The following is a 43954-nucleotide window of genomic DNA, read 5'->3' on the forward strand; positions in this document are numbered from 1 at the left end:
GCAGCGTGGGCTGGATTCATCCACCACCACAAGGCGGCCCGTTTCTTCCACACATTCCAGAATGGTGTCTTCATCAAACGGGGATGTGGTGCGGGGGTCGATCACGGTACAGGTAATACCCTGTTTTTCCAGCCGATCCGCAGCTTCATTCGCCATGCCAACCATGCGACCAATGGCCACAATGGTCACATCCTCCCCTTCGCGCGTCAGGTTCGCCTCCCCAAACGGGATGGTGTAGGATTCATCAGGAACATCTTCCTCATCATCATACATCACCTTGTTTTCAAGGAAGATGACCGGATCATCATCACGGATGGCTTCAATCAGCAGCCCCTTGGCCTCATACGGTGAGGAAGGAATAACCACTTTCAGCCCCGGAATATGCGTAAACAGCGGATAAAGGGACTGGCTGTGCTGCGCGGCCGCATTGAACCCGGCGCCATACATGGCACGGATAACCATGGGCGTGCGGGCCTTGCCGCCAAACATATACCGGAACTTGGCTGCCTGATTAAGCACCTGATCCAGACAGGACCCGATAAAATCAACAAACATCAGTTCTGCCACCGGGCGCAGGCCCGTTGCCGCAGCACCTGCTGCTGCCCCAATGTAGGAGGCTTCCGAGATCGGGGTATCCAGCACACGGTCTTCCCCAAATTCGGTCAGGAGACCCTTGGTCACCCCCAGCACGCCACCCCACGCATCCTTCACGCCGGATGTGCCGCCACGGCCGCCAGCCACATCTTCCCCCATCAGGATCACGCGCGGATCACGCCGCATTTCCTGCCGCAGGGCTTCATTAATGGCCTGACGAAAACTCTTTTTACTCATTGTCTTTTCGTCCTTCTGTCCTGCCGGGCCGCACAATAATGCTATAACTGCTTACTGCGTTTATAGTGTGCTGCCAGCCGGCTCTGTTTCTGTTTGCCAGGTGGGGCTCAGTATTTCACATACACATCAGCCATCAGGGCTGAGTCTTCCGGCCATGGTGCTGCCTTGGCGGCAATCACGGAGCTTTCAACTTCATCCGCCACGGCTGCATCAATGTCATCCAGCGCGCTGGCTTCCAGCAGCCCGGCAGATGTCACCCGCTCACGGAAATGCTTCAGGCAATCATGGTTTTCTTTTTCTTCCGCCACTTCACCAGCAGCGCGATAGCTCATGGCATCGCCTTCAAAATGCCCATACCACCGGCTGAGATGCACATGCAGCATCACCGGCCCCTTGCCTGAACGGGCATAGTCAACGGCTTCACGTGCTGTTTCATACACGGCAAAGAAATCCGTGCCGTCACATTCCATGTAAGGCATACCAAACCCGGCGGCGCGGTCTTTCTGTGTGCCTGAACATGCATAAGACGCACCTGTGGCTTCACCGTATCCGTTATCTTCCACCACAAACACGGCTGGCAGTTTCCACACACTGGCCAGATTGAGGCTTTCAAGGGTAAAGCCCTCGTTTGAAGCGCCATCTCCATAAAAGGCAATGGCCACGCCATTATCTTTCAGAATTTTATGGGAAAGGGCCGCACCGCAGATCAGCGGCGGGCCGCCACCAACAATCCCATTGGCGCCCAGCATACCCTTGGAGAGATCCGCAATATGCATGGAGCCCCCCTTGCCCCGGCACACGCCCGTCTGGCGGCCGTAGATTTCAGCCATCATGCCGCCAACATCCACGCCCTTGGCAATGCAATGCCCGTGGCCGCGGTGTGTGCTGGCAATGGTGTCATTATCCGTCAGATGCGCGCACACGCCCACTGCGGACGCTTCCTCGCCACAGTAAAGATGTACGAAGCCGGGAATTTCCCCTGTGGCAAATTCCACATGCAGCCGTTCTTCAAAGGCGCGAATGGTGCGCATGGCCCGATACGACTGAAGCAGTGTTTCTCTGGCAATCTGCATGGTGGAGATCCTTCCCCTTATTATTGAGCGTTATGACCCGAAAGTTAGAGTGCCAACGCCCCCATGTTACGTACCGTTGCGCATACGTCAGCTCAATTCATGCGATTCACGCATATGTGAATTTCTTAATTTTTATGATACACTTTTGTTACTCCGTAACCGGCCTCGGCATGAGAATTGAAGGAATGGAAGCCACCTCGTCGCCTTACTTTTGCAGCCCATCCCGGCTATAATTTTCACACTTCTGAAAAGAGTTTGTGAGGAAAAATGCCTCACCTTGCCGGAGACGACAAATGCAGCCGCCCATTCCCCGCATTCCGGATGAGACACTCCGCAAGCTGATTGCCGTCTTCTATGCGCGCGTGCGCAAGGACCCTTTGATTGGCCCGGTCTTCAACGCATCCATTTCCGATTGGAACGCTCATCAGGACACATTGTTCCATTTCTGGGCCTCCCTTCTGTATGGCAACACCGGCTATAACGGACGCCCGGTGCCAGCCCATTTCAAGCACCGCGAGCACATGACGCCTGAGGCCTTCACGCGGTGGCTGACGCTCTGGCGCCAGACCACCACAGAACTCCTTACGCCGGAGGCTGCTGCGCTATTACAAAACCGGGCTGAATGCATCGGCAACAGCTTCCAGCGCGCCATGTCCTTTCAAAGTGGCGTGTAGCGCGGTCTGACCCGCCACATCATCAGGAACAGTGGGGCTCTTTTCCTGAAAATCTGCGGGGTTCAGCCCCATTTTCACCATGAAAACCCGTTAACCCTCCGGCACATTCCTTCTGCCGGACACACCCCGTATGCACCCTACAGGTTCCGAGGCCCTCTCACCCCCGCCCCGGCAGCGCAACAGGCGAATTGATCTGCTAAGGGGCGTCGCCATTCTGCTGGTGCTGTTTCACCATTTCTGCATCGCCTACCCGCTCAACCATTCCTCACTTGCCATGCTGCTAACGCCAGAAGGCGTGCGTGCCGTCGCCCGCAACGGTAATTATGGCGTAACGCTCTTTTTTGTCATTTCCGGCTTTCTGATCACCGGCAACGCACTGGCCCGGTGGGGGAGCCTTGCCGCGCTGGATGCCCGGTCTTTCTACGCCTTTCGCATAGCGCGCATTGTGCCCTGCCTGCTTCTGCTCCTGTGTGTGGTGAATGCTCTGGCGCTGGCAGGCCTACCCATTTTCGCCACACATATCCCCGGCATGTCACCACTGGCCGCCATGATACGCGCCAACCTTGCCGCCCTTACCTTCAGCACAAATGTGTTTATTGCCCACCATGGCTGGGCCAATTACGCATTGGGTGTTCTATGGTCTCTCTCGGTGGAAGAAGTGTTTTACATCACCTTTCCACTTGTGGCTCTTCTGCTGCGCAGGCTGCCATTCATTCTGGTCTTCTGGGCCCTGATCGCCCTGATTGGTCCGTTCTACCGCATGGCCCATCAGAATGATGAATCCGGTTTTCTGTTCGCTTATTTTGCCTCTTTTGATGGCATCGCCATTGGCTGCATCGCCGCCGTTCTGGCCTCCAGATGGCGGTTGAATGAACGAATGGCGCGCATCCTCCAGCCTGTCGTCCTTGCGGGTATGGTAACGCTTTACCTCTATCGCTCAATTGGGGGCACCAACATCTGGGGCGTATCCGCCATGGCGCTTGGCACGGCCCTGCTGCTGATAGCCTCTGTTCCGCATGCGGAGGGGCGCTTCATCTCCCACGTGCGGTTATTACGCACTGTGGAATGGACTGGCCGCCTGAGTTACGAACTTTACCTGTTCCACCTGATTATTCTGGGGCTTTTACGCACCATTCTGCCTGCCAGCACCATCAGCGCTACCGGGCCTGATCGGCTGATGATACTGGCCGTTTTCTTCGCTGCGTCCTGTGGCGTTTCCAGTTTGATTGGACGCTTCTTTGCCGAGCCCCTTAACCAGACACTCAGGGCGCGCCTGAAACAGCAACCACCAAAAATAGTAATTGAAAACTGATAAATTTGAAGGGAATGGTTTGAACGCCCGATGCCGCGCATCGGCGCTCATGGCCAGTTCACTAAGACGCCACAAGGCCGCTTGGCCGACAGTCATACTCTCTGCCACGCGGCAATCTGCCGTCACAGTTTCCGTCATCCTGCTTCAGTAAAAAAGCAGGATGATGGCCTGCATTACGGGGCTGCCAAGGGTTCAATAGGCCAATCCACCCGCGCCAGCGCACGTGGGGCCAACCATGCCATGATCGCAGAAAAGGGAAGCCCCACGAACAGAAGCCTCCACAACCATTCGGGTAGCGAATGTTCGGTAAACAGCAGGGTAACGCCCAACTGCACACAGACAAAACTGCCCAGAAGATTGAAGACATGAATAACACCGGGGCGTGTTTGCCGGGTAAAGAGCAAAGGCAGGCTGGGCAGGTAACTGGCCCCCACCATGACTGAAAAAATTGCCCCCATGCACAAAGGTAGTTCTGCCCACTTCTCAGCCCCAAACGCAATGCCCAACGGCGCGCAGAACAGCGCCGCCAGTGCTGCTGTCTGCACCGCCCGTTTGGCGTGTGTGGTATAAAGTGCACGCGCAAAGTCCGCCCGTGTGCCGTAACCTGCCAGATTGAGCAGAAAAGGCCAGTCCGCCCGCACCAGCATCCATGACGCCAGACCATTGGCCGAAATCATGCAGATCATCTGCGGTGCCATCAGCATGGATTTTCTGATAGCGGCCCAATGCAGCATGCCGCCTGTCTGGAAGGCTTCAAAAACTACGTTCATGATAAAAAGAGCAATCAGAACAACCACACTGCTTGCCAGAAACCCGGCAGGCCCCGGCGTAACCATGGTGTTGGGCACGGGCGGCTTGCGCAACCATGGGAACTGCCACTGCATCAGGCGCATGATCCCGCTGCCAGCCTGCACATCACTTGAGGGTTTGATCGCACCGGACTGTATGGCAGGAGAAGCCCCACCCCCGTAGCCAGCTCCAGATGCTCCCTCCGCAACAAATCCTCTTTCGGCAAGCCCTCCTTGCGGGCGGGATGCTGGGAACCGTGCCTTGGCCGCCTGAAGGACTTTCCGCCTGTTTTCATAACTGGTCGATGCGGCTGTTAATGCGTCCCCTCCTGGCAGAGCCACAGGCTGAGGCCGATGACTAAGTTCGATCACGGTCAGGGCAAGCCCTACCGCCAGAAGTCCCGCCGCCACATACCATGGTGCTGATAGAATACGCTCCTGCGCCTGCGGAAACATGAAGGCGACAAACAACACAAACACCATGAACATTCGCAACCAGCGAACGGGCTTGCGCAGGTTTTTAGGGCCGGTCATATCGCCGCTTACGCCCAACGCTAGACAGATGGCTTCCTGCGCCAGCACGTTCAAAAACGGTGCACCAAGACGAAGCAGAGGAACCGCCAGCAAAAGCACCACCGCCGCCAGAACAAGCAGCGCGGCCCCGTATTCAGCCTCAATCATGCCCGGCGTCATGCTGGCAAGGGGGCTCCTCACCTGCCGCCAATACTGGCATGCCACCCCGGTAATGGCTGCCTGCAAGCCAAGCCACCACCATGTACCAAAGGATTGCGGCAATTTGAACAGACCATTCTGCCAATGCGTGGCGGAGTGATCGGTAAAGGCGATGAACAACGCCACGCCCGTCCATAACAGGCCGGTAAGTAACGTATAGTTTTCCCGCCAGAAGATGGGCGTGGCATACAGCCGCAACGCATGCAGGATATTTTTCATCGTGACAGCGCCAGAAACAGTGTTTCCACATCCGGCTGCTGCACGGCCACGCCCTGCCCCAAGGCGGCATCATCCAGCCCCGGTTGCCAGCCAGAAACCCACACCCCGCCATCTTCTGCCAGCGCCAGCACTTGCACCCCCCACTCGGGCCGTGGCAATGCGGACAGGTGCCTCACCTGCCCCTGCAACACGGCTTCAGACACATCCAGCACAATCTGCCCGCGCCGCATGATGACAAAGCGATCACAGATATTTTCAAGATCAGAGATGATATGAGAGGAAATCAGGACCGTAGCACCATGCTGGTGCGCATATTCCGGCAGCAGGCGCATAAAATCATGCCGTGCCTGAGGGTCCAGACTGGCAACGGGTTCATCCAGCACAATCAGGTCAGGCCGGAAGCGGAGCGCCAGAACAATGGCCAGGCGTTGCCTTTCCCCACCCGAGAGGGATTTGATACGCGCGGTAGGGTCCAGTGCCGCCCATTCCAGCCACCGATCATCCTGAGGCGTGTCAGCGGGCCGATACCCGGCCAGATAGGTCAGCAGTTCCCCCACCCTAAACCATGTAAATCCTGTCAGGGTTTGCGGCACGAACCCTATACGGTTGCGCACTTGCGGCGTGAGGGAATTTACATCCTCACCAAACAAGCGGATTTGCCCGGCATCGGCTGAAAGAAACCCCAGCAGACAACCAATCAGCGTGGTCTTGCCCGCACCGTTCGGCCCCAACAGAGCCGCTATTTCGCCCTGCGCCAGTGTCAGATTGAAATCATTCAGCGCCCGCTTTGTGCTGAACTCTTTGACAAGATGCGTAATTTCCAACGGTAAAACAGGCTCTGACACGCGTGTGCTCCATTGCGGTATGTCAAACCTGATGGTGCCGGACTGATCTGAAAGCCGTCAAGGGTTTGATGAAACAAAGAATTTTTCAGAAATTCCGCGCTATCCTTCTTTGCCTTTCCTCTCCCCCTTTCTTCGCTATAAGCCCACCGTAAAACCATGAAAACGCACATATCATTTCTATGATGAAATGGGTTTTCATCGTTTCTCGTGAAACATGCCGCTTCTCTGCCCAGAAAGAAAAAAGCTCTTCCCGGTCCGCATTTTCTCCGTCTCACGCAGGCGTGACGGCTCAAAACGCTTTCTGTCTCCTCTCTATCCTATTCGTGATGCCGGGGGCCGATAGAACGCTCTTCCCGTTCATGACACACAGAATGGTGCAAGAAACGGATACAAGCCCATGACTCTTCCTGCCTCTCAGCCTGAAATGCCATCCACCTCTGCCGAGCAGCTTACACCGGAGGCACGCGCAACCGCCCGGCACGTGGTTGCGGCGTCCTTCCTGGCGTGGATGCTTGATGCGTGTGACTTCTTTCTTGTGCTCTTCACGCTGGACAACGTGGCCCACAGCTTCAGCACATCGCTGGAAAGCGTTCTGCTGGCCCCGACACTCACCTTGATGACGCGTCCTATCGGGGCTTTTCTGTGTGGCCGCGCGGCCGACAAATACGGCCGCAAACCAGTGATGATCATCACCATTCTGGTTTATTCCGTTATTGAAGTGCTCTCCGCTTTCTCTCCCACATTATGGATATTCCTGCTGCTGCGCGCCCTGTTCGGCATCGCTCTGGGCGGTGAATGGGGCGTTGGAACATCCCTGATCATGGAAAGCGTACCCGCATCATGGCGCGGCACAGCGTCTGGCATCCTACAGGCGGGCTATCCCGCCGGGTATCTTCTGGCCTCCATTCTCTTTCTTACGCTGCCACTGATAGGCTGGCGCGGCTTGTTCGTTCTGGGAGGAAGCGCCGTTTTCTCCGCGCTCTATATCTGGATCCGTGTGCCGGAAAGCCCGGACTGGCTGGCCCGCCAGAAAGCACCCGCCAGCACCGTCCAGGCTCATCAGGGGCTTGGGTCGATTATGCGCCAGAACGCGGCCCTTTGCGTTTTTGCCGTTACTTTGATGGCGGGCTTCAATTTCATGAGCCACGGCTCACAAGATCTGTATCCCAAGGTCTTTCTGGCGCTGGAGCGGCATATCGCGCCCCCTTCCATCACCCTGATTGTGGTGCTGTATAATGTGGCGGCCATTGCGGGTGGCCTCTTTTTTGGCTTTCTGTCCCAGCGTATCGGGCGGCAATATGCCATTGCCCTTGCCGCTTTGCTGACCATTCCGCTGCTGCCCCTGTGGACCTTACCGCAATCCGCCATCTGGCTGGCTGTCGGAGCAATGTGTATCCAGTTCTGCATTCAGGGGGCCTGGGGCGTAGTGCCCGCTTATCTCAGCGAACTTTCCCCAGCCTCCGTACGGGCCACTTTCCCGGGCCTTGCCTACCAATGTGGCAATCTGCTGGCCGCCAGCAATGCCCTGCTGCAAACAGAAATTGGCCGTATTCTAGGCCGGGGCCTGGCCCCAGCCCTGATGCTCACAGTAGGCATGGCCGCATTAGCCGTGCTCGTGCTCACACTTCTGAACGCCAAGCTCCACCCGCAGACACGAACTGAAATGTAAGGCCGAACCCTATCCCCTAAAATCGTCCTCTCTTTCTCCTCATCGGAAGGAGAAAGAGAGGCCTTGAAGCCAATATCGCAAACCGCGTTGTTTAGACCTTAAAAACCGCAGGAAATCCGGCCACCAATAAAGCGTGGCTCACCCGGAATATAGAAATACGTTGTGGTGGCCTGACCGCCACTTTCAGCGTAACGCCGATCAAGAATATTACGGGCGTATAGGGTCGCTTCCCACTTGCCGGAGGCAGGCCGAAAAGTGACATGCGCCCCTAGCAGAAAGTAAGGTGGCAGACGGTAGAAACCTGTTCCACCCGGAGTTATGGCCTGACTGCCGCGATAGAGCCAATCTGGCCCGAAATCCAGAGAATACGCATGGGCGATCGGCTGCCGCCAATCTGCCGATCCGTTCAAGGTCAATTTCGGCTGGCCATTATCCACACCGGCAAAATTGTCGTTAATGGCTTTCCATACACCATGCTGCGCGTAGTAAGCGTTGGTCTTGGCACGGTTGACGGTTGGGAAATTCTGAAAATTGCCCCGTTGCCAGCCAATATTCTGCGTTACAAACAGATGGCTGAACGGATGCGCTTCTATGGTCCCTTCAAACCCCCAGCTTTCAGATTTCGGCGCATTGGTAATTTCGCTCAACGGCCCGTAATTGGGGATCAGCACCGTGCCCAGAATCTGCTGATTGTGAAAATCATTGTAAAACGCTGCCCCATTTATACGCAGGCGGTTGGGAACAGGATCTGCCTTGAACCCGGCCTCATACGTCAACACAGTTTCGGGCTTGAACGGATCAAGCTGCGCCTGAATCTGCGTATTGTTGGCCGTAAACCCACCGGGTTTGAAGCCCTTGCTCATCTTGTAATACAGCAGCGCATGCTGGGTCATTTGCCAGGACACGCCAACCTGCCCGGCAAACTGGTTGGAGGCCGTGCTTTCTGCATGAAAATTCTGTGTGGCCCCACCAAATATCTGCGATTGCAGACCAGTAATGGACCGATCATCCAACTCATGCAGCAATCCGGCCCAGATAGTCACACCATGCGGCAACCGATAACTGAGATGCCCGAATTCAGAAACGCTTTCCTGATTCATGCCAAAACTGGTGGCCATCATGTAACCGCGGGCTGAATAGTCCGTATAGTCAAAGAAAAACCGCTGGTTCATGCGGGTGCGCTGGTAATAGGCTCCCACTACCCATTGCAACCTGTCGTCAGGATGCGAATTGCTCAACCGCACTTCCTGCGTGAAACTGTTGGCATCGATGGTGCGATAGGTATCTGCCTGAGACTGGGCCGTGCCGTCCTGATCTGTATATTCCCCTTCACGCTCGGTTTCGAATGCACTGATAGATGTGAATGTCACCGGCCCGAAATCATGGGCAATATGAAGATCCGCCCCCCAGAACTGATTGTGCTCACTGGGCTTAATTCCAGCCTTCCGCCCGATCAGTCTGGCAAATTCAGGGCGGGAGGACCATTCGGCCTCCTTCCAGGACCCCATTTGCGGCAGGGGCTGTGTGCCAATCAGCCGGTGCACGGGCACACTTGTTACAACCTGACTGTTATCCTGCACAAAGTGGCCACCCAGCAGAATGGTCGTGTGACTATTCGGCTTCCACTGCAGCTTGCCCCGTAACGCCCACAGATCTGCATCGCCCAGATGGTCCCCATTCAGGGGGTTGGTCTGCCACCCCCCTCCATGGCGGGTCTGCCCAGCCAGACGGAAGCTCAACCCCCTAGCCAACGGACCAGACACATAAGCCTCACTCCGGCTCCGGGCATAAGAGGCTATGTCCTGCGAAGCCCCATAATGCCAGACATCCGTCGGGTCATTGGTATGCAGATGCACCTCTCCCCCGGTGTCAGACTGCCCATGCTCGGTGCCGACAGGACCGGGCGTGACCGTTGCTCCCGCCAGGTCAAACATCTGCCCGTTGGACATGGTGGAATAGGGATACGCTACATCATCAATATAGGTCAGAACCGGACCCATATTATTCTGTGTGAAGTCATTGAACCCGGCCCCACGCAGATAGAAATTATTGGAGGCCGTGCCGTTGACGCTTTGCATGGTCAGATTGGGAGCTACACGCTCCAACCCGCGCAAGGTCACAACATCCCGTTCCCTCAGGCGCGTCGCGGTAATGCGGGTTGTGGCATCTGCTACGTGCTGGGCCTCAGGATAGGCAAAATCATGCCGCCGCGCACTGACATCCACATCCGTGGTCTGAGCAGACACAACCGGACCGCCATGCCTCCTTACCGACCGTGCACCCGAATGCGACGTCAGCCCCCCTACACCGCGCAGCGCTCCGTCACCCGCAGCACTCCGCGATGAAGGCGCTCCTGCGCTTTGTGAAGAAGCACCATCCCGTGACCGATGAACAGGGGCCGAAAAACCGCGTGTCCTCTCAGCCCCGCCGGAAAGAGCAGAGGTTTTTTCCGCTACAGGTGCAGCCTGCTCAGCCGTCGGAGTGCCAGCCTGCACCGGCGCTTCTGCTGCCAACGTGAAGGGCGAGGCAGCCAGCAGCCCAAAAGGCAGGAGTCCCGCCACTGTCAGCGCCGAACTGAACGCCCATGTTCTGCGGCCCTGCATTGGCCTCACCCTGCCGTCACTCTTAAAATCCCGGTGAAAAATCCGACTGCTCCCGCATCTTGTGAAAAGCGTGAGGAGCATTTCCATGCCATGCATGCGCGACAGAAGCACCGCCATCGCCGATGCCTGCCGGAAACCCCGGCTCCCGCCCTCTTTTACAGACCACCAGCCCTATGCAGGCTGGATGGCTTTCCTATGAAGGGAGAGGTTCTGGTCTGGCAACCCTCAAGCGCGCCAAAATGAAATTTTCCACCCTCTGCGTGGGGCGAAATACACACTCTCACCTGAAAACCGCCTGAAACCGACTGCCAAAGCAATGTCAGACTTATGGTATTTCAACCCATGGTCTTTTCATCTTGCCCAAAGCGAGGCCGCAGGGTGGCATATTCACTCTCCCAGAGAGGCCTCCATTTGGTCATCCTCTGGAAGCTGGCGTCTCACATCATCCTTCAATACCCGCGATCAGGATCATAAAGAAGTGGCAGATCCTGCCCCTGTTCCAGCGCCTGAATAACAGAAACACTATAGCGCGCCCGGGCTGCACGGGAGGCCTCTGAAGCCACATGCGGGGTAATCAGCACACCCGGCTGCTGCCAAAGCGGTGATGTTTCCGGCAATGGCTCCGTCGGAAACACATCCAACACTGCGCCGTGCAGGGTGTTATCCTGCAACGCGCGCAAAAGATCCGCTTCCACCACCAGGGCACCTCGCCCTACATTGATAAAGCCTGATGGTTTTTTAAGCTGGGCCAGCACATCATACGTAATAATACCGCGTGTTTCTGCCGTCTCAGGCAGCAGGCACACCAAGATATCACACGCGCGCAAAAAGGCAGGCAGTCCCTCCTGCCCGGAATAGCATGTCACCCCATCAATCCGTTTTTCATGCCGCGCCCAGCCTGAAACCTGAAAACCCGCCTGCACCAGCCGTTGGGCGACATGCGCGCCCAAGCTACCCAACCCCATAACGCCCACACGGGTTTTGGTGGAAAGCCGCGTGGGTGGCGTGCCACGCCGCGCCCATTTTCTCTCCTGTTGCGCCACATGCCACCGTGGGGCTTCCCGCAGCAGGGAAAACACGGCCCATTGCACATAATCCGCCATCTGGGTGGCAGTTTCCTCACCTCCCATGCGGATGATGGGGAGATGACGTGGCCAGGCTGGGTCCGCTGTAATATGGTCCACCCCCACGGCAACGCTCAGCACCGCCTTCAGGTTAGGCATCTGCGCCAATCGTCCGGGGTCGGGTTCCCACACAAGCGCATATTGCACCGCTGCCAAATCAAGATGCGGATCATACCAGTCCCGTACATCCAGTTGCGGCATGAACTCGGCAAACAGGGCCTTCCATTCCGGAAAGACAGCCCGTCCTCCCGCCTTGATTGCCAGACACACCATGCCTTCAAGCCTCCCTTAAATTATCCAGAAACAGATCGGCGCATCCACTTGCCCTGCCACAGCGTCTTTCACGCCCATGCCGACAGACCGATTATATCCACCCTGAAAATCCGCGCCCCACTGTCACAGAAAAAAAACCAGCCATGAGCCTTCAAGGAATAACATTGCACTGGCTCCCACAAAAGCACCCTCCCTCACACCGGCACACCTTGTTTTTCCTTAATAAAGGGTGACCTTCCGACGCTAAAAATCATTCCGGTGGGATAGTCATTCTGGGCTGGGCATGCTTAACCTACAGTCACCTAAAGAACGGTATCTAAAGAACTAACGGGGAAAGAGGACATCATTTTATCTTTCCCGGCATTTATTTGGAGAAACATCAACAGATGCTTAAGCATAATAATAAAATGTCACGTCGGGCCGGACTTCTTCTGTCTGCCGCCATCGGCCTGACCAGCGTATCAGTCGTCACTCATGCTCACACCGCACAGGCCGCAGCGCCTGTTACTGCACCGGCTGCGGTTCCGCCCGCTTCCTTTGGCGCATGGGGTGTTGATCTCGCTGGCCGCGATACATCCGTCAAACCGGGTGATGACTTTTTCCGCTATGCCAATGGCACCTATCTGGACAATCTGACCATCCCGTCAGACATGACCAGCTATGGCCCGTTCAACGCACTGGCTGAGCTCTCCCGCCAGCGTGTGCAGACCATTCTGAATGAACTGTCCGCGCACCCGGTCAAGCATCCCTCCACCATCGAAGAAAAGCTTGGCACCTATTATGCTTCTTTCATGGATGAAAAATCCGTGGAAAAACAGGGCACCAAACCCCTGAAGGGTGATCTGGAAACCATCCGCAAAATGCGTGACGCCAAGGCTTTTGCCACCGTTGCGGGTGCGGCTTCAGCCAACTTCGGGACCTCTCCTTTCTCTCTGGGCATCAACCCGGATGCCAAAGACCCCACCCATTACGCCCTGAACATTGATCAGGATGGGCTTGGGCTTCCTGACCGCGATTATTACCTGAAGCCGGAATTTGCAGCAAAGAAGGCAGCGTACCAGACCTACATCACCAAGGCGCTGACGCTTATCAACTGGCCGCAGCCGGATCAGGCTGCCGCAGCCATTGTTGCGTTTGAAACCAAGCTGGCTGAAACCCACTGGGCACGTGCAGACCTGCGCAACCCGGAAAAAACCTACAACCCCATGACCGTGGCAGATCTGGTTAAAGCCGCACCCGGTTTTGACTGGACCACGTGGCTGACCGCCGCCGGCCTGCCTGCAGAAGGGCTTGAAAACCGTACGGTTATTGTGGGTGAACCCTCCGCCATTACCGGCGGCGCAGCCCTGCTGGCCAATGCCGATGTCGGGCTTCTACAGGCATGGGAAGCCTTCCATACGGTAGAAAACGCCACCAGCAACCTGCCGGACGCTTTTGTGCAGGCCCGCTTTGAATTCTCCAAGGCGCTGACAGGCCAGCCAGCCCTTCCGGCCCGCTGGAAGCGCGGTGTGCAGGCGACAAGCTCCGCCATGGGCATGGCATTGGGCAAGGTGTATGTGGAACGCTACTTCCCCGCAGAAAACCGTACCGCCATGCAGAAACTGACAGGCGACCTGAAAGATGCCTTCCGCATCCGCCTGCAGCACAACACATGGATGAGCAAGCCCACGCGTGAAGCGGCCCTGCGCAAGCTGGAAAACTTTGAGGTGCAGGTTGGCTACCCCAGCGAATGGCGTGATTATTCCGACCTCGCCGTGAAAAAGGGAGATGTGTACGGCAACGCCAAAAACGGAATCCGGTTTGAATGGAACTACTGGCTGGCCCGCCTGGACAAGCCAGTTGACCGGAACGAATGGGACATGACACCCCAGACCGTGAACGCCTACAACAACCCGCTGTTTGATCAGGTTGTGTTCCCGGCAGCCATTCTGCAGCCGCCGTTCTTCAACGCCAAGGCAGACATGGCTGTGAACTACGGGGCCATTGGTGGCGTAATTGGTCATGAAATGACCCATTCGTTTGATGATGAAGGCCGTAAGTTTGACGAACATGGCCGCCTGCGTGACTGGTGGACCAAAGCTGACGCAGACCGTTTCCAGAAACTGGCTGACCGCCTCGGTGCTCAGTATGATGCGTTTGAGGTCCTGCCGGGCGTGCATGTAAACGGCAAGCTGACCATGGGCGAAAACATTGCCGATCTCGGTGGCCTGACACTGGCGCTTGACGCCTACCATGCCTCCCTGAACGGACAGCCTGCTCCGGTGATTGATGGCCTGACGGGCGATCAGCGCGTATTCCTTGGCTGGGCGCAGGTATGGCGGGAAAAACTGCGTGATGACACCGTCAAGCAACTGGTGGTGACAGATCCGCACTCCCCGCCGCAGGCCCGCGTGAACATTCCCATGCACAATCTGGACGCTTGGTACAAGGCATGGAATGTGAAAGCTGGTGAAAAGCTGTATCTGTCCCCGAAACAGCGCGTTAAAATCTGGTAATAAATCCGGTTTTACACTTTGGATGGAAAAGAGCGAGAGTCTGCGGGTTACCGCCGCTCTTTTCCCTTCCAGAACGGACTTTCAAGTCCCTCTCATGGCTCGCCTTGTGCGGGCCATGCTTGTTTCAGGGCCGTCTCTCCGCTAACCAAGGCCCGCATGGTCGCGCGCACTGCGCTGAAGCGGCCGCGAGGACCGATTTGTGGTCGCCGCTCCCTGTTCACGGTAACGAGCCCCCGATGACCGACGCGCCCCATACGCCCCGACGCCCAGCCAGCCCTGTTTCTTGCGCAAAACCAGCCGCAAATATCTCGGCAGCAATGGCTCCTCTCAGCCTCCCCACTCCTGACGGCTCTCCGGCGGCTTCTCCGATGACATCCTCCAAAACTAATGCTCCCGTACCCAGCCACGTTAAACAGCAGGTAAGGGGCGTGGAACATATGGCTCACGATGCTGCCATCACTCCGTCGCCTTCCTCCGCGTTCAAGCCGAAACGTCGCCGTGTGGTGCAAGGGCTGGGAACCAGTATGGCGGCGCTCTCGCTCGGTGGACTGGCAACGCAAACGGCTGAAGCAGCCTCTTCTGAACAGTCACCCGCCGCTACAGCGCAGCATCAGGAAGCTGGCACCTCAGCACGCTTTTTCACCGCTGCCGAGTTCGCCTTTCTGACGGCCGCCTGTGAACGGCTGTTCCCGGAAGATGATATGGGGCCGGGTGCCACCATGCTTGGGGTACCAGACTTTATTGAAGGCCAGATGAACACCCCTTGGGGCCGTGGCGAAAAATGGTTCATGAGCGGCCCGCACCGTACCGGCCCCGACAATCTGGGTTATCAGCTCCCTTACAGCCCTCGGCAAATCTACCGCATAGGTATTGCCGGAACGCAGGCCTGGGTGCGCCAGCAGCATAACGCCCCATTTGAAAGCCTGCCTTCCACCACGCAGGACGCTATCCTGACGGCTCTTGAACACAACGCCACCCAGTTTGACGCCCTGCCCGCCAGCGCCTTTTTTGAGCAGCTTCGTTCTGACACGATTGAAGGCGCGTTTGCAGACCCCATCCATGGAGGCAATCGTCACATGGGCGGTTGGAAAATGATGGGCTTCCCCGGTGCCCGCGCCGATTACATGGATTGGGTAGACCGGTACGAAACCCCATACCCTTATGGCCCGGTTTCCATCAGCGGGGAGACAGGCTGAACCCATGGCAGAAAAAACTCTCCCCCCTGTAGATGCCGTTGTGGTGGGTGCTGGCTGGGCTGGCAGCATCATGGCCAAGGAACTCTGTGAAGCAGGCCTTTCCGTGGTGATGCTGGAACGCGGCGGCCGACGCTCCACCGCCAAAGATGGCGCCTATCCTGCCTCCATTGATGAACTGGAAGGTGCTACCCGGTACAAGCTGTTCCAGAACCCTGCGCAGACCACCGTGACGGTCCGCAACAGGTTGGATCAGGAAGCCCTGCCTTACCGCCGCCTGGCCGCCTTTCTGCCCGGTGAAGGCGTAGGTGGCGCAGGCCTGCATTGGACGGGTGTGCATTTCCGCGCCATGCCGCAGGATTTGCGCCTACGGAGCCATATTACTGAACGCTATGGCAAGACGTTCATTCCTGATGGCATGAACCTGCAGGATTACGGCGTAACATATGAAGAACTTGAGCCCTTCTTTGACCGTGCGGAAAAAGTATTTGGCACATCGGGCGAAGCCTACACCGTAGACGGAAAGGTGGTCGGCAAAGGCAACCCGTTTGCACCGGATCGGTCAGATGATTTCCCGCTTCCGCCCCTGCGGGATGTTTATACCGCCCATCTGTTCCGCAAGGCCGCGACCGAGGCCGGGTTTCACCCCTACGCCATGCCTGCGGCCAATGCATCCCACCCCTATACAAACCCGTATGGGGCCCAGATGGGGCCGTGCAATTTCTGCGGCTATTGCTCGGATTATGCGTGCTACATGTACGCCAAGGCCTCGCCGAATGTGAACATCCTGCCCGCCCTGCGACAGCACGCCAACTTCACGCTGCGCAGCAACGCGCATGTGCTGAAAGTGCTTCTGGATTCCACAGGCAAGAAAGCAACTGGCGTTGTGTATCAGGATGCGGAAGGCAACCACATTACCCAACCTGCAGGACTGGTTATTCTGGCGGCCTTCCAGTTCCATAACGTGCATCTGATGCTGCTGTCAGGTATTGGAAAACCCTATGATCCGCACAGCAATTCCGGCACGGTAGGACGCAACTTCACGTATCAGAACATCACCAACACCACGGTGCTGATGCCCCCCACCCGCAGCACGGACCAGTTCATCGGCTCGGCGGGCGGTGTGGCAATTGATGATTTCAACTGTGATAACTTCGATCACGGGCCGCTGGGCTTTATTGGCGGTTCACCGCTATGGGTCAATCAGGCGGGCGTTAAACCTATTGCCGGAGCCAAAGCCACTTTTCCCGGTGCTCCACGATGGGGCAGCGCATGGAAAAAACAGGCCGTTGACACCTATCGCCATGCCTTCACCATCAATGCGCAGGGCTCCAACATGGCCTACCGCGATGTGTATCTGGACCTTGATCCCACCTGGACCAATGTTTACGGCCAGCCGCTTCTGCGCATGACGTTTGACTGGAAAGACAACGATATCCGCATGAACCGCCACGTTGTCAGCAAGCTGGATGGCGTGGTCAAAGCCCTTGGCGCGCGTGATGTGCACTACAGCATGCGCGAACCGGGCAAACCGTTTGACGTGCGTGACTATCAGACAACCCATCTCTGCGGCGGGGCCGTCATGGGGGATGACCCCAACACGTCCGCCCTGAACCGCTACCTGCAAAGCTGGGATGTGCCGAACGTGTTTGTGGTAGGAGCCAACGCCTTCCCGCAGGGTATGGGCTATAATCCTACGGGGCTGGTCGCCGCCTTGGCCTACTGGTCCGCTCATCATATCCGCACGCAATGGCTGAAGGGCAATGGCGGCCCGTTGGTGACGCCATGATTGGGTCCCCCCACGCTACGGCGTCCCTGTTTGAGCGCGCCATGAGGAAATGGTCCTCCCTCACGATGCTGACATACGGCATGGCGGCACTCGGGGTGGGGCTTCTCCCTCTCTCCATGGTGACTTCTTCAGCGTGGGGCGCGCCATCTGCTTCTGATGCACCGGCTACCGGCACCACCCGACCAGAAGACCCGCAGACCCATCCTGTCCAACAAACCGAGTCACAACAGGCGGCATCACCTGCCGCTGCCAGACAGGAGCCCACTGCGCCAGAAACACCACGCACCGCGCAGGACTGGAGCGAACGGGGCCGTTACGTGGCGGCTGCAGCGGACTGCGCAGCCTGCCATACAGCACCGCAGGGCACGGCCTATGCTGGGGGCTATGCGTTCGAACTGCCCATTGGCACGCTTTATGCCTCCAACATCACACCAGATAAGACGCATGGCATCGGGAACTGGACGGAAGCACAGTTTATCCGCGCTGTACGGGAAGGCATCCGCCCGGACGGCGCCAGCCTGTATCCAGCCATGCCTTATCCATCCTATGCCCGCATGACGGATGACGATCTACACGCATTGTATGTGTATTTCATGCAAGGCGTGCAGCCCGTGGCGCAGCCGGTACAGGCCAATGCCATTCCGTGGCCGCTTTCCATGCGCTTCCCCCTGACGCTCTGGCGCTGGGCATTTGCACCATCACCGGAAGCAGCCCGTCACGCCACAACCCGGCCGTTTGCCGATGCAGAACTGGCCCGCGGTGCGTATCTGGTAGAAGGGCCGGGCCATTGCGGGGCTTGCCACACACAACGCGGCATCGCCATGCAGGAAGAAGCTCTGACCGCACAGGATGGCCCGCGTTATCTGGCCGGCGGCAAGGCCGTAGATGGTTGGACTCCGCCCTCCCTGCGGGGCGAGCCCCGCACGGGGCTTGGCACGTGGAGCGTGGCGGATATCACCACCTTCCTGAAGACAGGCCGTAACGCGCGGGGCAGCGCTTTTGGGAATATGGACAGTGCCGTGCATCATGGCACGCAATACCTATCCGATGCTGATCTGACAGCCATGGCCCGCTACCTGAAAACCCTGCCTGCCGCCACGCCCCGACAAACCGACTGGAAACGCAGTGGCGCCGCCACCAAGGCGCTGCAATCGGGAGGGCAACTGACATCAGGGCAGAGAGTGTATCTGGATAATTGCGCTGCCTGCCATCGTTCCAATGGCGCGGGGTATCCCAGCACCTTTCCCCCTCTGGCTGATAATCCCGTGGTCATGAACCCGGCAGCAGACTCGATCATTCATATCATTCTGACGGGTGCTACCCTTCAGGGCACGCAAAGCGCTCCTTCCGCCTTCACCATGCCCGGCTTTGCTGGCCGCCTGACCGATACGCAGATTGCCGCTGTTGCCACCTTCATCCGTCACGCCTGGGGAAACAATGCGCCTGCTGTTACGGATGTAGACGTGCGTCACATGCGCGCCCGCCTGAGCCCGGCCAGAACACAGGTTGCCCCGCCCAGCCCGGTTCAGCCTGCGGAAAAACAGGCGGCGCTTCCCTCCCCGTTGCAGCCAGCCTCATCCGGGGGAAAAGGGCAAAACCCTGAAAAGGCCGATCACCTGCCTGCGGAAAAAGCACCACAGCCAGCATCTTTCCCACCCAACAGCAGTTCTGATACAGCGCACTCTCCTTATTCCGGCGGAAGCGAAACGGAATAACAAGTTCAGGCTGGAAACAATGCTCAAGCAATGGCACACTAAGAGAAGTAACTGGCCCAAACACAGCCCTGTCCGGGCAGAGGAGAGAACGGGCACTTCATGAAGGCTATGCTCAGTCGCTCTTCACGCCGGACAGAAGCACAGGAACCCCGTCTGGTTCCGCCCTCTCCGGCTGGAGCCGCGCCTCCCACTTCAGGGCCTACCCCCCTTTCCGACAGCAGTCGTGAGAGCCTGAAGCCCTCTGCGTGGCCCATTGCCCGTCCGAACAACTACAAACGGGTAAAAGGCACCTCCACGCCGCTTATCCGTAAGGAAGTCTATGCCGAGCCCACGCTCGGCCCGGTGCTGACGGGTTCCCTGTTTGCACATTTTGCTCTTCTTACAGCCCTGCTGTGGCAGGCCACCCACCACCAGCCACACGGCACGCCAGATGGCGCGCAGCCTTCCCCTGTAGAAATGGTCTTTGCACAGCCACAAGCCACCAGCGGCATGGTTGGCCCACAGTCCCCTGATGCCGGAGCAGGGAATTCGGGCAAAAACCCCAGCGCTGCCGGTCAGGCCGAACCGTCTCCGGCGGAAGCTGCACCCGGCCCGGCCGTGCCGTCCGAAGACACACCGACCGCTCCGCCCTTGCCCAAATCGGATGACGGCCTGCCCAAACCCACGCCGGAAGAGCAGAAAACGGTCAAACCTGCGCATCCGCCTTCTGGCCACAAACCGCAGGCCAACGCCAAGCCGCGCCCTGTTCCGCGCAGCAAGCCCCAGCCACACGCCAACCGCCATGCGGCATCGCCCTTTGATAACCCGATGGACCTCTCCTTCAACGAGGCCCCGGCCCCACCCCGGCATCGTCACGGCAGGCCAGGTGGATCAGGTGGTCCGATTGATCTTTCCGTCGGCCCGGTGGTGGAAAACGGGCAGATCAACGCGCACTATACCTCGCGCGCCTCCGTACGCGGCGTGAGCGACGATTACGGGCAGGAAATCAACGCGTGGATCATGCGCCACATGTATTATCCGGAAGAAGCCGCCCGAAATGGGGAAGAAGGCCCCTCCTCCGTGCATGTCGTGCTGGATCGTACGGGGCGCGTGAAGTCTGTTTATCAGACCGGCTCCTCAGGCTCCTATTATCTGGACGCTGCCACATCCGGCATGTTCCACGGAGCGCAGTTGCCCCCAGTTCCACCGGACATGAAGGGCAACCATTTCGATATTGACCTGACGATCAACTACATCCTGATCCGGCACTGATAACACCAGAAACGGGGAAGCAGCCGGATAATCTTATCATGATATCCCGCTGCCTTCTCTGCCTTCCCCTTATACTGCGGCAGGCGTCAGCAGGCCTTTTTCAAGAGCCTTGGTAAAATGGTCCCAATCCGTTTTTGTCTGAACAGCGTAGGCCGCGGAAAAACCGGCAATGCCATCCGCAAAGGCCCGACCTTTGCCAATATAGCCAGCAATCGCGGCAACATCGCCCGACCGAGCATGAGCACGGGCCAGAACCCGCCCACACAGGCGCGCATAGTCGGATAACCCTTCCTGCGCAAAGTCCGCGCCAATTGCAGCCAGCCGCGCATCTTTTACCCACCTGACGTAAAATTCCAGATCCGCGCCATTCAACGCTGCGGCTGGCGAGGCCTGCGGTTGAGAGGGCTCCGTGGGCGCATCATTGGCGTCACTGCGCGTCCATCCCAGAAAGGCATCAGACACAGCCTGCATGATCCGCTGCCCTGTCACCACCCGTTCGCCCTGATTGAAAAATGGCGGGTATGGGGAGGAAACAAACGGGGCCAGAACGGATTGCTGTGCCTCCTTGATCTGAAGCAGAAGCACGTCTCCATCCGGGGTGGCAAACAGGCCTATAGCGCAGAACGTGCCAACACTACCCACCCCCACCACCTTGAAGATGACATCCTTGAGGCTGTAGCGATTGAGCAGGCAAAGCCGCTCAGGTGGCTGGCTTGCGCAGTAACGGGCAAATGCATGGCGCACGGCGGCTTCCTGCGCAGGAAGCCGCACAACCAACGGCGGATGCTCCCGCAGGCTGGGGGCGCCGCTATCATCCGCAACAAGCCCGAAATGCCGGCTTGCGCTCTCCAACCTCTTGGCAAGCGTCGCCTCTATCCGGGCGCGGACCTTCCGGTCCCCAAAATGGGCCACGGCGGTGGTCAGATCAACGCGGTCCAGCCAGACCTGAAGCGGCGTGAGCGCGGCCAGGCGCGCCATTTCCGCCCCGTATGTCAGCGCCATGTCCTCAGCAAGTGCGCCCGCCACCTTTGCGGACAAGCCCGTTTCTTCTCCCGCAAGCACCAGCGATGTGCCAAGCCGTTTGACATCCCACTCAAATGGAGCTGGCAGGGTTTCATCAAAATCATTGATATCAAAAACCGGCAGCCCCTCGGGCGAGGCATAACTGCCGAAATTGGCCAGATGGCAGTCTCCGCAGGCCTGCACCATCAACCCGGTTGCTGGCGTATGGGCGAGGTCTTGCGCCATAACCGCAGCCGCACCGCGCAGGAATGCAAACGGAGACACCTTCATCCGCTCGTAGCGAACCGGAAGAAGGCTGGCGATCCGGTGCTTGCCCTGCTCTGTAAGGATGGTGACAGGGTCCTTCCGGTCTATCGGCACCGCCCATTCGGCCTGTGCCGCCCGGCGCACCGCTTGCCGGAGGGCTGCCCCGTGGGCGTAACGTTCAGCCCGTGTCAGGGCAGAATGGGGAGGAGAAGCCGCACCCGGAGCGGTTGAGATATGGTCAATCATGGCTCCTTATAACAGGAGCCAGCCTTGATCGGGCACACCGGAAGAAAAAATGTCTCTTTAAAGAGAGGGCCCTTTCTGCAGGACGGATTTGAGACTTTCCATCCGGCTGGCGATATCCCGGTAATTCAGCGCCTTTTCAACATGCTTGAGGTGCATGTCCATCAGCCTGACAGCTTCCATAGGCTCGCCGGCTTCCAGCGCATCAATAATCTGACTGTGTTCATCACAGGATTCATGCGCATCGTGAGAAGACTGATACAGGGCGGCAATCAGCACGGTTCTGGTCGTCAGGTCCTGCAAGATGGACCCTAGCACCGGGTTGCCGATGGTTTCCGCCAGACAGACATGAAAATGCCCCAGCAGATAACTGCGCTGTGCACGGTCATCTTCCTCCAGCGCCCGCTGCTCATTCCTTACATGCTCGCGCAGGATGGCTATTTTTTCCGGCGTTACGTGATCCGCCGTGGCCAGCATGCCCACCTCCAGCGCCCGACGGGCATTGATGGTGTTTCTGGCTTCCTCCACCGTTGGTTCGATCACAAACCACCCGCGGCGCGGCATGACTTCCACAATGCCCCGTGCCTGCAAACGGATCATGGCTTCCCGCACAAGAGTGCGGGAGACCTTGAAAATCTCGGACAGTTCCTTCTCGCCAAGCCGTTCACCGGGCGCGATGTATCCAGAGAGCGCCGCATAGACAATGCGGTTCTCAATCACATGAGGCTGGTGGTGCGAAGCGGGTTCTGAAGACTCGGTCATACCAATTTATGGCCCCGTTTTCAGGGTTTAGACAAGCCTGCTGCGTGGCTGTGCCTTCATGCCATCAGAAAAGCCTGCTCCATCCGTTTCTGATAAGTCTCTGTTTTTCCATGTAAAGAGATTTCGCAGCGGATTGCACGCCGGAAAGGCCGTCTTTTTTATTGCTCAATCAGATCATTTCGCTTGTATGCAAGAAATAATTGCAGTTATGTTACGTTTCATAAGGTTCTTGTATGCAAGGTGTTCACCATGGCTGAGAGAGGCAGAAAGCATCCCGTTGAGCATCATGATGCCCAACACGCCAACGCTATGGGTCTGTCATTGTGAAAGCCTTTTTTCCCATGCGCTCCCTATTCCTGCAGATTGTGGTCATGACAGTGCTCGGTGTGCTTGCAGGCGTATTCACGCCGCACGCCGCTCAGCATTTCAAGCTGCTGAGTGATGTCTTCCTCAAACTGATCTCCATGATTGTCTCTCCGCTTGTTTTCTGCGTGATTGTGCAGGGCATGCAGGGGGCAGGCACCATCCGTACGGTCGGGCGGCTGGGCAGCAAGGCGCTTCTGTATTTTGAGGCCATGACAACTGTGGCGTTAGGTGTGGGGCTGCTGGCTGCCGTTACCCTGCATCCCGGAACAGGCCTATCCCTGCCGCAGCAGGATCTTTCTCAAGCCGCCCAGCAGGCACATCAGCAAGCCTCTGCCCTGAAGACAGGCGGCGTAGATGCGTTCATTCTGCACCTTATCCCCAAAAACCCTGCTGATGCCTTTGTACATAATGATGTCATGCAGGTGCTGGTTTTTGCGCTCATCTTCGGGTGCGCCCTGCTCCTCGCCGGGGAACAGGCAGCCCCCGTGACACGCCTTGTTCAGGCGCTCAGCACCATCTTCTTCCGTATCATGGGTATTATCGTGCGCTTTGCTCCTCTGGGGGTGTTTGGGGGCATCAGCTACACCATCAGCCATTACGGTCTTGGCTCTATCGAGCCTCTGCTCCGCTTCCTGTTTGTCTATTTTCTGGCTGTCATTCTGTTTGTTGGGCTGATACTGGGCGGCCTGCTACGCTGGTATTGCGGCGTCAATATCATCTCTCTGCTGCTCTATCTGCGTGAAGAAATGAGCATCGTGCTGGCCACAACGTCGTCTGATGCTGTTCTCCCCCAGATCATGCAGAAGCTGATTGATATGGGCGTGGGCCGCAAAACGGTGGGGATTGTCATTCCCGCCGGTTATTCCTTCAATCTTGATGCGCTCTCCATTTACCTGGGCCTTTCCATTCTTTTTCTGGCACAGGTTGCGCAGGTTACGCTGAGCTGGCCCCAGTTGCTTCTGGTGATTGGCATGGCACTCATAACATCCAAGGGGGCTCATGGCGTACCGGGGGTGGCAATTGTCATTCTTGCCGCCACTGTGTCTCTGGTTCCTGAAATTCCTACCGTTGGCCTTGTGCTTCTGGTGTCTGTGGACTGGTTTGTGGGAATTGCCCGCGCCTTTGGCAATATTGTGGGCAATTGCGCCGCCGCCATTGTGGTCGCAACATGGGAAAAAGACATAGACCTACAGCATGTTCGCAAAACGCTGGCCCATGCGTCTACCTCAGAAAACACCAGACGAACCAACACGCATACTCTGAAAAACATCCCTAACGACGATATCGGGGGAGAATGAGATGTAACGCTTCCGCGCCCCCATCCTTTCCCCACCCGTTCTGTTTTCCCCTGAGGTTGACGATGTCTCTTCGTGCGCCAACGCCCAAGCTTTGCCTGAAACTTGTTCTCTCCTGCACCTGTCTGAATGCCATTCCGCTTTTTGAAACAATGGCGGCCACAACGCCTTCGCATCATGCTGCGCCCCGCACCGTGCAGGCAAGCACGCACCATGCAGGCCCCACGGCCAGAAAACCCACCCACGCACGCCGCAACACCGGGCCGCTCACCGCGTCTCAGGGCGAAGATGTGCAGGTCAGCATTCATCGTGATCCTTTCCGCAATCAGCAGCATGTGCCTGATTCCGCCACCCGCCTGACCGGCAAGGATTTGCAGGAACGCAACGTACGGCAGATGACTGATCTGATCCGCGTTGCACCCAACCTCACCGTCCAGCCCTCTAACGGATCGGCCGGGCTGAACTTTGCCCTGCGCGGCGTAGGTATGGCGGACCTGACCCAGAACAACCTGCCCTCCGTGATGCCGTATGTGGATGATGTGGCCATGCCCATCAGCATCATGACCTCCGGCATCATGTTTGATATGGACAATGTCACCGTCAACCCTGGCCAATCCGGCCTGACACATGGGCAGGTCACAACCGGCGGGGAAATCAACTTCCATACCGCAGACCCTACCCGCACTTTCCATGCTGGCATTACAGAAGATATTGCCAGCTATGGCCGCAACCGGGTTGAAGGTTATCTGTCCGGCCCCATTGGCAAATCACTCTCCTATCGTATCTCCGGCCAATCCCTTACCGGCGGCGGTTTTCAGCACAACACGCAAGGCAAAGGTTTTGGCAATGCGGATCTGGGCGCCTTACGGGGCAAGCTGCGCTGGCAGATAGATGATACCACCCGGTTGGATATTGGCGGTCACTGGACAAGTGACCAGTCCGATGCACCGGCAGGCGCCATCATGACCAACAGCTACGGCATTCCCACCAACCAGAATGACATCATGGCCACCAACTGGGGGCTAAGCCAGCAATTTGCCAACGCCATTGGTATCAGCGCCAGCAATCAGAAACCACGGGAAGACAATCTGTTCTGGGGCGCAAATGTCCGCTTCACCAAGGATTTCTCATGGGGAAGACTGACCACTGTCAGCGCTTATGAAAGCATGGACGAACATGAACTGTCAGACCAGACCAACACAGTTGGGGCCTATGGCAACATGTACCGCAACAATCAGACCAACTTCTTCTCGCAGGAAGTAAAACTGGCATCCAACAACATGGCAGACCGCCTGCAATGGGCTGTTGGCATGTATTACAACCGCGGCAGAACCAATTCCAATTTCTGGTATGACATGTCAGACCGTTATGCCTCCACAGATAACGGGCTGTATTTCTACAAAACGGCATACGGCCAGAACCAGCAAACCTTCAACCAATATGCACAGGTTTCCTACCGGCTGATCAAGGGCTTGCGTCTGATTGGCGCTATCAGCCATGAATCTGATGATCGCCAGTTGCTCAATCTGGTTGGCACAACCTATAGCGGGGCCAAAGCCACAACGTCCACCGTATTTGGCTCAAGCGGTGCGCTGGCCAACCAGTTCTCAGGCCGGGTTGGGCTGGAATATCAGGTAACACCGCATATCCTCACCTATGTTGACTTCCGCCGTGGCTTTAAGCCCGGTGGGTTCTCTGCCAACATGACCAGCGTGCCCGAACAGCTTAAACCCTTCAAACCGGAACAGGTTCTGACCTATGAAGGCGGTTTCAAAACCTCTTTCCTGAACGACAAACTCCGCTTCAATGCGGCCGGTTTTTATTATGATTATCGGGACCAGCAACTTCTTGGCAGTATTGTGGTGCCTGTTTATGGCGTGCAAGGCGCATATGTTAACGCCCCACGGTCCTATATTTACGGTGCGGAATTCAACGCCCAGATCCGCCCATTCCGTGGCCTGACACTGACCCAGAACTTTGGCTACCAGCACGGTGTTTACAGCCAGTTTCAGGGCGTGGACCGTTCCGCAACCACAGCCCATTATAACCAGACTGGCCAGTGGTCGGCTTTCTATACCAACTATAACGGCGTCGATATGGGGCTGGCCAATCTGACCCTCAGCGGTTCCGCCATGTATACATGGAAGGTTCTGCGTGACTATCAGATGACGTTTGACGTGGACTACAGCTATCGCGGTGCACAAACACAGCCGCAATATATTGGGCTTGGCGGTTATTACCGTGCGCCCGCCTATTTTCTTGTCAACAGCTTCCTGACCTTTGCATCACCCAAACAGCATTGGTCCGTCACCGTGTATGCGCAGAATCTGGCGGATCGTCGTTACTGGCTGTCTGGCGGCACACAGTCCACTTTCTACTCCGTTATTCCCGGAAACCCGCGCTTTGTGGGGGCTAAACTGAACTTTACTTACTGATATTTTTGGGAAAGCCAGCGTTCACTGATCTGATTTTTCAGGAAAAAACGTCTAACGGCTTCACCAGATACACCAAAAGGCGTCCGACGAAGAGGACGCCTTTTTTTATTATGCTCATATCAGGATACTATTTTCACGATCCCTACAAATATATTTTCTATTCCGCCCTATTTACTCTCCCTTTCTCAAACAACACGTAAATCACATCCAAAAAGGCATCATGTTTTATTTTCACATGACCGTATTAAGTCAATACACGGTACAGGCCATGACATCTCCAAGCATAGATCAATGCTATTCCTGTCGTAAGCCGCCCTTATTCAGGCTCGCTCCTGCCAAAATTTATAGACAGGTTCCGGCACATACAGAAGGTTACGTGCGCGGGTACACGCCACATAGAGAAGGTTGATTTCCTGATCACACTCTTCCACACGCCGAAGAAGCTTCTCCTTCTGGCGGGCCAAGAACTTTTCAGAAAGGTCTTCCTGCTCCTCCAGTTTCAACAGACGCGCCAAGGCACGCTCCCGCCGGGCAGCCCATTCTGAAGGCGCTTGAAAATCATCCAGCATAATAACGGTGTCAAACTCGCGGCCCTTGGCTTTATGCGTCGTTGAGCAGACAAGGCTGACATCGTCCGGGCTTTCACGGTGCAATGCCTGAATGGCCTTCACCTTCGTATCCAGATCATGATTATGCCTGTCTATAATAGTAAAAAGCCGCTTGGCGGTTGGGTCCGCATTTTCACCATCCTTGGCGGCAAGCAGTTCCTTCCATGATCCAAATGGCAGCGCGCCTTCCGTCCCTCTGGCCATAGGGTTGGTGTGGCGCCGGTATAACGTCAGCGCTGCCCGAATTTCCTGCATCATATCCTGCACACCGCCCAGAACATGAAAAGGCGTCTGGATGTTTACAAGGCTTTCAAACAGGCGCGCATTGGTACGTGCCAGAACCAGCGTATTCCGCGCAGGACGGATTTTCCCGGTATAATGACGGATTGTGCTCGGCTGCGCCGGGTTTCCGCGTAGCCGATGCCGCGCTGGTCTGGAATGCTGGGCCAAGGTCGCGTTTGAAAGGCGGGCTATGTCCTCCCCAAACCGCCAGCTTTGCGTTAAAGGCAATTCCTGCACCTTCAGCGCCCCCATGGCATCTATAGCTCCCCGGAACGCATAAATGGACTGATGCGGGTCCCCCACCGCCACAACAGGCAAACCGGATTTTTCCAGAATGGAGAACAGCACAGGGTTCAGATCCTGCGCTTCATCCACCATGATATAGTCATAGCCCGTGATTTTGCGGTCCATTTCAAACCGCTTGAGATACACATCATGCGTTATAGGAAAGGTGGTGTTTTCAAACCGAATAATATATTTGAAAGCCTGCGCCACAAAAGTGCGGATAGCGCGGTTCCGTTTGGCATCCTTTTCCGGGCAGTGGGCCTGCGTCAGTTTGGTGCCCCCACTGATGAGAAAAGCCGTCAGTGTTTTCAGCACCGTCTCCGCACTTCCGGCGGGGGCGATCATCCGCAGTTCCTGTTCAAGCTGCCTGATATGCCGGGTCGTGTAGCGCGGAATGATGCGCTCGCGCTCCAAGGCACGAATATTCAGGTCCTGATAAGCATAACTATGGGCGGTACGGGCCTCAATATGCCGCGGAAACCGGCTACGGGCCTCGCGTGCAATGGCACTGTTGAAGGCCAGATAGAGCCCTTTATGTCCCGCCCATTTTTCACTGAACAGCACCAGCGTGGTTGTCTTGCCACACCCGGCTCCGGCCACCACCTTGAAACTGCTTGTGGGGCTCTTGGCCAGAATTGCCAACTGCTCGGGTGTACATGCACTCATTCACCATACTCATCTCTACGTACCAACGCTGGGGCCTTGTAACCCAGATTGCGAAATGAGGGAGGTTTATTTGTAACATAATGTGTGGGTGGGAAAATCGAAGTAAAACGATCCACGCTGCAAGAGTGCCGAAGTCAGCAAAAAGTCAGGTATGAGGCTTGGAATATGCCGGAGGGCTTTCTGGACCTTTCCCGTCAGTTTTACGCCATCAACCGTAGCTGTCATGGGCCGGTATACGGCAAGAAACGTCCCTACTCCCGTAGTTGTCAGAGCCCTGAAAGATGTTGCCTGTTTTTGTTCTTCTGGAGAAAAATACGGCACATGCTCAAAAAATAAAGCGTCACCAATATTACCGCTATCCAAGTATGCATAGCGCACCGACTGATCTGAAACGACAGGAAAAACCAGATATGCCGAGTTTGCAGACGGATCACTCGAAAGAAGCATTGGCCTGTGACAATCATACTCCGCTGCCGGGCCGAAAGTCACCCCAGTATCGGTCATATGAAAATGAGGAAACTGTTTTAAAATCTGCAAGCCAAGAATTGTCTTTTTCGCCGTCGTTGTCTGAAAAATGACATTATGAAAAACAGTTTTCCCAATCGTCAGATTATCCACCACAACAAGCGGACCAGTATCTGATCGACCTTCAGCATCAAAAGAGTTAGATACTTTTCCAATACTCTTAAACCCGCCTGATTTAAGATACTCGTTTGGCAATATACTGATAAATACCCCTGTATCCAGAACGGCATCGACCTTTTGCTGATTGATCAATACCGGTACAACCGGATTGATACCAGGCACGGCTTTTCTTTGTAAGGTTTTTACGTAATCCACATGGTTAACGGGTGCCCAATCAACAGAAGGCGTTGGTAAATCTTCTGTCGGGACATTGAGGGTAATATGATCCATATTTATAAATTTTAGTGATGGAATAAGGAGGAAGTCCCTTAAAGGCTTCTCATATTTTCCTTGCAGACCATGCAAGGCTACAAGCCAGTCTTTCCATGATCCAGCCAACCCAGCATTTCCAGCCTTTAGAATCTCCGCATACATAACAAGCGGTTCAAGATCACGGAGCCCTCCCTCGCGCTCCAGATACGCCACCATACGGTTTGCCTGTTTGTCCGATTGTGTAAAGTCGCCCTGCATGCGTGCAAGCACTGATGCAGCCAGTAACGACCAAAAGGGAGTTTGGCTCGCCAGCATTGTCTGCACCGCGCGCGGGTCCCCCTCATGCATCCCTTGAACAATACCCGCCTTATCCCCCATACCCAACGTTACACTTCCATCGGGGTTGTGTCTTATGGTCCGCGTGAACTCTGGTGAAATTGTCTGAGCCTCTGCCGCGACCGAAACCGCCATCCATAGACACCCGACACCAAGCGCTTTCCAAGCAGGCATTCTTGAAAAATAACGATACATCATAATAATAGACAATCCAGAATTAAAAATACACTTTTAACTTAATTCAATCATAGAATTGATTCTATAAAATACACATCCAATTACCACAAATTTTATACCTTGGGTTTTTAGATGTAGCTGGACCAACACTCTTGCCCCTTGCACACGATCGCCTACCGCGGCTTAATTCCAATTACAAAAAGGAAGACTCTGATCAGTCCGGTAAGGAGTAGAATGGCTCACACAAACATGGCGGCCCTTCGTGAAGCCGCTGGCACAAACTTTGAAGCGTTTACTTCGGCCGATGCCGCTGTGGATCAGCTCTGCGCCCTTTACAAAAACAGCACACAACGCCTGCATACCCAGTTTGCGGCGCGGCGGGGGTGCCCTCCGCATGAAGCCACATACCCCTGTCTGGCTTTGGAATTGCCCGCGGGAACTGCCATCAAAGGGCGTCCCCCGTTTGATGTGATGCTGGAGCCGGGGTTTTATTGCTCCACCATCACGCAACCCGCCCTATTCCGGGATTATCTGCGCGAACAGATCGGCCTGCTTCTGCACCACTATGGCCAGCCTGTTCTGGTTGGCTGTTCACACCGGCCTGTGCCGCTGCCTTACGTCATGGAAGACGCCGTAACCGGCCTGACAGAGACAGATCTGCGGCTGCTGCAAGAACAGTTTGTGCTGCCTGATCTCCATTACACGGATGACAGCATCGCCAATTGTGAATTGCTGCCAGACTCCAGCCGCCCACGGCCTCTGGCGCTCTTCACGGCAGAACGCACGGACTACTCCCTGGCACGGCTGCATCATTATACGGGCACCAAACCGCGCCACTTCCAGCGCTTTATTCTGCTGACCAACTACCAACGCTATGTAGACACCTTCCGCGATTACGCACGCATGCAGGTCGATGATCCGAACAGCCCCTACACTGCCTATGTCGAACCAGGAGAACAGATCTACACCGGGCCGGACAGCGCGGAAACGTTCACGCCGCTTACCAGCCTGCCACAGATGCCCGCCTACCATCTGTGTCGCCCGGATGGGGATGGCATTACACTGGTCAATATTGGGGTTGGCCCCTCCAACGCCAAAACCATTACAGACCATCTGGCCGTTCTGCGCCCCCATTGCTGGATCATGGTCGGCCATTGCGCGGGCCTGCGCCGCTCCCAGATTCTAGGGGATTATGTGCTGGCCCACGGCTATGTTCGGGACGACCACGTGCTGGACGACGATCTCCCGCCATGGGTGCCTGTCCCCCCTATTGCCGAAGTTCAGGTGGCCATGCAGGAAGCCACCGCCCGCATCACCGGCCTGCACGAGTCGGAAATCAAGACTCGCCTGCGCACCGGCACGGTCATGACCACGGACAACCGGAATTGGGAACTGCGGCTGCGTCAGCTCTTCACACAGATCAACATGAGCCGCGCCATAGCGGTGGACATGGAATCCGCCACCATTGCGGCCAATGGCTTCCGCTTTCGCGTGCCATACGGCACCTTGCTCTGCGTTTCAGACAAGCCTCTTCACGGAGAACTGAAGCTGCGCGGCATGGCAAATGCGTTTTATCGTGAGAGAGTGAGCCAGCACCTGATGGTCGGCATTGAAACCATGCATATGTTGCGTGAGGAAGGCGTTGCCCGCCTGCATTCACGCAAACTGCGCGGGTTTGATGAGCCCCCGTTCCGGTAATGGACAATGAACAAACTGCAACGAGCCTGGAAAGGGCCTGAACTGTATGCCTAGCGCCACACCTTCCACCATCCCTGAAGGGGTTCCTACCATCCGCGTTGTCGCCATGCCGACGGACACCAACCCGGCAGGGGACGTGTTTGGTGGCTGGATCATTTCCCAGATGGATCTTGCCGCAGGCACCACTGCCGCCTTCCGGGCCAACGGGCGTGCCGCTACAGTCGCCATCAACGGGCTGGTGTTCCTTGAACCCGTGGCCGTGGGTGATGAGGTAAGCATCTATACGGAAATCACCCGTGAAGGCCGCACATCCATGACCATTCATGTGCAAACATGGCGGCGCGCCCGCCATACGCATCTCACCTCCAAGGTGACGGAGGGGGATTTCACGTTCGTCGCCCTTGACGCCAACCGCCGGCCTCGGTCCCTCCCCCCCATCAAACCGGGCGACGCCCCCGTCAATCCTGAAATCTGAGGCCGTAATCCCGGTAGCCACTGCCCAAGGTTACCGGGATGCCTTCTCCCTCTCCCCTGAGCGCAAACCCTGTTTGGTCCGTCGCGGCCCACAATCGGGCAGAGCGGCCCGCGCTAACCTGCCATCGATTTTCCCGACCGCTTCAGGGCTTCTTTTTTGCGGCAGAGCATTCCGTCCAGCCCGGATTTAAGCTAGAGCGTTGGCAGACATCAGGTTGAGTGTCAGCCTGAGTGTGTCATCAGGCATCCATCTTCCCTCTTTACCGTTACGTTAGCGGTAGAGATTTCGCCCTTTGGCGGAGCGCATCAGGAGTCCAGCCCTCTTGCGTCTGGAAGAGCAAAGGCTAAGGATCAGCCGCCGCGCAAATTCTCTCTTGCGGGGTGGTTTCTGCACGGCCAGCCTTTTAACCGCAGGCTGGATGGCAGGGTAGCAAGCAGTCAGGACGGGAGACCGGGCGCGTATGAAACATTGGCAGATTGATCAGTTACCATGGGACAGCTTTGATCCCTCCAAGGTGGATCCTGAACTGGTGAAGGCCGTGAAGGCAGCCTCTGTTGTGGAACGCAACAGCGTGGACTACGCCCAGTACCTGAATAACGTGTTCTATGATGATCCGGATTTCCGGCAGGCGGCCGACCATTGGGCCGTGGAAGAAATTCAGCATGGGGATGCACTGGGCCGCTGGGCCATGCTGGCTGACCCTGAGTGGGACTATCAGGAGGCCTTTCAGCGCTACCGTGATTTCTACAAGATTCAGTTGGATGTTGATCAGTCCATCCGTGGCTCCCGCACGGGTGAACTGATTGCACGCTGCATGGTGGAAACCGGCACATCCTCCTTCTATACGGCGCTGGCGGATGCAACGGACGAACCTGTGCTGAAGGCCCTGTGCAAACAGATTGCAGCGGATGAATTCCGCCACTTCAAGCTGTTTTACGACCACATGCACCGCTATCTGAAGCGTGAGAAGATCAGCACGCTACAGCGCGCCCGCATCGCCCTTGGCCGCGTGACGGAAAGCGAGGATGATGAACTCGCCTCCGCCTATCATACAACCAATGAACCGGCGGGCATGCCTTACGATCATAACCGCTGCATTGCCAACTATATGGCCCGCGCCATGAAGACCTATCAGCCCAAACACCTGAAACGGGTAACGGGCATGATCTTCAAAACTATCGGCCTGACCCCGCACAGCAAATTGCAGGATCTTGCCTTTTATGTTGCTGAAAAACTGTTTTTCAGCCGCCAGAAGAAATTCGCCCGCATGGTGGGGCTCACTTAGCATTCCTGCTTTTCAGAGCCTCCACGCGACGAAGCAACAGAAAAAACCTGCGAGCGGCCACCGTGCTAACCGCAGGCATGTTCCGTCCCGTCTCTTAAATTACGCAGCGCAAAAGAGACCAGACACCAACAGTTTCTACTCACTGGCAGCGTGAGTGAATACTTATCTATCCTCTTCTAGGTTTCTCATAACATTGAATGAACCCAGTTAAAGAATAATCCGGCACCCTATTTCAATTTATACACTATATTCATTACAGATATTCTTTCCCTCTGCTTTCAATAAAAACGGAACCTCCTGGCACCGCTCGCGTCTGTCTACACAAGACATGGCCCCGCCTAAGGGATGGAGACTTTTACAGTCTCTCTTGGCTCCTTGCCTGCCCCCAGCCTTTTCAGAGAGGAGAAGTCGTCATGACGGATGACACGCATACCCCCGAGCATGATCCGGTGCGCCGCCGCCTTTTTAAGGTTGCCGGCATTGCCGCTGCTGCCGGAGCATCATCCTTGCCATTTTCCACTTCTGCCGCACCATCCCAGAAAACAGGAGCTTCCATGCCCAACGCCTCCAATACCCCGCTGGAAGACCCGCGCTCCCTGTATCCACATGCACCGTTCAAGGCACAGCCGCAGGAATGGCCCGGCCTTGCATCCAAAATGACGCCACTGCCAGACCACGGGGAAAAGAGCTATAAAGGCAGCGGACGCCTTGCCGGACGCAAAGCGCTGATTACAGGCGGAGATTCCGGTCTAGGCCGCGCCGCAGCCATTGCTTACGCACGAGAAGGCGCGGATGTCGCCATCAACTATCTGCCGCAAGAAGAAGCGGACGCCAAAGAAGTGGCAGAACTGGTGCGCAAGGAAGGGCGCAAATTCGTCGCACTGCCCGGGGATCTGCGTGACGAAAAATTCTGTCAGGATCTGGTAAAGCGAGCTGCTGAAGAGCTTGGTGGGCTGGATATTTTCGTCAATTGCGCCGGACGCCAACAAACACATGACAGCATTCTGGATGTGACAACCGAAGCGTTCGACTGGACGCTTAAAACCAATCTTTACGCGCTGTTCTGGCTCAGCAAAGCAGCCATTCCGCTCATGAAGCCAGGCTCAACCATGATCTTCACTTCCTCCACCAATGCGTACGAGCCCTCAGTTAATATTCTGGACTATTCAATTACAAAGGCAGGCATCTCCAATTTTGCCAAAGGGCTCGCCAAGCAACTGGTTGAAAAAGGCATCCGGGTGAACGCCATAGCACCCGGTCCATTCTGGACGGCCCTTCAGGTCAGTGGTGGCCAGACCATGGAAAATGTCGAGAAATTTGGTGAAACTGTTCCCATGAAGCGCCCGGGCCAGCCAGTAGAACTCGCCCCGGTCTATGTGATGCTGGCATCCAGTGAGAGCAGCTACCTCACTGGCCAGGTTGTGGGTGCAAATGGCGGTGTGGGCCTCCCCTAACCCCGGAAATTGCCCTTTGTGTGGATGAAGCGGCTTTAAAAGCCTGCAAACGCAATCCAGCCGTTTCCGCCACGGAAAGGAAACGGCTTTTATCCTGTTATCCTTGCGCCAAGATATCAAACCCGTCTTGCCGGTTTCAATGACCCCACGCCATCCCCTCTTTACGGGCTGTGCAAAGGGTCACAAAAAAAGCCATCTCTGTTAACAGAAATGGCCTTTTCTTTATCTTGCACGATAAACGGGTTTTCAAAAAATGGTCTTCAAAGTGTTTCCTGACGCCATCCTCTGAAAAGAAGCGGCTTTTATCAGCCGCTTCCAGGAAGAACCCTTTAGAACGTCGCGTTCACGCGTCCGTAGTAATAACCACCCGTCATGGGCACCTGAGAGGATGACTGATCATAGATGTAGGCACCAAGGTAGTTCACGCTTTGCGGCACGCGCCGGGGGCGGATATTGAACAGGTTGTTGCCACCTACTGCCACATGCCAGTTCTTGTTGACCCGATACCCAATTTCCAGATCTGTCAGCCAACGGGGCGAATTTTTGAACTGGTAGAAATCGGTCACACTATATTGCAGCGCCTTTGGACCCCAATCCTGATACTGGAGCATGTTTGTGGTTTCACCGTAACGGGTCTGGCGAATATTCACATCCCAGTTTCCGACCGTGTAGAAGGCATTCAGAATGATCTTGCTGCGCGGATAAGCTGTGGTGATGTAACCAATATTCTGGGCGTTCAGCAGTTCCTCCCCATTGGTGCCCAGACCGTTATGATGCAGGCGTGTGCGGTTGAGGTCCAACGCCATGGTTGTTGTCAGGGTGCCATATTTCCCCATGCGGAACGTGTAGTCCGCGTTGATATCCAACCCCTGCGTACGGGTGCTGGCACCGTTTGACAGATAATAGGCCTGAATATTGTCCAGCGAGGCATCATTCGCCGGGGGCGTAAAGCCCATGGACTGAATGGCCGAGACAGCAGACAGGCCGCTCACTGTTCCACCCTGCACAATGCGGTCACGAATATTGATCTGATAAACATCCACTTCCACATGGAAGCCACGAACTGGCTCAACCACAATCCCGCCTGACACGTTGGTTGAACGCTCGGGCTTCAGCCCAGGTGCGCCAAGGCTACGCGCCGCCGCAGAATCAGCCGCCAGCAAACCGGAAGCCCCGTTGGGGGAAACGTTCATGGCGCTGTAGTGCTCTTCAGCCAGCGTGGGGGCGCGGAAACCGGTGCTGATTGTACCACGCACGGCAATGCGTTTGGTAATGTCATACCGTGTGGAAACCTTGCCGTTTTCCGTATTGCCTACGTCTGTGTAGTGTTCAAACCGCCCTGCAAAATCCAGTTCCCAGTTCTTGAGAAGATGGAAATCACCATCCACGTAAGCAGCCCAGATGTTACGATACCACTTGCCCGCGTTCTGCGGGGCCAGACCCGCAAAGCCCTGCGTGCCCCCCAGCGCATAGGAATAGGGATTGCCAGCCCAGATCTGGTAGGATTCCATTCGGTGCTCACCACCAAACGCCAGCACCATGGGGACTGTATCGGCAATCTTGAAATTGCGCCGCAGGTCAAGGTTGTTTGTCCACTGCGCCATATTGAAGCTTTCAGCCCGGACATCCGTTGGGCTGGACCCGCACCCTACGGGAGAATAACTTGCGCCAGCATTCGGGTCGGTCGAACAGGTGGACTGTAGAACCCCGGTATTAACGGTGTTCTTGTTCCCAACCTTGTTGTAATCCGCGCCATAAGTGGAAGAAACATCCCACTGGAAGCCGAAAAGATGATCGCCCTTGGCCCCGACGGTTGCCGCGTAATCATTTTCTTCCGCAGTTTCAATCGGCGTGAAACCCCATGGCCAGTAGGAAAGCGCAACGCCGCCCCCAACGTCTGGCACGCGATAGTTCTGATACGTTTCAGCATGACGGTGCGCATAAGTGATGCTGCCATAGAACATCACGTTTTCATTCAGCGGCTTACCCCAGTCCAGACCAAAGCTTTCCCGCGTTTCTTCCGCTGTGCTCAGCACTTTGTTGGATGTTGCAGGAATATGCGCCCCGGTGCTGACATAAGAGGCCACATCGTGATCCGCTGGTTGTTCCCCTACCAGACGATGATCGCGCACATTCTTGGGCACCATGTGATCCGTATGGTACATCTGGCCGGAAAGATGCAGGTAGCCATCATTCCCCAGTTTCATACCCCCATCGGCATTGAACTGATACTGCCAGCCATCCCCGTTATAAGCATTGGCCCCTGTCTGGGCTGAAACATTCAGGCCATGATCCTGCTTTTTGGTAATAATGTTGATCACACCGGCAATGGCGTCGGAGCCATACATGGCTGCGGCCCCATCTTCCAGCACTTCAATATGATCAATCATATTGGCCGGGATCATGTTGAGATCAACGCCGGTCGTCCCAAAGTTCGGACCAGAGGTAGCTGTAAACGTTGTTGTTGTATGCCGACGTTTTCCATCCACCAGCACCAGAACCTGGTTGGAGCTCAGGCCACGCATATGAATGGAAGAAACAAGGGCTGCGGCATCTGTCCCCATGGTTTCCACGTTGACGGACGCATAAGTGCGGGTCAACGCATCTGCCAGGTTCATCTGCCCGGACCGACGCAATACTGCACTGCTCACCACCTTAACCGGGCTCATGCTCTGCCGTGCATGACGATTTTCCGAGTGTGTGCCAGTAACAATCACATTTTCACCAGAATCTGACACCCGGTGGCTTGGGCGTGGCAAAGATCTGGCAGGCACCGCTGCACGGGTGGCGGTTGCCGCCCCGGCTGTATGGGGAATATCCTGCGTTGTCGCCTTTTTATGAGCAGATTTATGCTGCGTTCCCTGCGGAGTTGTCGCAGCATACGCGTCTGGCACCATACCAAGCATGGGAACTGCCAGAATAGTTGCAGAAAATAGTGTTTTCCGGGATGTCATGTGCCGCCAATCCCTGCTGCGTTTGGGTATTCGTTACCCTCTTATGGGATATGAGATGCGCATCTTTTGCAATTCTAAAATTACGGTCCCGTATCAGTTCGGTCAAATTGTTGTCTTTTTGCAACATAATCCGGGTCAGAAAAGAGACACATAGACTGAGGACACCCTCTGTCTCTGCCGGTCGTTCCCAAAAGGGAGCAGGCATCAGACTGTATGCTCCGCCTTATTTGCCAAGGAATTCCTTAACAAAAGAGCCTATTGTTTTCCGGGAAAACCAAGTGCCGCTCTAACAAAGCATATGCCCCCATCTGACACGGATGAGGACATATGATGGAACGCAGCCACTTTAATTTGTCGCGTCGTGGAACGAATCCCATTTCGCACAGACACTGAACACAGTGGCCAGCATCGGTCATAACGTGAGCCTCTTTTAAGAGGCTCAGACCTGTCTCATTTAGAACCCGCCACAGTTCTGCTCAAAGGGTTTGCCCGCAAAGCGGTCTTTGATCCAGGCGATCTGATCCTGCGTCGAATTGATCATGGTCGGATCATGATCCAGACCGGGATAAAGGTGGAAGAACAGCTTGATGCCGTTCTTGCAGGCTTTCTGAGCCGTTTTTTTCACGCCACCAGGAGGCACGGAAACATCTCCCCCTCCAGTCAGCACCATAAGCGGGCCTTTTACCGGCTTGTCCCCCATGATGTCTTCTTTAAGCATGGCCTGAACCGCAGACACCTTGGTCCAGTTCGGCTTCATGATCTGAGCACTGGTTTTGCCCAGATAGGCCGCATAACCGGTAAACCAGCAGCCCTTGGTGGCAATCAGCGGATAATGCTCATAACCGTCCTTGGTCAGAATGCTGTGCACATCAAAATCCGGATAACGGGCCTTCAGCCCATACGCCACCATGGGGAAATAGAACGGGGCGCCAACTTCTTCCGGTTTAGGGGCAATAAAATCCAGCATATCCACGGTGCCGGACACGGAAACAGTGCCCAGATAATCCGGGTTTTTCATCTGCTGTTCCATTTCGCCCACACTCCAGGACGCCATACCGCCCTGTGAATGCCCATCGGCCACCCACTGCTTGCTCAGCACACCCGGCAGCGCGGCATGAGCAGCAGCCACGGAATAAATGACATCATACCCCTGAGCCAGTTTGTTCATATACTGATGCGCACCCGGCGTGCCTTGCCCATGATAGTCCGTCGCCACAACAGCCAGCCCAGCTTTGGGGAATTCAAACAACCCTTCATCCCCGTAATAGAGATCTTTCATCAGAGAAGGCGCGCAAGGTTGCGCCACACCGCTGGTGCCGTGGGCCCACGCCACCACAGGCCATCCACCAGCAGGCGCTGGCCCCGCAGGCAACAGCACAAAACCAGATGTCACAACATCATGCCGTTCCGCATCCAGAGAGTGGTACAGAATACGCCATGCCGTCATCCCTGCCGGGATGGCATAATCCGTGACCTTTTCCGCCCGGATCAGCCCGCCGGGCCATGTGGGCGCATCAGCCGATGGAGCCTCTGTATAGAAAGGCGTAATGGGAAGCGCCTGTGCTGCCTCCAGCTTCAAGCCCTCGGGGATGGTTTTGGGGAGGTCAGCCTGAGCAAAGGCAGCCTGCGGCACACCAAATGCCAGAGCAGCCACACCCGCCCCGGCCAGCAGCACCTTACGCACCGCACCATTTTTGGATACAGCCGCCTTTTTCAGACACTGCGCCAGAAGGTTACGTTTTTCAGAAAGAATTTCGGGGTGAGTGAGGGACATAACCTACGCCATTTCTGTTTCGAGAACGCTATAAAACCATGACTGACCGCAAAAATCAGCCAGGGCTTGCATTTAATTAAACAGGAAGCGGATTTTCCCTCCGCCTCCTGCCCTCGCCGATCAGCGGTTATACGTCAACAAGACGCCAGCATAACGTGGCCGCATGGTGGAGTTCAGTTGCAGCAAAGACCCCTGTACCTCGTTTGAACTGGTGACCATGGGGTGCAGATTGGGCAGATTATTCACATAGAAAGACAGGTTCATATTATTATTGAACCGGGCACCCACCCGCAGGGTCAGGTAATGCTGGGCCTGTGTCAGGTAATAGCCCGAATTGTACATCAGTGTTTCTGAATCCCGAATTGGCGTGGTACCACTGGGGCGGCTGATATACTGGTAATCCGTCCGCACATACAATTGTCCATGACCAATGGAGATGATGTTCTTGGGAATATTGTACTGAACCCCAAGGCTATAGGTCCACCCCGGTGTGCCCAGTGTATCGCCTTTACGGGCAAGCAGGCCGTTCTGGTTGGTGCCCACATACGCATTTTTGGTATAATGCGCATCTGTATAGCCAAGCGTGGTATCGATCGAGAGGCCATCAAACGGATACAATGTGGCCTGAAGATCAAACCCTTTGCTAACTGCTTCACCCAGATTGGTCGTGTACTGCACGCCGCATCCCGGCAGATAGGCATTCTGCTGAATGTTGGACCAGTTGATGTAATACAGGCTTCCTGAAATTTGCAGACGATTATGGAAAAACTGGTTCTTTGACCCAACTTCCCAGCTTTTTACCGTGTCTGATTTGTATTTGCTGGGGGCCGAGGTCATGCCAAAATTATTCAGATCATTCTGGCACAAAAGCTGTGGCACGGGCGCGTTAGCTCCGCCCACTCGCCACCCCTTGCCCCAGCCCGCATACACCATGGAGTGGCGGTCAATCTGGTAACTCAAGGTAAATTTGGGGGTCACCGGGTTTTCGGTAATCTGGCCACTGGCTGTTGTGCGGTCACCATTATGGCTGCCATCTGCAAAGTTGTGGAAGTGATAATTGGCATTGGCATACCGCACACCTGCATCAAACTTCAGCCCTTTGATAATTTCCACCGTGGCGTTGGCAAAAACGGCAACCTGCTCATCCGTGGCGCGTGTCTGGTTAATGTAGGCGTTCTGCCCTGCATTGGGCCAGCCGCCCCAGAAATCGGAAGCAGACATATCAAACAACGCCTGTGTCAAAGCGTTTGCGTTGGGTTCCTGCAATTGCTCGGAACTCATCTGCTTGTCGTTCTGATAGTATACACCGGCCACCCACATCAGGCGGTTAGCCACCGGATTGCGGGACTGCACACGAAATTCCTCGGTGAAATTACGCTGCTGGTTCAACACGCGTGAGGGACCATAATAATATGGCGTGTTGGGGTTGATCCCTTGCTGGGTCAGCAAGGGGTAGTACGGACTGCTGCCATCCAGAAATTCATTATAATAGGAAAGCTGGTAAAGCGTGCCGTTATAGCCCGTAATATTGTTACGGTGCAGATAGGCCGTGTTCGAAATCAGTGAGACATTCCCGATATCATATTTGATATTCAAAGACGGCAGATAAAAACGGTCCGTATTCTGCTGGTATTCGGGCGAATTGGTGCGATATTCACTTTTACCAGGATTGGAAAGACCCGCAAAATAGGTATCACTATCCCCCACCAGACGCTGTTGATACATGATGGACGGCGTAATGCTCAGGTTTTCAATCGGTTTGACCAGAACAGAACCACGAAACACGTTCACATCATCATTATTGGTGTTTTTGTCTGTCTTTTTTCCGGTTCGGTAATCAAGGTGGTCGATATAACCGCCCTGCCCCTGCCGTTCCGCACTGACGCGAAACGCCAGCTTGTCCTTGATGATCGGCCCGCCAAGCGCCACGCCCAGATCATATGTCGGCGCGCCATACTGCGATGCTGAGACATCTGCACGAGCATAGGATGTATATTTATGCAGGTTCGGTGCGGGCGTGATGTAACGCACAGCCCCACCTTCCGCACCGGCCCCAAACAGGGTGCCCTGCGGGCCGCGCAACACTTCCACCCGTTCCATATCAAACAGTTGCGGCACCGTGTTTTCCGCACTGAAACCCAGATTACGGATCTGGATGGGTGTATCATCCAGATAAATTCCGGTGGTGGCTGACCCTGCACTGGATGCCAGACCACGCACAACCGGCGTTTTGGATGTGGGGTCAAATGTCAGGCCCGGCGTAAAGCGGAGCACATCCTGAATGGTTTTGGCGCCCTTCATATCCAGATACGCCTGATTATACGCGGCAACACTGACCGGCACACGCATGATGGAAGTTGCGCGACGGGTGGACGTTACCGTCACCGCTTCCATGGCCCCTGCTGCGGATTCCGCCTTGGGCTTCTTATGCGGCTGAGAAACCTGCCGTGTGGAGGCTTCCTGTTTCCCCGGTGCCTGGGCAGCATGCAGTTTGCCTGATGAACGTTTTTCCACGCTCTCCCCTGCCGCAAAAGCCGCGCCTGCGTAGCCCGACACACAGGCCCAAACAGAAAAAGCCCCGACCAACGCAGTAGAATACGAACGGACAGAACACAAAGAACGTTTACGGCACACAAGGGGCGAATAAAGGGAAACAGGTCTTTTGCTCACGTGTGTCTCTTATCATTTAAGGGCAAGGGGAAAGCGGCGTTCACAACATCAGGCCGAAGGGGCAGAGCACTTAATTTTATATCCAGCCTCTGTCCAGACATCTGTTGGCGCATAAGGCCCTGTTTCCTGACGGGAACAACACCAGTATTAAAAACAAGATAAAACCGAGTTCAAAAATATGATGCCTACAACATCAGAAAAAAATTCCATGACCGTTCCAGAAGGATAGATGGTACTTATCCGCAACAGTGTTGTATTTTTTTACGCTAGTGCTGGAAGAAGAAAAAAGACCTTAGCTGGTCATGATCCTGCATCGTTTTAATACCCCATCTGACAGGCCCTTCTATCGCTAGAAAAATACCGGGCCGTCCCGCAATGTCTTTCTGGTGTTTTCTCAGAACTTTAACAAATCCACCCTGTCATAAAGAACGCCCGTTCATAACCGGCCTGCATTTGACGTCTTTAAACAGAGGGGTAAGGTGGCGTCTTCCTGAACGTTACACGGAATGACGATTTTTCATGTTCAGTCACATCATGTTGGGCAGCAACGACATTGCCCGCTCCAAAAAATTCTACGATGCAACGCTGGGTGTTCTGGGCTGTGAGCCCGCAACCCCTAACGCCAAAGGCCGCCTGACCTATACGCATGACGGCGAACGCCTGGTGATCACCACGCCGCTGGATGGCCAACCCGCCACGGCAGCCAATGGCGGCACAATCGGCTTTGCCATGACCAACGCAGAGCAGGTTGAAGCCTGGCATAAGGCTGGTGTGGAAAATGGCGGAAAAGCCATCGAAAATCCGCCCGGAGTGCGCCACACGGTAATGGGAGACCTGTATCTGGCCTATCTGCGGGACCCAGACGGCAACAAACTGTGCGCCATGTATAAAATGCCGAGCGCCTGAGGCGCATCCTGATAGAGAGGAAGTTTTCTTACACTTCTTCTTCAATATCCGCCTGAGCAACCATAATAGCATGGTGGTTCAGGCGGGATGCCAGAACATGCCCCACAGACGCGGCCCCTACGCACAAGAAAACTGACAGCCCTATAGTCAGCAGAGCCCGCCCCCAGGCCCCGATACGCAGCAGATCAAGCGTTTGCAGGCTGAAGGACGAAAAGGTGGTGTAGCCACCGCACAGGCCGATCATGACAAACAGCCGCATGTTTTCGGAAACAGGATAACGCCCGCCGGCCAGTGTCAACGTTCCAAAAAATGCGATGATGAAAGACCCCACCATATTCACGGCGAGTATGGTACCCCATGGCATCATCCGGCTGTATGGGCCAGTCAGCACGGACACAACATACCGCGCCAGTGTACCCAGCGCACCGCCCAGCATAACAATAAGACAGGAATAAAAAGACATCACACCCGACCCTCTTTCTTGCGGCGGGCCATGTCTCTCCCGCCGTTATGGCGATAGACGCAGCCCAA

The 43954-nt window shown here is 55.8% G+C and carries 29 protein-coding genes (1 of these 29 running past the window's edge); 15 read left to right on the forward strand and 14 right to left on the reverse strand.

What is annotated here, in order from left to right:
• Both AD948_RS13085 and AD948_RS13090 read right to left on the reverse strand, forming a co-directional pair.
• Positions 1–831 carry the 5' portion of an alpha-ketoacid dehydrogenase subunit beta gene (locus AD948_RS13085; RefSeq protein ID WP_006558107.1) on the reverse strand. The gene continues 198 nt to the left of window position 1, outside the view, so 831 of the gene's 1029 nt are visible here — the first part of the coding sequence; the start codon lies at positions 829–831; its stop codon lies off the left edge, out of view.
• 107 nt (positions 832–938) lie between these two features.
• Entirely contained in the window at positions 939–1904 is a 966-nt protein-coding gene (locus AD948_RS13090; RefSeq protein ID WP_006558106.1) for a thiamine pyrophosphate-dependent dehydrogenase E1 component subunit alpha, read from the reverse strand.
• A 293-nt stretch (positions 1905–2197) separates the two neighbouring features.
• Here AD948_RS13090 and AD948_RS13095 point away from each other — a divergent pair, with 293 nt between their 5' ends.
• Together AD948_RS13095 and AD948_RS13100 are read left to right on the forward strand one after the other, a co-directional pair.
• On the forward strand, positions 2198–2578 hold the full coding sequence (locus AD948_RS13095; RefSeq protein ID WP_061472302.1) for a group III truncated hemoglobin: 381 nt from the start codon (positions 2198–2200) through the stop codon (positions 2576–2578).
• A 130-nt stretch (positions 2579–2708) separates the two neighbouring features.
• On the forward strand, positions 2709–3890 hold the full coding sequence (locus AD948_RS13100) for an acyltransferase family protein (protein WP_061472303.1): 1182 nt from the start codon (positions 2709–2711) through the stop codon (positions 3888–3890).
• Between the two features lie 173 nt (positions 3891–4063).
• Here AD948_RS13100 and AD948_RS13105 read toward each other — a convergent pair whose 3' ends face one another.
• A complete protein-coding gene (locus AD948_RS13105) occupies positions 4064–5629 on the reverse strand; it encodes a hypothetical protein (protein WP_061472304.1) in 1566 nt (521 codons plus the stop codon).
• Positions 5626–6474, reverse strand: a complete 849-nt coding sequence (locus AD948_RS13110) for an ABC transporter ATP-binding protein (protein ID WP_082782448.1) — start codon at positions 6472–6474, stop codon at positions 5626–5628. Before AD948_RS13110 ends, AD948_RS13105 begins: the two co-directional genes overlap by 4 nt.
• Before the next feature lie 424 nt (positions 6475–6898).
• Between AD948_RS13110 and AD948_RS13120 the strand changes: the two genes are divergently transcribed.
• Positions 6899–8143 carry an MFS transporter gene (locus AD948_RS13120; RefSeq protein ID WP_061472329.1) on the forward strand — a complete coding sequence of 415 codons (1245 nt, stop codon included), beginning with the start codon at positions 6899–6901 and terminating at the stop codon, positions 8141–8143.
• A 98-nt stretch (positions 8144–8241) separates the two neighbouring features.
• Here AD948_RS13120 and AD948_RS13125 read toward each other — a convergent pair whose 3' ends face one another.
• Positions 8242–10746, reverse strand: a complete 2505-nt coding sequence (locus AD948_RS13125; protein ID WP_061472330.1) for a TonB-dependent receptor — start codon at positions 10744–10746, stop codon at positions 8242–8244.
• A gap of 449 nt (positions 10747–11195) precedes the next feature.
• Positions 11196–12143, reverse strand: coding sequence for a 2-hydroxyacid dehydrogenase (locus tag AD948_RS13130; protein WP_061472306.1), 948 nt, complete (start codon positions 12141–12143; stop codon positions 11196–11198).
• A 386-nt stretch (positions 12144–12529) separates the two neighbouring features.
• On the opposite strand from AD948_RS13130, the gene AD948_RS13135 reads away from it, so the two are divergent.
• The 5 genes from AD948_RS13135 to AD948_RS13155 all read left to right on the forward strand — a co-directional run bounded on the left by AD948_RS13135 (position 12530) and on the right by AD948_RS13155 (position 20586).
• Positions 12530–14638 carry a M13 family metallopeptidase gene (locus AD948_RS13135; protein WP_061472307.1) on the forward strand — a complete coding sequence of 703 codons (2109 nt, stop codon included), beginning with the start codon at positions 12530–12532 and terminating at the stop codon, positions 14636–14638.
• Between the two features lie 437 nt (positions 14639–15075).
• Complete coding sequence (locus tag AD948_RS13140; RefSeq protein WP_248846026.1) at positions 15076–15834, forward strand: gluconate 2-dehydrogenase subunit 3 family protein; 759 nt, start codon at positions 15076–15078, stop codon at positions 15832–15834.
• A gap of 4 nt (positions 15835–15838) precedes the next feature.
• Positions 15839–17620: a GMC family oxidoreductase gene (locus AD948_RS13145; RefSeq protein ID WP_061472308.1), complete on the forward strand. Its 1782-nt coding sequence runs from the start codon at positions 15839–15841 to the stop codon at positions 17618–17620.
• Positions 17617–19335, forward strand: a complete 1719-nt coding sequence (locus AD948_RS13150) for a c-type cytochrome (RefSeq protein ID WP_248846027.1) — start codon at positions 17617–17619, stop codon at positions 19333–19335. The genes AD948_RS13145 and AD948_RS13150 overlap by 4 nt, the downstream gene beginning before the upstream one ends.
• 99 nt (positions 19336–19434) lie before the next feature.
• Positions 19435–20586 (forward strand): energy transducer TonB, encoded by a 1152-nt coding sequence (locus tag AD948_RS13155; protein ID WP_061472309.1) that lies wholly within the window; start codon positions 19435–19437, stop codon positions 20584–20586.
• 69 nt (positions 20587–20655) lie between these two features.
• On the opposite strand, the gene AD948_RS13160 is transcribed toward AD948_RS13155, so the two are convergent.
• A complete protein-coding gene (locus AD948_RS13160) occupies positions 20656–22101 on the reverse strand; it encodes a DUF2252 domain-containing protein (RefSeq protein ID WP_061472310.1) in 1446 nt (481 codons plus the stop codon).
• A gap of 57 nt (positions 22102–22158) precedes the next feature.
• Positions 22159–22860 (reverse strand): GntR family transcriptional regulator, encoded by a 702-nt coding sequence (locus AD948_RS13165; RefSeq protein WP_006558087.1) that lies wholly within the window; start codon positions 22858–22860, stop codon positions 22159–22161.
• Between the two features lie 341 nt (positions 22861–23201).
• Here AD948_RS13165 and AD948_RS13170 point away from each other — a divergent pair, with 341 nt between their 5' ends.
• Both AD948_RS13170 and AD948_RS13175 read left to right on the forward strand, forming a co-directional pair.
• Complete coding sequence (locus AD948_RS13170) at positions 23202–24524, forward strand: cation:dicarboxylate symporter family transporter (RefSeq protein WP_061472311.1); 1323 nt, start codon at positions 23202–23204, stop codon at positions 24522–24524.
• Between the two features lie 62 nt (positions 24525–24586).
• The gene (locus AD948_RS13175) at positions 24587–26956 is read left to right on the forward strand and encodes a TonB-dependent receptor (RefSeq protein WP_061472312.1); all 2370 of its coding nucleotides are present in this window, start codon (positions 24587–24589) and stop codon (positions 26954–26956) included.
• A gap of 320 nt (positions 26957–27276) precedes the next feature.
• On the opposite strand, the gene AD948_RS13180 is transcribed toward AD948_RS13175, so the two are convergent.
• Both AD948_RS13180 and AD948_RS13185 read right to left on the reverse strand, forming a co-directional pair.
• Positions 27277–28797: a UvrD-helicase domain-containing protein gene (locus AD948_RS13180; RefSeq protein WP_061472313.1), complete on the reverse strand. Its 1521-nt coding sequence runs from the start codon at positions 28795–28797 to the stop codon at positions 27277–27279.
• A 66-nt stretch (positions 28798–28863) separates the two neighbouring features.
• Positions 28864–30228, reverse strand: a complete 1365-nt coding sequence (locus AD948_RS13185) for an aspartyl protease family protein (protein ID WP_082782449.1) — start codon at positions 30226–30228, stop codon at positions 28864–28866.
• A gap of 213 nt (positions 30229–30441) precedes the next feature.
• Between AD948_RS13185 and AD948_RS13190 the strand changes: the two genes are divergently transcribed.
• The 4 genes from AD948_RS13190 to AD948_RS13205 all read left to right on the forward strand — a co-directional run bounded on the left by AD948_RS13190 (position 30442) and on the right by AD948_RS13205 (position 35119).
• Positions 30442–31905 carry an AMP nucleosidase gene (locus tag AD948_RS13190; protein ID WP_061472315.1) on the forward strand — a complete coding sequence of 488 codons (1464 nt, stop codon included), beginning with the start codon at positions 30442–30444 and terminating at the stop codon, positions 31903–31905.
• A gap of 46 nt (positions 31906–31951) precedes the next feature.
• Entirely contained in the window at positions 31952–32380 is a 429-nt protein-coding gene (locus AD948_RS13195; protein WP_006558448.1) for an acyl-CoA thioesterase, read from the forward strand.
• Between the two features lie 460 nt (positions 32381–32840).
• On the forward strand, positions 32841–33665 hold the full coding sequence (locus AD948_RS13200) for an acyl-ACP desaturase (protein WP_006558449.1): 825 nt from the start codon (positions 32841–32843) through the stop codon (positions 33663–33665).
• 413 nt (positions 33666–34078) lie between these two features.
• Positions 34079–35119, forward strand: coding sequence for an SDR family oxidoreductase (locus AD948_RS13205; protein WP_006558450.1), 1041 nt, complete (start codon positions 34079–34081; stop codon positions 35117–35119).
• 329 nt (positions 35120–35448) lie between these two features.
• On the opposite strand, the gene AD948_RS13210 is transcribed toward AD948_RS13205, so the two are convergent.
• The 3 genes from AD948_RS13210 to AD948_RS13220 all read right to left on the reverse strand — a co-directional run bounded on the left by AD948_RS13210 (position 35449) and on the right by AD948_RS13220 (position 42517).
• Complete coding sequence (locus tag AD948_RS13210; RefSeq protein WP_058988367.1) at positions 35449–38073, reverse strand: TonB-dependent receptor plug domain-containing protein; 2625 nt, start codon at positions 38071–38073, stop codon at positions 35449–35451.
• A gap of 454 nt (positions 38074–38527) precedes the next feature.
• The gene (locus AD948_RS13215) at positions 38528–39847 is read right to left on the reverse strand and encodes an alpha/beta hydrolase family protein (protein WP_061472316.1); all 1320 of its coding nucleotides are present in this window, start codon (positions 39845–39847) and stop codon (positions 38528–38530) included.
• 120 nt (positions 39848–39967) lie between these two features.
• Positions 39968–42517 (reverse strand): TonB-dependent receptor, encoded by a 2550-nt coding sequence (locus tag AD948_RS13220; protein WP_156479032.1) that lies wholly within the window; start codon positions 42515–42517, stop codon positions 39968–39970.
• Positions 42518–43036: 519 nt separating this feature from the next.
• On the opposite strand from AD948_RS13220, the gene AD948_RS13225 reads away from it, so the two are divergent.
• Complete coding sequence (locus AD948_RS13225) at positions 43037–43423, forward strand: VOC family protein (protein ID WP_061472318.1); 387 nt, start codon at positions 43037–43039, stop codon at positions 43421–43423.
• Between the two features lie 28 nt (positions 43424–43451).
• On the opposite strand, the gene AD948_RS13230 is transcribed toward AD948_RS13225, so the two are convergent.
• Positions 43452–43886, reverse strand: coding sequence for a CrcB family protein (locus AD948_RS13230; RefSeq protein ID WP_061472319.1), 435 nt, complete (start codon positions 43884–43886; stop codon positions 43452–43454).
• Positions 43887–43954 lie beyond the last annotated feature (68 nt).

The sequence above is a fragment of the Acetobacter senegalensis genome (genome assembly GCF_001580995.1).
Classification (GTDB): domain Bacteria; phylum Pseudomonadota; class Alphaproteobacteria; order Acetobacterales; family Acetobacteraceae; genus Acetobacter; species Acetobacter senegalensis.

Bases quoted from the DNA above. Each gene is read 5' to 3' on its own strand.
- AD948_RS13090 (WP_006558106.1), bottom strand. From the start codon at position 1,904: ATGCAGATTGCCAGAGAAACACTGCTTCAGTCGTATCGGGCCATGCGC.
- AD948_RS13095 (WP_061472302.1), top strand. From the start codon at position 2,198: ATGCAGCCGCCCATTCCCCGCATTCCGGATGAGACACTCCGCAAGCTG.
- AD948_RS13100 (WP_061472303.1), top strand. From the start codon at position 2,709: ATGCACCCTACAGGTTCCGAGGCCCTCTCACCCCCGCCCCGGCAGCGC.
- AD948_RS13105 (WP_061472304.1), bottom strand. From the start codon at position 5,629: ATGAAAAATATCCTGCATGCGTTGCGGCTGTATGCCACGCCCATCTTC.
- AD948_RS13120 (WP_061472329.1), top strand. From the start codon at position 6,899: ATGCCATCCACCTCTGCCGAGCAGCTTACACCGGAGGCACGCGCAACC.
- AD948_RS13125 (WP_061472330.1), bottom strand. From the start codon at position 10,746: ATGCAGGGCCGCAGAACATGGGCGTTCAGTTCGGCGCTGACAGTGGCG.
- AD948_RS13130 (WP_061472306.1), bottom strand. From the start codon at position 12,143: ATGGTGTGTCTGGCAATCAAGGCGGGAGGACGGGCTGTCTTTCCGGAA.
- AD948_RS13135 (WP_061472307.1), top strand. From the start codon at position 12,530: ATGCTTAAGCATAATAATAAAATGTCACGTCGGGCCGGACTTCTTCTG.
- AD948_RS13140 (WP_248846026.1), top strand. From the start codon at position 15,076: ATGGCTCACGATGCTGCCATCACTCCGTCGCCTTCCTCCGCGTTCAAG.
- AD948_RS13145 (WP_061472308.1), top strand. From the start codon at position 15,839: ATGGCAGAAAAAACTCTCCCCCCTGTAGATGCCGTTGTGGTGGGTGCT.
- AD948_RS13150 (WP_248846027.1), top strand. From the start codon at position 17,617: ATGATTGGGTCCCCCCACGCTACGGCGTCCCTGTTTGAGCGCGCCATG.
- AD948_RS13155 (WP_061472309.1), top strand. From the start codon at position 19,435: ATGAAGGCTATGCTCAGTCGCTCTTCACGCCGGACAGAAGCACAGGAA.
- AD948_RS13160 (WP_061472310.1), bottom strand. From the start codon at position 22,101: ATGATTGACCATATCTCAACCGCTCCGGGTGCGGCTTCTCCTCCCCAT.
- AD948_RS13165 (WP_006558087.1), bottom strand. From the start codon at position 22,860: ATGACCGAGTCTTCAGAACCCGCTTCGCACCACCAGCCTCATGTGATT.
- AD948_RS13170 (WP_061472311.1), top strand. From the start codon at position 23,202: ATGCGCTCCCTATTCCTGCAGATTGTGGTCATGACAGTGCTCGGTGTG.
- AD948_RS13175 (WP_061472312.1), top strand. From the start codon at position 24,587: ATGTCTCTTCGTGCGCCAACGCCCAAGCTTTGCCTGAAACTTGTTCTC.
- AD948_RS13180 (WP_061472313.1), bottom strand. From the start codon at position 28,797: ATGAGTGCATGTACACCCGAGCAGTTGGCAATTCTGGCCAAGAGCCCC.
- AD948_RS13185 (WP_082782449.1), bottom strand. From the start codon at position 30,228: ATGATGTATCGTTATTTTTCAAGAATGCCTGCTTGGAAAGCGCTTGGT.
- AD948_RS13190 (WP_061472315.1), top strand. From the start codon at position 30,442: ATGGCTCACACAAACATGGCGGCCCTTCGTGAAGCCGCTGGCACAAAC.
- AD948_RS13195 (WP_006558448.1), top strand. From the start codon at position 31,952: ATGCCTAGCGCCACACCTTCCACCATCCCTGAAGGGGTTCCTACCATC.
- AD948_RS13200 (WP_006558449.1), top strand. From the start codon at position 32,841: ATGAAACATTGGCAGATTGATCAGTTACCATGGGACAGCTTTGATCCC.
- AD948_RS13205 (WP_006558450.1), top strand. From the start codon at position 34,079: ATGACGGATGACACGCATACCCCCGAGCATGATCCGGTGCGCCGCCGC.
- AD948_RS13210 (WP_058988367.1), bottom strand. From the start codon at position 38,073: ATGACATCCCGGAAAACACTATTTTCTGCAACTATTCTGGCAGTTCCC.
- AD948_RS13215 (WP_061472316.1), bottom strand. From the start codon at position 39,847: ATGTCCCTCACTCACCCCGAAATTCTTTCTGAAAAACGTAACCTTCTG.
- AD948_RS13225 (WP_061472318.1), top strand. From the start codon at position 43,037: ATGTTCAGTCACATCATGTTGGGCAGCAACGACATTGCCCGCTCCAAA.
- AD948_RS13230 (WP_061472319.1), bottom strand. From the start codon at position 43,886: ATGTCTTTTTATTCCTGTCTTATTGTTATGCTGGGCGGTGCGCTGGGT.